The 43,489-nt window shown below is 62.8% G+C and carries 40 protein-coding genes, 1 tRNA gene and 4 pseudogenes (1 of these 45 only partly in view); 19 read left to right on the top strand and 26 right to left on the bottom strand.

Going from position 1 to position 43,489, the window contains the following annotated elements:
* The 3 genes and pseudogenes from R3X27_RS12145 to R3X27_RS12135 all read right to left on the bottom strand — a co-directional run.
* Nucleotides 1-1,035, bottom strand: a pseudogene (locus R3X27_RS12145) (IS256 family transposase); the annotation flags it as partial.
* Between the two features lie 57 nt (nt 1,036-1,092).
* A pseudogene (locus R3X27_RS12140) lies at nt 1,093-1,388 on the bottom strand (transposase); the annotation flags it as partial.
* Nucleotides 1,389-1,488: 100 nt separating this feature from the next.
* Nucleotides 1,489-2,196 (bottom strand): TetR/AcrR family transcriptional regulator, encoded by a 708-nt coding sequence (locus R3X27_RS12135; protein WP_317709125.1) that lies wholly within the window; start codon nt 2,194-2,196, stop codon nt 1,489-1,491.
* Between the two features lie 131 nt (nt 2,197-2,327).
* Here R3X27_RS12135 and R3X27_RS12130 point away from each other — a divergent pair, with 131 nt between their 5' ends.
* Together R3X27_RS12130 and R3X27_RS12125 are read left to right on the top strand one after the other, a co-directional pair.
* The gene (locus R3X27_RS12130; protein ID WP_317709124.1) at nt 2,328-3,494 is read left to right on the top strand and encodes an HlyD family secretion protein; all 1,167 of its coding nucleotides are present in this window, start codon (nt 2,328-2,330) and stop codon (nt 3,492-3,494) included.
* Nucleotides 3,495-3,504: 10 nt separating this feature from the next.
* A complete protein-coding gene (locus R3X27_RS12125) occupies nt 3,505-5,055 on the top strand; it encodes a DHA2 family efflux MFS transporter permease subunit (RefSeq protein ID WP_317709123.1) in 1,551 nt (516 codons plus the stop codon).
* Between the two features lie 471 nt (nt 5,056-5,526).
* On the opposite strand, the gene R3X27_RS12120 is transcribed toward R3X27_RS12125, so the two are convergent.
* The 3 genes from R3X27_RS12120 to R3X27_RS12110 form a co-directional block, all read right to left on the bottom strand.
* Nucleotides 5,527-6,390, bottom strand: a complete 864-nt coding sequence (locus R3X27_RS12120; RefSeq protein WP_317709122.1) for a DUF302 domain-containing protein — start codon at nt 6,388-6,390, stop codon at nt 5,527-5,529.
* A gap of 25 nt (nt 6,391-6,415) precedes the next feature.
* Nucleotides 6,416-6,790, bottom strand: coding sequence for a DUF4345 domain-containing protein (locus tag R3X27_RS12115; protein ID WP_317709121.1), 375 nt, complete (start codon nt 6,788-6,790; stop codon nt 6,416-6,418).
* 154 nt (nt 6,791-6,944) lie between these two features.
* Complete coding sequence (locus R3X27_RS12110) at nt 6,945-8,510, bottom strand: arylsulfatase (RefSeq protein ID WP_317709120.1); 1,566 nt, start codon at nt 8,508-8,510, stop codon at nt 6,945-6,947.
* Nucleotides 8,511-8,964: 454 nt separating this feature from the next.
* Between R3X27_RS12110 and R3X27_RS12105 the strand changes: the two are divergent.
* Nucleotides 8,965-9,162, top strand: a pseudogene (locus R3X27_RS12105) (integrase); the annotation flags it as partial.
* A gap of 2 nt (nt 9,163-9,164) precedes the next feature.
* Nucleotides 9,165-9,451, top strand: a pseudogene (locus tag R3X27_RS12100) (transposase); the annotation flags it as partial.
* 267 nt (nt 9,452-9,718) lie between these two features.
* Here R3X27_RS12100 and R3X27_RS12095 read toward each other — a convergent pair.
* The 4 genes from R3X27_RS12095 to R3X27_RS12080 form a co-directional block, all read right to left on the bottom strand.
* Nucleotides 9,719-10,162 (bottom strand): hypothetical protein, encoded by a 444-nt coding sequence (locus R3X27_RS12095; protein WP_317709119.1) that lies wholly within the window; start codon nt 10,160-10,162, stop codon nt 9,719-9,721.
* A 69-nt stretch (nt 10,163-10,231) separates the two neighbouring features.
* Entirely contained in the window at nt 10,232-10,687 is a 456-nt protein-coding gene (locus R3X27_RS12090) for a hypothetical protein (protein WP_317709118.1), read from the bottom strand.
* Nucleotides 10,688-10,999: 312 nt separating this feature from the next.
* A complete protein-coding gene (locus tag R3X27_RS12085) occupies nt 11,000-11,320 on the bottom strand; it encodes a helix-turn-helix domain-containing protein (protein WP_317709117.1) in 321 nt (106 codons plus the stop codon).
* A gap of 399 nt (nt 11,321-11,719) precedes the next feature.
* Nucleotides 11,720-11,796, bottom strand: a tRNA-Arg gene (locus tag R3X27_RS12080).
* A gap of 314 nt (nt 11,797-12,110) precedes the next feature.
* On the opposite strand from R3X27_RS12080, the gene R3X27_RS12075 reads away from it, so the two are divergent.
* Nucleotides 12,111-14,600: an FAD-dependent oxidoreductase gene (locus tag R3X27_RS12075; RefSeq protein WP_317709116.1), complete on the top strand. Its 2,490-nt coding sequence runs from the start codon at nt 12,111-12,113 to the stop codon at nt 14,598-14,600.
* Nucleotides 14,601-14,797: 197 nt separating this feature from the next.
* Here R3X27_RS12075 and R3X27_RS12070 read toward each other — a convergent pair whose 3' ends face one another.
* The 6 genes from R3X27_RS12070 to R3X27_RS12045 all read right to left on the bottom strand — a co-directional run bounded on the left by R3X27_RS12070 (nt 14,798) and on the right by R3X27_RS12045 (nt 21,391).
* On the bottom strand, nt 14,798-15,031 hold the full coding sequence (locus tag R3X27_RS12070) for an acyl carrier protein (protein WP_317709115.1): 234 nt from the start codon (nt 15,029-15,031) through the stop codon (nt 14,798-14,800).
* Between the two features lie 359 nt (nt 15,032-15,390).
* Nucleotides 15,391-16,539, bottom strand: a complete 1,149-nt coding sequence (locus tag R3X27_RS12065) for an MFS transporter (protein WP_317709114.1) — start codon at nt 16,537-16,539, stop codon at nt 15,391-15,393.
* Nucleotides 16,532-17,293, bottom strand: coding sequence for a DeoR/GlpR family DNA-binding transcription regulator (locus tag R3X27_RS12060; RefSeq protein WP_317709113.1), 762 nt, complete (start codon nt 17,291-17,293; stop codon nt 16,532-16,534). The genes R3X27_RS12065 and R3X27_RS12060 overlap by 8 nt, the downstream gene beginning before the upstream one ends.
* 85 nt (nt 17,294-17,378) lie before the next feature.
* Complete coding sequence (locus R3X27_RS12055) at nt 17,379-18,527, bottom strand: esterase-like activity of phytase family protein (protein ID WP_317709112.1); 1,149 nt, start codon at nt 18,525-18,527, stop codon at nt 17,379-17,381.
* 59 nt (nt 18,528-18,586) lie between these two features.
* Nucleotides 18,587-20,059 carry an ABC transporter substrate-binding protein gene (locus R3X27_RS12050; protein ID WP_317709111.1) on the bottom strand — a complete coding sequence of 491 codons (1,473 nt, stop codon included), beginning with the start codon at nt 20,057-20,059 and terminating at the stop codon, nt 18,587-18,589.
* 123 nt (nt 20,060-20,182) lie between these two features.
* Nucleotides 20,183-21,391 carry an aminopeptidase P family protein gene (locus R3X27_RS12045; protein WP_317709110.1) on the bottom strand — a complete coding sequence of 403 codons (1,209 nt, stop codon included), beginning with the start codon at nt 21,389-21,391 and terminating at the stop codon, nt 20,183-20,185.
* Between the two features lie 337 nt (nt 21,392-21,728).
* On the opposite strand from R3X27_RS12045, the gene nth reads away from it, so the two are divergent.
* Both nth and R3X27_RS12035 read left to right on the top strand, forming a co-directional pair.
* On the top strand, nt 21,729-22,370 hold the full coding sequence (gene nth, locus R3X27_RS12040) for an endonuclease III (protein ID WP_317709109.1): 642 nt from the start codon (nt 21,729-21,731) through the stop codon (nt 22,368-22,370).
* Nucleotides 22,367-23,359, top strand: coding sequence for an adenosine kinase (locus R3X27_RS12035; RefSeq protein ID WP_317709108.1), 993 nt, complete (start codon nt 22,367-22,369; stop codon nt 23,357-23,359). The genes nth and R3X27_RS12035 overlap by 4 nt, the downstream gene beginning before the upstream one ends.
* A gap of 6 nt (nt 23,360-23,365) precedes the next feature.
* Here the strand turns inward: R3X27_RS12035 and R3X27_RS12030 are convergent, their stop codons facing one another.
* Nucleotides 23,366-23,671 (bottom strand): hypothetical protein, encoded by a 306-nt coding sequence (locus R3X27_RS12030; RefSeq protein WP_317709107.1) that lies wholly within the window; start codon nt 23,669-23,671, stop codon nt 23,366-23,368.
* A 119-nt stretch (nt 23,672-23,790) separates the two neighbouring features.
* Between R3X27_RS12030 and R3X27_RS12025 the strand changes: the two genes are divergently transcribed.
* Complete coding sequence (locus tag R3X27_RS12025; protein WP_317709106.1) at nt 23,791-24,024, top strand: helix-turn-helix transcriptional regulator; 234 nt, start codon at nt 23,791-23,793, stop codon at nt 24,022-24,024.
* Nucleotides 24,025-24,306: 282 nt separating this feature from the next.
* Entirely contained in the window at nt 24,307-25,512 is a 1,206-nt protein-coding gene (gene trpB / locus R3X27_RS12020) for a tryptophan synthase subunit beta (RefSeq protein ID WP_317709105.1), read from the top strand.
* Between the two features lie 176 nt (nt 25,513-25,688).
* Here the strand turns inward: trpB and R3X27_RS12015 are convergent, their stop codons facing one another.
* Nucleotides 25,689-26,693, bottom strand: coding sequence for an ester cyclase (locus R3X27_RS12015; RefSeq protein WP_317709104.1), 1,005 nt, complete (start codon nt 26,691-26,693; stop codon nt 25,689-25,691).
* Between the two features lie 165 nt (nt 26,694-26,858).
* On the opposite strand from R3X27_RS12015, the gene R3X27_RS12010 reads away from it, so the two are divergent.
* The 9 genes from R3X27_RS12010 (at nt 26,859) to R3X27_RS11970 (ending at nt 36,617) form a co-directional block, all read left to right on the top strand.
* Nucleotides 26,859-27,914, top strand: coding sequence for an ABC transporter ATP-binding protein (locus tag R3X27_RS12010; RefSeq protein WP_317709103.1), 1,056 nt, complete (start codon nt 26,859-26,861; stop codon nt 27,912-27,914).
* A 56-nt stretch (nt 27,915-27,970) separates the two neighbouring features.
* Nucleotides 27,971-29,179, top strand: coding sequence for an ABC transporter substrate-binding protein (locus R3X27_RS12005; protein ID WP_317709102.1), 1,209 nt, complete (start codon nt 27,971-27,973; stop codon nt 29,177-29,179).
* A 73-nt stretch (nt 29,180-29,252) separates the two neighbouring features.
* The gene (locus tag R3X27_RS12000; RefSeq protein ID WP_317709101.1) at nt 29,253-30,275 is read left to right on the top strand and encodes a sugar ABC transporter permease; all 1,023 of its coding nucleotides are present in this window, start codon (nt 29,253-29,255) and stop codon (nt 30,273-30,275) included.
* A 1-nt stretch (nt 30,276) separates the two neighbouring features.
* Nucleotides 30,277-31,428, top strand: coding sequence for a carbohydrate ABC transporter permease (locus R3X27_RS11995; protein WP_317709100.1), 1,152 nt, complete (start codon nt 30,277-30,279; stop codon nt 31,426-31,428).
* A gap of 286 nt (nt 31,429-31,714) precedes the next feature.
* Nucleotides 31,715-32,242, top strand: a complete 528-nt coding sequence (locus R3X27_RS11990) for an ester cyclase (protein ID WP_317709099.1) — start codon at nt 31,715-31,717, stop codon at nt 32,240-32,242.
* Between the two features lie 20 nt (nt 32,243-32,262).
* The gene (locus R3X27_RS11985) at nt 32,263-33,315 is read left to right on the top strand and encodes an ester cyclase (RefSeq protein ID WP_317709098.1); all 1,053 of its coding nucleotides are present in this window, start codon (nt 32,263-32,265) and stop codon (nt 33,313-33,315) included.
* Nucleotides 33,316-33,374: 59 nt separating this feature from the next.
* Nucleotides 33,375-34,403 (top strand): LacI family DNA-binding transcriptional regulator, encoded by a 1,029-nt coding sequence (locus R3X27_RS11980; RefSeq protein WP_317709097.1) that lies wholly within the window; start codon nt 33,375-33,377, stop codon nt 34,401-34,403.
* Complete coding sequence (locus R3X27_RS11975; RefSeq protein ID WP_317709096.1) at nt 34,400-35,389, top strand: nuclear transport factor 2 family protein; 990 nt, start codon at nt 34,400-34,402, stop codon at nt 35,387-35,389. The genes R3X27_RS11980 and R3X27_RS11975 overlap by 4 nt, the downstream gene beginning before the upstream one ends.
* Nucleotides 35,390-35,405: 16 nt before the next feature.
* Complete coding sequence (locus tag R3X27_RS11970; protein ID WP_317709095.1) at nt 35,406-36,617, top strand: MFS transporter; 1,212 nt, start codon at nt 35,406-35,408, stop codon at nt 36,615-36,617.
* Nucleotides 36,618-36,667: 50 nt separating this feature from the next.
* Here the strand turns inward: R3X27_RS11970 and rbsK are convergent, their stop codons facing one another.
* The 7 genes from rbsK to rbsD all read right to left on the bottom strand — a co-directional run bounded on the left by rbsK (nt 36,668) and on the right by rbsD (nt 42,622).
* Nucleotides 36,668-37,588 (bottom strand): ribokinase, encoded by a 921-nt coding sequence (rbsK, locus tag R3X27_RS11965; RefSeq protein ID WP_317709094.1) that lies wholly within the window; start codon nt 37,586-37,588, stop codon nt 36,668-36,670.
* A 16-nt stretch (nt 37,589-37,604) separates the two neighbouring features.
* A complete protein-coding gene (locus tag R3X27_RS11960; protein WP_317709093.1) occupies nt 37,605-38,597 on the bottom strand; it encodes a LacI family DNA-binding transcriptional regulator in 993 nt (330 codons plus the stop codon).
* Between the two features lie 70 nt (nt 38,598-38,667).
* Nucleotides 38,668-39,549, bottom strand: coding sequence for a ribose ABC transporter substrate-binding protein RbsB (gene rbsB, locus R3X27_RS11955; RefSeq protein ID WP_317709092.1), 882 nt, complete (start codon nt 39,547-39,549; stop codon nt 38,668-38,670).
* 34 nt (nt 39,550-39,583) lie between these two features.
* On the bottom strand, nt 39,584-40,531 hold the full coding sequence (gene rbsC, locus R3X27_RS11950) for a ribose ABC transporter permease (protein ID WP_317709091.1): 948 nt from the start codon (nt 40,529-40,531) through the stop codon (nt 39,584-39,586).
* Nucleotides 40,528-40,686: a hypothetical protein gene (locus R3X27_RS11945; RefSeq protein WP_317709090.1), complete on the bottom strand. Its 159-nt coding sequence runs from the start codon at nt 40,684-40,686 to the stop codon at nt 40,528-40,530. The genes rbsC and R3X27_RS11945 overlap by 4 nt, the downstream gene beginning before the upstream one ends.
* Complete coding sequence (locus R3X27_RS11940) at nt 40,683-42,188, bottom strand: sugar ABC transporter ATP-binding protein (RefSeq protein WP_317709089.1); 1,506 nt, start codon at nt 42,186-42,188, stop codon at nt 40,683-40,685. Before R3X27_RS11940 ends, R3X27_RS11945 begins: the two co-directional genes overlap by 4 nt.
* Before the next feature lie 14 nt (nt 42,189-42,202).
* Nucleotides 42,203-42,622 carry a D-ribose pyranase gene (rbsD, locus tag R3X27_RS11935; protein WP_317709088.1) on the bottom strand — a complete coding sequence of 140 codons (420 nt, stop codon included), beginning with the start codon at nt 42,620-42,622 and terminating at the stop codon, nt 42,203-42,205.
* 332 nt (nt 42,623-42,954) lie between these two features.
* Here rbsD and R3X27_RS11930 point away from each other — a divergent pair, with 332 nt between their 5' ends.
* A complete protein-coding gene (locus tag R3X27_RS11930) occupies nt 42,955-43,335 on the top strand; it encodes a cytochrome c family protein (protein ID WP_317709087.1) in 381 nt (126 codons plus the stop codon).
* Between the two features lie 61 nt (nt 43,336-43,396).
* On the opposite strand, the gene R3X27_RS11925 is transcribed toward R3X27_RS11930, so the two are convergent.
* Nucleotides 43,397-43,489: the end of a hypothetical protein gene (locus R3X27_RS11925; protein ID WP_317709086.1), read on the bottom strand. It continues 225 nt past the right edge of the window; only the last 93 of its 318 coding nucleotides appear in the window; its start codon lies off the right edge, out of view; it ends in the stop codon at nt 43,397-43,399.

Below are 43,489 nucleotides of genomic sequence, written 5' to 3'. Positions count from 1 at the left end.
AGAGAGCTTCCTTGTCTTTCGTCAGGCATTCGACCGCCTTGGGGTATTTCGTGCCGTACTTCTCGGCGAAGGTTTCCATGGCGATTTGGGCCGCCGCGCGCGTGTCGGCCTGCCAGATTTCCCGGAGGTCGGATTTCACGCCGGGCTGCATCGACTTGGGGAACTTGTTGAGCACGTTTGCAACCTTGTGCATCCAGCATCGTTGGCGGCGTGTGGTGGGAAAGACCTCTTCGAGCGCCTTCCAGAACCCCATGGCGCCGTCACCGACAGCGATCTCAGGCGGGATCGCAAGGCCCCGTGCCTTGATGTCCACCAGCAGTTCGCGCCAGCTCTGAGCGCTCTCTCGCACGCCGACCTGAAAGCCCACCAACTCCTTCTTTCCTTCAGGCGTGGCACCGATGATGACGAGAATGCACTCGGCCTGGGGCTCCATGCGCGCCTGGAGATAGACGCCGTCGGCCTAGATGGAGACGTAGCGCCGGGCCGAAAGGTCGCGGCGCTGCCAGCGGTCATATTCGTCCTGCCATTCTCCAGTCAGCCGCGAGATCACACCCGGCGACAGGTTCGGGGCATCCGTGCCGAGCAGTGCGCCCAAAGCTTCCTGAAAGTCCCCGGTGGAGATACCGCGTGGGTAGAGGATTGGAAGCAGAGCATCGAGGCTCTTCGAACGGCGCGCCCACCGCGGAAGAATAGCCGACGTGAACCGGATCTTCTCCGTTTCGGAGACAGCGGCCCGGTCACGCACCTTCTGACGCCGCACGTCCAACGCACCGATCCCAGTCTGGATCGTTCGTTCCGGGCCTTGCCCGTGCCGGACAATGCGCTTCCGGCCATCGGGAAGCTGTTCGTCCGAGAACTGAGAAACGAACGCATCGGCCTCGGCCCGGAGCGCGGCGGCCAGCATGCGGCGCGCGCCTTCTCGGGCAATCTCGGTCAGTGGATCGTCAACCGAATCCGGCTGACGAAGGGGGACTACTGCTGTATCGGTCTTCATGGCGTATCTCTCCACCTGGAGGTTTCGGCAGGCTTCATCACCCGCCAAGATACGCCACCCTTTCAAACCCCATCACCCAGTTTCGGCCATAGCTCCCGACGGCGACGGGAAGGGCTCAGAAGTTTCCCCGTGCAGCCTCGGCCAGGACCATCTTGTCCAGCGTCAGATCTGATACCGCACGTCTAAGCCGCTGGTTCTCCGTCTCCAACTGCTTCAGGCGCTTCAACTGATCCCGGCTCATGCCGCCATACTCCTTGCGCCACCGGTAGTAGGTTTGCTGTGTCACGCCGATCTGGCGAACTGCATCGGCAACCGAGCTGCCCTGACCTTGCAGCACTTCAACCTGCCGTAGCTTCAGCACGATCTCTTCGGGTTTGTCTCGCTTTCCAGCCATCGTTTGGTCCTCCTGAAAACGGGATAAATCTATCCCAGTTGGTGGACCACTTCTTTGGGGGCACTCCACATCGACGAGCGCTCCTCGGTTTTGCACCCGATCAATCGGGTTTGGGGGGCTGGTTGTCTTCCGTCCCATAGCATTTCAGGAACATCTCCACCGCCGCGCCGACAAAGAACCGGACTTCCTCCTCGGAGGGCGGGCTGTCGTGATATGCCAGTAGCCGGGCGCGGAACGTGCCGGTCAGGCAGAGCTCGATGAATTGTCCGGCGGCAAGATGGGTGTCCCCGATCTCCAGCACCCCCTCTGCGACCCTTGCGTCCAGATATTCCTTGAGCGCCATCACCCCGCGTTCCCGCCCCCCGCGATAGATCATCCGGGCGAGCTCCGGCTTGCGGCTGATAACGCCGATGACGAGGTGATGCGCCTGGATGACGAGGTCGGAACAGAGGAGCTGCACGAGGGAGCAGCCATAGCTCATCAGCACGTCTTCCTCCGTGCCGTCCGTTGCGAGCCAGGACTGGATATCGTTGAAAATCAGATCCTGCCGGCGTGCCAACGCAGCTTCGAACAACTCCTCCTTGTCGGCGAAATAGACATAGATCGTGCTCTTGGACACGCCCGCTTCGCGGGTGATGTCATTCATCGAGGCCGTGTCGAACCCGTCGCGGGTAAATACCCTCTCGGCCCCGTCAAGGATCTGCTCGCGCTTGGCAGGGTCCTGTCCGGCGGCGCGGCGGTTGGCAGGGCTGGCGCTGGATGCCTTCGCCGCCGCATTCGCATCATCCCCGGAGTCTTTTGACGTCATCCCGCATGCTCCTCTTCGTCACTCAAGCATCGAACCCGTCGGTTCGATTTCTTCTTGATCTGCACCACGAGACGCCATATGTCAACAATCGAACTCATTGGTTCGATTTCGAGTCGCACGAGGACATGGTGATGGCATTCGACACAAAAGCGGGCAGCAAGGCCGATTTCGATTTGACGGACGAAGGCGCGACAGCCGCGCCCGAAACCGGAGCAGCACCCGCCAAACGGCCGTCGCGGGCCAAGCGTGCCATCGCCCTGCTGGCGCTGCTGGCCGGGCTCGGCTATGGCGGCAAGCTGGCCCATGAGTACTGGACCGACGGCCGCTTCTTCGAGACGACGGATGACGCCTATGTCACGGCGGATTTCGCCACGCTTTCGCCTGAGGTCAGTGGGCATATCAGCGCCGTGCCTGTCCGGGAGAACCAGTTCGTCCGCGCCGGCGATGTGCTGTTTCGCATAGAGGATGGCGACTACCAGATTGCGCTGTCGCAAGCGCAGAACCAGGTTGCCATCCACGACCAGACGCTGACACGCATTACCGCGCAGATAGATGCCGCCCGCGCCTCCGTCGCGCAGGCAGAGGCATCCTTGCATGCAGCCGAAGCCACCCTGCGCAATGCCCGGAGCAATGTGGAACGGGCGCGCAGCCTGCGATCCTCTAATGTTACCAGCCAGGCGAAACTCGACGACGCCGAGACCTCGTTGGAGGCCGCGCTGGCCGGGATCGAGCAGTCACACGCCACGATTGCCGCGGCCGAGGCCAATGTCGCCGTCCTGCAGGCGCAACATACAGAGCAGAGTATCGCGAGGGAGGGGTTGGAGCTGAGCGTCGCACAGGCGAAGCGCAACCTGAACCGGACTGTCCTGCTCGCCCCCTATGACGGCGTGGTGGCCAATGTCGCCGTGGAGACGGGCGACCTCGTCGGCTCGACCAGCACACTCGCCGCGGTTGTTCCCACTGATGCGCTCTATGTCGAGGCGAATTTCAAGGAAACCCAATTGGCCCATATGGCGCCCGGCGCGTCGGTGCATCTGAAGCTCGACATGCTGCCCGACCTTGAGTTCGAGGGCCATGTTGTCTCGCTGGCGCCGGGCACGGGGGCGGTCTTTTCCCTGCTGCCAACCGACAACGCGACGGGCAACTTCACCAAGGTCGTGCAGCGGGTGCCGGTGCGGATCTCCATTCCCGAAGAAGCCCTTGCGGATGGGCGGCTGCGGGCCGGGCTGAGCGCCGAGGTCTCCGTCGACACGCGGACTGGCACGCTTTCGGCCACGGAGCCGGAGCCCGGTGCCTGAGGATCGCTCCATGTCCGCCGAAGAAGAACCCATCCCGCTGCGCCGCATCATCGCCTTCGTGGCCATGATCATCGGCATGTTCATGGCGATCCTTGACATCCAGATCGTCGCCGCCTCGCTGGCCGACATCCAGGCAGGCCTTGGTGCCAGCGCAGGGGAAATCTCCTGGGTCCAGACCTCCTACCTGATCGCCGAAGTGATCATGATCCCGCTCTCGGGCTTCCTCGCCCGCGCGCTCTCCACCCGGATCCTGTTTTCCTGTGCCGCACTCGGCTTTGCCGGCGCCAGCCTGCTGTGTGCCACGGCGAGCAATATCGACCAGATGATCCTCTACCGCGCCCTTCAGGGCTTCATCGGCGGAGGTATGATTCCGGCGGTCTTCGCGACGGCCTACACGATCTTTCCCCGTTCGAAACGCGCCATCGTCACGCCGCTGGTCGGCCTGATCGCCACGCTCGCGCCCACGCTCGGGCCGACCATCGGCGGCTATCTCTCCGAGACCTTCTCCTGGCACTGGCTGTTCCTGATCAACATTATCCCCGGCGTCATGGTCGCGGTCACCGTCTGGCTGCTCGTTGATTTCGACAAGCCCAACATGGCGCTCTTCCGGCGTTTCGACTGGATCGGGCTGGCGGCCATGGCCGCCTTCCTCGGCTCGATGGAGTTCGCGCTCGAAGAAGGGCCGGGCAAGGACTGGTTCGAAGACGAAATCGTGCTGGGGGCTGTGATCCTGATGTGCCTCGGCGGCATCATCTTCTTCTTCCGCGCGCTGACCCGGGAAGAACCGGTGGTCGACCTTGCCGCTTTCCGCAACCGCAACTTCGCCATGGGTTCGGTGTTTTCCTTCGCGCTCGGGACCGGGCTCTATGGCATGGTCTATCTCTACCCGCTCTATCTCGGGCAGATCCGCGGCTATGATGCGCTGATGATCGGCAAGGCGGTCTTCGTTTCCGGCGCCGCCATGTTCTTGACAGCCCCGCTGGCAGGCGCGCTGTCCAGGCGGGTCGACCCCCGCCTGATACTGTGCCTCGGCTTTGCCAGTTTCGCGACGAGCTGCTGGATGCTGACCGGGCTGACCGGGGAATGGGACTATTGGGAGCTGTTCTGGCCGCAGGTTCTGCGTGGGGCTGCGCTGATGCTCTGCATGGTCCAGATCAACGACCTGGCGCTTGGCACGCTGCCGCCAGCGGAGCTCAAGAACGCTTCCGGCCTGTTCAACCTGACCCGCAATCTCGGCGGTGCGGTGGGGCTTGCGGTGATCAACACGCTGCTGACGCGGCGAAGCGATTTCCACTACGATCGGATCGGAGATCACATGACATGGTCGAACCCACAGTTTCAGGACCAGTTGCGCCTGCTGACCGCCAACGCCACCGCCCATGGGCTGGACGGCCCGAAGGTCGCGTTGTCGCAAATGGTGGCGCGGGTCACGCAGCAGGCGGCGATCTTGTCCTTCATCGACATCTTCTACCTGTTCTTCCTGCTCTTCCTGGCCGTGGCGGCCCTGACGCTGACAATGCAGAAACCCGCGGAGAACGCGGCGGCGGCACCTGCCCACTGATCGGCAGAACCCATACGCTGTTGCCGCGGCACCGAGCACGGACGGCTGCTTTTTCCGCTGATCCGTCCTCGCTACGACACGCGGCGAATGGCCGGTGTCCGCCCTCCTTGTCCATTTCTGCACTGCGGCGCCAAGGGCACCGCATTAAATCGGAGGACCGTCGAGAACGGCCCGATCCAGCCGTTCGTTCATGCCGTGTTGAACGTCCGGTTCGGCGTTCGCCTGATAGCCCGAGGCTCGGTCTGATCATTCGAAAAGTCTTGGGGTTTGATGTCGTCACGACCGTCAAATGAGCGCGGAAATCCGATTTCGGAGAGATCATGTACCTGTGCCGCCGCGATCAGTCGACCTTGGGCGGTTACGCCAGATTCTAATGCATCAAGTGACGCTGCAACGGAACCTGATGCATTGAGGATCTGATTGCATCCTCGGCCCCAGCCTGGAGCCTGTTTATACTGGAAGTGACGGACTTCAGTTCACCGCTCCGGTGAAGGTTTCCGTGAGTCGCTGGTTGAGGCCATGGTGGGGTTTGGCCGATGTGCCGTAGTGCAACTCCGCGAGGGCGGCGATGTCGTTGAAGATCACCTTCACGGATCCATCATCGGCTGTGTAGACCAGCAGCTTTTGGCAGAAGGCATCCAGCCCGATCGCCGGAAACTGCGCCATCGCGACGCCACCAGGTGCGGGCCCACCAAATAGCAGCAAGGTTGTCGGGGCGAGATCGACACCTGTGGCGGCGACCTGCGCTGTGAAATCCACCTCGCCGAACCAGATCGTGTCGCCTTGGGCCATGACGCTTTGCTTCAGCCGGTCGATGGTCGTTTCAAAGTCATGGGCTGATGTCAGTTCGATGATGCCGAAATCCTCTACAATGCCCTCGGTAGGCGCCGGTTCCGCGACGACGGACGCCGCCTCAAGGATCTCTGTCAAGGTTGTGTCGAAGGCTTCGCCAGTTGCGCCAAGATCAAGCCCGTGCCGGATGGCGAGGAAATCGGCATCCGTGTAGATGACCTTTGCTTGTCCCTGTTCGGCAAACGACAAGACCCGAAACGGCAAGTCGAGCCCGGCGCGAATATCCTGCTGCAGGATCTGTGCCTCAACCTCGGGGTTCGAGAAAAGTTGCACCCGCGACGGCGGCATTTCCTCTCCCGCCTCTGCCGCCAACCGGGCGTGGTCGATGTCGATGACCGGCTCATATCCCGCAGAGAGAACGGCGGTCTTGATGGCGTCAAAGGAGGTATCGACGGCCGCTTGAGCCGCGTCTTCCGCTTTCGCGATTGTGCTGAAGGCCAGGATTGCGGTCGCAAGCACGGAGCTCAGAGCCAGTATGCGCATGGGAGATTCTCCTTGAAGACCGAATTCAGCCTGGACGACGCAGGCAGCGCAAGGCAAGCCCTGCGAACCCCAGTTCCGCAACAAGATAGAGGATCAGGAGCGGCCCCGGAAAGCCATCGACGATCAGGCTCAGAACCCGACCGGCGGCCAGACCTCCCATGAAGATCAGCAGGCTCCAAAGCGCTGGAACCCGCAGGGATGGGGTGAAATAGCCGGCGAGCCAGAACGCGACATTCGCGAAGTAGAGGCCCATGATCGCCCGGAAGACATGCGTGTGATTGACGCCTTCGACCGGGATGCCGAGCAGGTAAGACAGGGATTGCGAGGGCACCAGCCCGTAGGACAGGGCGATGGGGACAAGGCCGATGGATGCCAGCAACAGGACAACGCGGTCAGTCATTTTCAATCCGATCGTAAGACTATGAGTGAGCGTCGAGGCGCGCCTTCGATTGGCCCCGACAGAGTGGTTTGCGGCCCGCGATTGCAACCTCGCTGCGGTCGAGCGGGCCGAGGGTGTCGAAGGCAACCGCCGATTGCCTCCTGTGTTCGTTCATCTATTGCGATATCCCGCCTTCGGTCGAGATCTGCTCTTCGACATGGGCCTGGTTAGTGATCGCGGACCCGCGGGGCGGAAACTCGTCGAAGGTCGCCAGATGCTGCTGAACCAACCGGGCGGCCGGGCCGAAGGCCCACATCTTGTTGCCCATCCAGCGGGTATACATGCCAGATTCCTCGGCCGCCTTCTCATATGGATCGCGCCGAAGGTTGAACAGGAGAGGCGCGTTCAGCTCTTCCTTGGCGCCAGCCCAGCCGTGATTTTGAATCGTGAAATGCGCCTTCCAGTCATTATATCGAACGGCTTGCAGGTCCGGGCCTTCGTAATAGATCAGCTCCTTGCGGTTGCTATCTCCGTTCTCCCCGGTCAGGTAGGGAAGCTGGTTGTAGCCATCGAGATGCACCTGGTAGCCCTCGTATCCTGCCCGCAGTTCAGCCGGCAGATCCGCAGGCCCGCCTGCCGCCGCGACCAGCGTTGGCATCCAGTCCATTCCGCTGAATATGCCGTTTAAGACCTGTCCATCAGCGATCGTGCCGGGCCAGCGAATGATCGCTGGAACCCGGAAGCCGCCTTCCCAGGTGGTGCCTTTCTCGCCGTGGAACGGCGTGGTGCCGCCATCCGGCCAGGTCATCGTCTCCGGCCCGTTGTCCGAGGTGAAAACGACGATCGTGTCGTCTGCGATGTCGAGCGTCTCCAAATGGGTCAGGACCTTGCCGATTGTGTCGTCCAACTCTCGCATTATGACATCCTGAAGCCCGCGCCCGTCGCCGAGCAGGGCCTCGTATTCCGGGCTGAGATGGGTCCAGACATGGGCTCGTGCCGGCGCCATCCAGACAAAGAACGGGGTCTCGGCCTCAACCGCGCGATCGATGAAATCGAGCGTATGGGCGGTGACCTCAACATCCAGAGTCTTCTGGCGCTCGGGCGGGGCCGGGCCGTCATCGACGATGCGCTGCTTGCCAACCGGGCCCCAGCGGGGGTCTTCGGTAGGGTCGTCTTCCTCGGTCGCAAAAGCATGGATAACGTTGCGCGGGCCGAATTGTTCAGCGAATTCCGGGTCCGTTGGCCAGTCGGGATCGCTGGTATATTCCATTGCGTTCAGGTGGTAGAGCCAGCCCCAGTATTCATCAAAGCCCTTCACCGTCGGCAGGAACCGGTTCAGGTCACCCAGATGGTTCTTTCCGAATTGGCCCGTAGCATATCCCATCGATTTCAGCATGTTGGCAAGCGTCGGATCCTCGGGGCTCAATCCTTTCGGATCGCCGGGAAGGCCCACGGTATGCATTCCCGTCCGCACGGGAAACTGGCCAGTCAGGAACGCGGAACGCCCCGCGGTGCAACTGGGCTCCGCGTAATAGTCGGTCAGGCGTGCGCCTTCAGCAGCCAGTTGATCGAGGTTCGGCGTCTGAATGCTTTTGATGCCTCCGTGATAGCTGCCAAGGCTCGCCCAACCGACGTCATCTGCCATGATGACCAGAATATTCGGCTGATCCGAAGCCGCGCTCACCGCGCCGCCGAAAAAGCCGGTGATTGCGACGATCGCAAAAAGGGGCAAGGCTTTCATCGTCATTTTTCTTCGTCACTCCCGTTTGTGCCACCGATGGCGCTTTGATGGTGAAGCTATCCCAAACGCCCGTGTAGGCAAGTGTCCGTCTTTTTTGCACTGCCAGTAATGTCAATCGACATCCAATGGGGACCGATCTGAGGGAAAGCCAACGGCATAGTCACTCGGGCGCGCATCGATGTCCCAGGTATCCATGGTGACCGGAACTTGGTACTTCTTGCGGCGAATGTCTTCTGTCCGCCCTTTTTGACTGATGCTGCTTCCGCAATGGCCGGGATCTCGCGTTTGCAGCGAAGGTCCGGTAGGTCGGCAAACTACCAGTTCGTCCGAACCGCAGCATCAGTAGGTTTGGGCTCCTTGCCGACCTCGGATGCATCGCAGCATCCCGTGATATGGTGCATTGTCAACGTCGGGTTGTCGTTGTGGGAGGGCATGGCGGATCGGAGGATCAATCATGGAAATACCAAAACTGCCCGTCATTCGCGCACTTCGTCCGGCCCGGAACAAAGGTCGTATTGTCGGCCAAAAACGTCAGTTGAAGCCGAAATATGTCTGGGCGATCAGGGTTCGACTCGAACTGGCCGAGAACCATCGCGATCTCGCATTGTTTAACATGGCAATCGACAGCAAGCTTCGTGGCTGCGATCTGGTCACTGGACACGGCTGTCATGCAAGCGGTTCCACGACAACGAAGCGCGGCTGCAACTGCACGCGCTGGCCTACAATCTGGCCACATTCCTGCGCTGCATCGAGTTGCCCGAGTCATGGCGGGCTGGTCGTTGACCAGCTTGCAACTGAAGCTGATCAAGATCGGTGCCCGCGTCGTGCGACACGCTCGCGCCATTACCTTCCAGCTGGCCGAGCTGGCCGTCACAGGGCCGATGTTCCGAGCCATCCTCGCCGCGATACGCAGACTACGAACACCCCCAACATGCTCATGACCATGATCCCGCACCAAAAAGAACGAATACGGCTCGACAGGTCCGTCAACCGCACTGGAAAAACGAAACTACCCGGTCTTCACGATCCTTGTTCGAGGCGTGATCCGCCTACCAACAGGCGTTTCGGAGGTCGCGAGCGCCAATCAGGGAGACAAAGCGCTTGATCAACGATCTGAAAGGAAGGACTCTGCCGCCAAGAGGCAGGCCACTTGGGGAATGCCGGTTCAAAGCAGCCCCCCTTGGCTCGGCCAAAGGGGACTGCGAAGATCAGTGGAGGGCGCGTTGCGCGAGAATTCTCTCTTCCTTTCGACGGATTTCCAGCTCCAACTGCACTTGCCGGAAATCCATGATGGCATCAACGAGCCCTTTGAGGCGCTTGCCCTTCAACGAAAAGCTGGGCGTTCTCGAAATCTCGTACTCGATCATACCGTAGTCTGAATAGACCTCGTGAAGCGAGGTTTCCACTCCGAGAACTTGGTGTGAGATCAGGATCGTCACCGCCGCTTGGAGCAACTCCAAGTCAGCTTCAACCGCCCGGCTGGAGAATTCGGGCGTCTCGAGCGCCCTCGAAACCTTGTCGATGAGATTGTGCTGTTGGAAATCGATCAGGGGCCGGGCGTCCCTGAGTTCTTTAACCAGTGTGTTGGCTGCGTGGATCACGAGCAAGATCATTTCGCCAACGTCCTTATCTTCATGTTGGTGCTTCTGCATTTGGAACTCCTTCCAGTTTTTGCGCGGAAATTCGCGTCAAGAGAGCTCCAAAGGAGCTCTGGAAGAGTGTCATTCGATCAAGGGGGCCGTATCCTGGGCTCGCTTCGCGACAATCGCGGCCCGAAGATTGGCCAGTCGCCCATTTAGAAAGCGAATATCGCCGGTGCGCGAATCCAGTAGGTTGATCTCATCGAAGCACACATACTCGGCCCGGCCAGAAGCGCCGACAATTTGAAACGAGAGAAGCGCCATGAACGCTGCAAGCCGGCGACGAACACCATGGGCCGCGAGTCCGTTGGTGGAAATGTCGTCGTAAAGCCCCTGAACGAGGGACACACCGTCTTTGCCGCCAACCAAATCACCTGCCGACAATAATGCTTCCCGGTATTCTTCGAGAAACTCCAGGAGAGACCATTCGGCCGAAATCATCATTCGGTCGAGGGCGTGGTGCGGATCGGAAAAAAATGTCATCTGATAGACCTTCTGTTGTTTGTTGTTGCCCGCCATCATGCGGTTCAAGTCCATCGCACCGGCTCTTCGCGCCCCTTCCTTTGCGGCCTTGTCTCGCCGAGACGACAAGAGCGCAAAGGAAGGGCTGCGAGAGCCCCCAGGGGGTTCAGGTCGTTCTGAAAAAGTGTAGTGCTGGCCGCAGGTCGGGTGCATCAACCTTCTCTTGTGCAATCATTGAGGGCGCGCTCGAATCTGCTCCAGAATGTCGCCGATGTTCGTACGAAAATATTTTGCAAAGGCCGGATCTTGGTGATTGTCGAGAACGATTGACAGCGTCAGCCCGGGTCTTGTGCCGCGAACTGCGAGCAGCGTAGAAAACCGAGCAACCTATTCGAACCTTTCAGATTCCATCCATGCCCTGATGTCCTCGAGGCGATACCGGACATTTGCGCCCTGCTTGTAATAAGCTGGGCCTTGGCGCTTAGATCGAAATGCCTCGAGAGTGGCCTGACTGAAGCCCGTCATTTTTGCGACCTGTCGTGTTGTCAGATACTCTGCGGGCTTCTCGGACTTAATCGCCTCAACTTGGCTGGCGACTTCGGCTGAGAACTCGTCAAAGAAATCAGCGAGCAGATTTCTGATCTCGTCGAGATCATTGGAACTGAGCCTGTCGGACCTGTAGTTACGAAAAGAGGATGGTGCTCCCATGGCGTGACTCCACTGCTGGCACGGAATGCGGGTTTCAGAACGCACGGAACATTCGTTCCGGCGGACTGACCAGAGTGGCCTGTCAAGGTTCCCGAGGATGCTTAGGCTGGGGCATCCTCTCGGCCAAGCAGCGATGGGAAACCCATGCGGCACGAGCAAGAACAGTTGAAGCACCCAAATGGAACGGTTGTTCTCCGTCACACTTGATCAGCACCGACACCCTTGGCGGATGTCAACAACTGCATGACTGTTTTCACATACCATTGAGGCGGCAATCCGGCCCAACCCTGGCCGCATTGTGGCATCTGCGTTGTGCCACCGAGGACGCCCCATGCAAACGCTCAGGGCGGCCCTTTGCCGAGGTTGAATGCCTGTCGCACAAGTAGAAACCTGAAAAAGTGGTGACCCCGGAAGGACTTGAACCCTCAGCCTGTCCCTTAGGAGGGGACCGCTCTATCCGGTTGAGCTACGGGGCCACTTCTTGGCGAAAACAGTTCGGAAAACGGTTCGCGCTGGTTTCTTACGTTCTGCACTCCTTAAAACAAAGGGCATTTTCACCTTGACCCACCGCTTAGGAGGGGACCGCTCTATCCTGTTGAGCTACGGGGCCGCTGGGCGCATTTGCCCGAGATTGACAGCCGATTTCAAGCCTGAACTTGTGCCGTGAGCCAGACGGATCTGTTGCATGCCGAGGTCGCTTTCCGAATACCAAGGGTCGGACCAGAATAGCCTTGCAAGGCGAGCATGGGCTTAACTTGCCTCAAGGCATCCAGCAGCAGGGAATCTGGCCATGAAAACCCATGTGAAAGCTCTCGTCGTCGGTGGTGGATGCGTCGGCACCTCGATCGCCTATCATCTCGGCAAGGCGGGTTGGGACACCATGCTGCTGGAACGCGACGAACTGACTTGCGGCTCGACCTGGCATGCCGCCGGCCTGCTGCCGCTCTTCAACATGTCTTTCGCGACGAGCCACATCCATGATTACTCGGTGAAGTGGTACAAGACGCTGGAAGAAGAGACCGGGCTGAATCCCGGCTTCTCGGTTGTCGGCAACCTGCGCATGGCACAGACACAGACGCGCATGGATGAATATATGCTCTATGCCACCAATGCCGAGACGGTCGGTATCCCTTATGAGTGGCTGAGCCCGGCCGAGATCAAGGCGCGCTGGCCGCTGGTGAGGACCGAAGACCTGGTCGGCGCGCTGTTCCACCCGACCGATGGATATATCAACCCCGCCGACGTGACGATGGCGATGGCCAAAGGCGCGCGACAGTTCGGCGTGACCATCGAGCGGAAATGGCAGGTCGATGGCTATACGTGGACCGGCTCCGAGTGGCGCGTGACTTGCACGAAAATGGCGGAGAAAGGCGGAAACCTCATTCCGACAGAGGAGCAGGTTGTCATCACCGCGGAACATGTCGTCACGGCCACGGGCAACCACGCACAGCGCACCGCGCAACAGCTGGGCATCAAGATCCCGGCTATCCCCGTCGAGCACCAGTTCATCGTTACGGAGCCGGACCCGGCGCTTTTGGCCTATCGCGATGCGGGCGGAGCCGAGCACCCGGTGCTGCGGGATGCTGACGCCAAATGGTATGTGCGTGAGGAGCGGGGCGGCTGGATCCTGGGACCCTACGAGCAGGGGGCGCCGGCGCGGTTCAAATATGCTGTGCCGGAGAGCTTCCGCGCCGATCTCTTCCAGCTCGACCTTGAGCGGATCGAAGAAGAATACATGTCGATGATCCACCGGATTCCGACCTCTGAGACGGTGGGGCTCAAGGACGACTTCAACGGTCCGATCTGCTACACGCCCGATGGCAACCCGCTGGTCGGCCCGGCACCGGGCTTGCGCAACATGTGGCTTGCGGAGGGCTTCTCCTTCGGCATCACGGCCGCTGGCGGCACCGGCTATTACCTCGCGCAGATGATGGTCGAGGGGGAGGCCGAGATCGACATGGCTTCGCTCGATCCCAAGCGCTACGGACCGTGGATGACGACCGAATACGCGGTGCAGAAGAACGAGGAATGCTATTCCCACGTCTATATCCTGCATCACCCGGACGAGGAGCGGGAAGCTGCGCGGCCCTTGCGGACTTCGCCCGCCTATGACCGGCAGAAGGTGGCCGGGGCGCAATTTGGGCAGGTCAATGGCTGGGAGCGACCGAATTACTACGCGCCGGTCGGGTTCGACGACCATGCGTCGCGCAGCTTCCGGCGCGGTGGCTGGTGGCAATATGCCGTTGAGGAAGCCAAGGCGGTGCGGGAGGGCGTGGGCCTGATCGACGCCACAGCCTTCACCAAGCATATCGTCAAGGGGTCGGGCGCGACGGCGTTTCTCGACTGGTTCACCTGCAACAAGCTGCCGAAAGTTGGCCGGATCAACCTGACCTATGCGCTGACGGCGGCCGGAACGACGCGGACGGAATATACCATCGTGCGGCTCTCCGAGGACGAGTACTACCTCGTCTCCGCGGGCGCCTGGTCCGCCTATGATCAGGACTTTCTCAAGAAGGCGATCGAGGACAAGGAAGCCGAGTTCGGCCGGATCGAGCTGCAGGATGTGACCACGCAATGGGGTGTCCTGGCCATTGCGGGGCCGAAATCACGCGATGTTCTGAACGCGTTGGTGAAGGACGCCGCGCCCGAGACGGTGCTGTCGAACAAGCGCTTCCCCTGGCTCTCGATGCGCAAGATCGAGCTGGGGATGGTGCCATGCATGGCCATTCGCGTCGCTTATACGGGCGAGCTTGGCTGGGAGTTGCACCATCCGATCGAGATGCAGAACCATCTTTGGGACCAACTCGTCTCGGCAGGCGCGGCGCATGGGCTGAAGCTGGTTGGAGCGCGCGCGCAGAACTGGCTCAGGCAGGAAAAGAGCTATCGCGCCTTCGGCACCGAGCTTGGCAGGGACGCGACGCCGCTTGAGGCGGCACTGGACCGGTTTGTCGACCTGGAGAAGGACTATCATGGCAAGCGGGAGATGCTGGATCTCGGTGCTCGCAGCAAATGTGTGACCGTGCTGATCGACGGGCCGGAGGATGCCGATCCCTGGGGACGTGAGGCGCTTTACGATGGCGATACAAAAGTCGGGCGGCTGACATCTGGCGGCTATTCGGTGGCGTTTGGCAAGAGCATCGGCATGGGCTATGTGCGCCCCGACCTAGCGGTCCCGGGACAGAAGCTGATGGTGAAGATGCTAGACAGGCTCTGGGACGCCGAGGTTGCCGAGGACAGCCCCTATGATCCGAAGAACGTCAGCATTCGCAAGGACGGCTGAGTCGGCGCTCGGGGGCTCCCGCCCGTCGTTATGCATCGAAGATGCACGCCTCCCGTTGGGGGTGGCCGCGCGCTATCGCGCGCGGTGCACAGGATCGGTGACCGTCGCTTCGCGCGAAAGCGTCGCGCCGATTGCGGACGAGCAAAGAAAAAGGCGCCCCGTGGGGCGCCATTCTCGTAGGATCCGAAAGGGTCGGATCAGGCGGCTTGGGTGATGAACTTCACCGCATCGCCGAAAGTCTGGATCGTTTCGGCGGCGTCGTCCGGGATCTCAATGCCGAACTCTTCTTCGAAGGCCATCACCAGTTCCACGGTGTCCAGGCTGTCGGCGCCCAGATCGTCAATGAAGGACGCGGCCTCGGTCACCTTGTCTTCCTCGACGCTCAGGTGCTCCACAACAATCTTCTTCACGCGATCGGCGATGTCGCTCATTTCATTTCCTCATGCCTTGGGGCGTCTTTGCCCGTTCTTGCTCCGCGCCCGGATGGGCGAATTCCTATGCCCGTTTGTGGGGCGGTTGCTTCCCCGTCTGATGCAGGGCGTTCTTCCGGGGCCCGCGCGATGGCGTCCCAAGCCGAAAACTGCGCCGCCTTTAGCACGTTCCCCTGCAAAAGCAAACGTTTTGCGGGGACATTGGATCCCCCTGCGTCACATGTTCCGGCCAGCTTCGATCCAGATGGGGCGCATGGAGCTCCGGAACAAGTGCTGGCGGCAAGAAATCGCCTTCCCCGCCAAAATGCCTGCGCGAGGCAGCCATGCCCGAGGTGGCTGCCTCGAAGAGATTCGCCGCTTCAACCGCGTCGCAGCACGCCCGCCAGGACCGTGATCAGCAGTGCCAGACCGGCCAGCATCGCGAAAGCGAGCCTCAGGGAGGTAACCTCGGCGATGAAGCCGATTGCGGGGGGGCCCATGAGCAAACCGCCATAGCCGAGCGTGGCGACGGCGGCGATGGCCTGACCGGGCGGGATACGGTCGTCAGCGGCGGCGCGGCTGAAGGCCAAAGGCATGACGGCGGCATAACCGAGCCCCATGAGCAGGAAGCCCGTCAGCGCGGCTGGCAGCGTGGCAAACCCGGTGGCGATGGCCAGTCCAGTGGCCGCCAGCAGGCCGCTGATGCGTGCCATTGTGACGGGGCCGAGCAGGGTGACCAGCCGGTCAACGACCAGCCGCATCGCGACCATGGTGACGGAGAAGACGGTGTAGCCCAGGGTTGCGCGGGATTGGTCGGTCCCGACGACCTCGGTGAGGAAAATGGCACTCCAGTCGGCAACAGCGCCTTCGCCCACGGCTGCGGCCAGCGCGATAACGCCGACGAGGACCAGCGCGCCGCGCGGAATTGCGAAGACCGGCGCGTTCGGGTCATGCGGACGGGTCACGGAGGTCCATGGCTGCGTCAGGAAGGGAAGCAGAAGGGCTGCCGCGATGAGCGAACCGGCAGTGAAATGCAGCCCCACGGACCAGCCGAGCTGAGTGGCAGCGTAGCCAGTGGCCGCGCCGGCGCCGGCGCCGAGGCTCCACATGGCATGGAAGGAAGACATCACCGCCCGGCCCATATGCTTCTCGACCTCGGTGGCCCAGGTGTTCATCACCACGTCCATCGCGCCGTGCGACATGCCAAAGATGAAGAGCGCCGCTGCAAGCCAGAGCGGCGAGGGGGCCAGCGCGGCAAGGATCAGCGTGAAGACATAGGCCCCAGCGACCCAGCGGGTCACCCGTACGGCGCCGAGGCTGTCGGCGAGGCGCCCCGCAAGCGGGAAGGAGACCAGCGCTCCCAGCCCCATGAAGAGCAGCAGCAGGCCAAGCCGGGCTTCCGTCAGGTTGTGCGTCTCGACAATGGCCGGGATGCGCGAGGCCCAGATGCCCAGCAACACGCCGTTGAAGGCAAAGGCGGCGGCGACCGCGCGCCAGGGGCTGCGCCAGCGGATGCGAGGCTCAGGCATGGACAATCTCCAGTCCGGTTTCGGCGAGCGGGGCGGTCAACGCCGCCTCGGCATCGGTGATCAGAAGGTCGAGTTCGGAGCAAGGGCGGACGCGATGCCGCGCGCGCCGGCCAAGCTTGACCGCACCAGTCAGTACGGAGACACGGGCACTGGTCTGCGCCATTGCCTGCCGGAGTGCGGCCTCGTCGGGATCATCCGCGCTCAGGCCGAACCCTGCTTCGATCCCGCAGGCTCCGAGGACGCAAAGATCGGCCGCGATATCTGCGATTGCCGTGACCGCTGCCTGCCCGACAGCAAGCCCGCCAAACCGCGAGAGGCGGCCACCGATGAGAATCGTCTCCGTCCCGCGGGCCAGTGTTTCCAGCGCGACCGCCGGGGCCGGAGTCACGACGAGCGCACGCGGCAAGGGCGGCAGGGCGCGGGCGAGTTGAAGCACGCTGGTGCCACCATCGAGCATCAGCACCATCCCATCCTCGACCAGTGGCAGGGCAGCCCGGGCCAGCCGGTCTCCCGTTGCACGTCCGCAGTCCAGCCGTTCCATCACTGGCACTGAAGGCGGCGCAACCGGAAGGGCCCCCCCGCGCACTCGCTGCACCTTGCCTTCCGCTTCGAGCGCCAGCAGATCGCGGCGAATCGTGTCAATGGACACGTCGAACTCCGCGGCAAGCTTCGTCAGGATCAGGGCTTCGCCATCTGCAACGCGCTCTCGCAAACGTTGCTGGCGGGTTTCCGGGGTGTTCAGGGAGGAGTCCATTGGGTGTCCATCGCAGCAATTGCCGATCTTATGCAGTATTTTGCTGTAAGTTGCAATATTTTGCAATATTGCGCGGCGAGTTGCGTCACTCTTGGCCTGAAAGCGATGTGACCTGGTCGATTGGCAGATCCAGGGCCAGAGCGATCAGCCGTGTCCGTTGGATGGGACGGAAATTGTCGTCGGAGACGAGCAGGAGCGTGCGCCGCCGCGCGTCGAGCCGGGGACCGAATGCCATACCTTCGAGATTGCCAAGGGCGATGCCGAGCCGGGAAAGATCCGCGACAAGCTCCTTGCGGACAGGAGAATACTGTTTCGGCAGCAGACCAAAATCGCTCACATCGGTCGCACCGGTGGTATCGATCCGAAAGAGCTTGGCGTCGAAGCCGGCGATATAGGAATAAGAGCGCTCAAGAGCGAGGAACTGTCCGTTATTGTCCAGGGCGAGCAGTTCGACCAGGCCGGACCTGACTGGCGAATGCCGATGGGCGAAGAGGTCCAGCACCGGCACCATCTCGGTCTCGTAGATATATTCGGGGCCTGGCCGGCCGGTCTTGAAATCATAGACGACGATGCGCGCCGGAGATCCCTCCCCTCCGAGGTGCCAAGGGCCGTCCTGGATCAGGGACTGTTCGGTGGCTGTGACCAGTCGCTGGCCATCCGGTGTGATCGCGACGCTTTCGAACCCGGCATTGGGCCGGACACCGCGCCGGTTGAAGGGGCGTCGCCACGGGGTGTTGATGCGATAGGAGAAGGTCGTCTTGACGATCGGGGCGAAGGAGCCGGTCTCGACCAGTTCCGGGGAGAAGGTGCGCAGGCGTGGATTGACCTCGCTCCAGGGTTGACCCTCGTCGGCGACGACGATCTCGCCATCCGGCGCGATGCGGATGCCTTCGAAATCCGCCGGCGTGGCAATCCGGGTCCCATCCGGAGCGCGGAAATGGGTGGCGCCGGTCACGCGCACATCGCCCCGGGACAATCGTCCATCAGAGAGGTCGATCTCGAGGCTGTAGAGGCGCGGGGCTTCCTGGTCGTCCGACACGGCGAGGAAACGACCATCTCCAACCATGGCGAGCCCGGAGAGGCCGCCAACCCGCGTGCCATCGACAACCATCCCCTTGGGAAACACGACCTGTCCGAGAAAGGCCGCACGATCGTAGCGCCATTCGAAGATGGCGGCGACCCCGGCCAGAAAGCACAGGGGCGCCAGGAGGCGAATGAGCCAGCTTGACCGCACGGGGCCTCCATGGGTGAGAACGGAACGCGCCGGGCTTGCCCCGCCGCGTTCCGAGGGGCTTAATCCGTCCAGCGGACCCCTGTCAAATCATTGGCCTGGGTCGGTGCATTGACCCAGAGCCCTTCGATCTTGCTGTTGGCAACGCCGGTCTTGGCCAGCTGGAAGAGGTAGCCGTTGACATAGTCGTCGGAGATTGTCTGCTGCGCCTTGTGCAGCAATTCGGTGCGCGCTGCCGGGTCGGCGGTCACGTCAAGCTCCGCGATCAGGGCCTGGAAGCCCGGGTTGTCATACTGGAAGTAATAGTCCGGGCGGGCATAGATGTTGATGTCGGCGGGCTCGGTATGGCTGACGATGGTCAGATCGAAATCTTTGCCCTTGAAGACCTGTTCCAGCCATTGCGCCCATTCCAGGTTGGAGATCTCTGTCTCGATCCCGACCGCGCGCAGCTGTGCGGCCACGATCTCTCCGCCGCGGCGGGCGTAAGGCGGGGGCGGCAGGGCGAGGCGCAGTTTCAGGCCGGTCTGGCCAGCCTCTTCCAGCAGTGCCTTGGCCATTTCGGGATCGTAGGCGGATTGCTCCGTCAGATCGAGATAATCCGGGTTATGCGGCGCGAAATGGGTGCCGATGGGGGTGCCATAGCCATGCATCGCGCCATCGATGATCTCCTGACGGTTGATCGCATGGGCGATGGCCTTGCGCACCTTGAGATCGGCCAGCGGTCCGGACTTGTTGTTGGTCGACAGGATGGTCTCGCCCTCGGTCGAGCCGACGATGACGGTGAACATCGGATTGGCGTCGAACTGCATCAACGTCTCGGGTGCCGGGAAGTTCGGGAAGGCGTCGACATCGCCGGCCATCATCGCCGCGAAGGCGGCGTTGGGGTCGGAGATGAACTTGAAGGTTGCCGAGGCCAGTGCCGGGGCCTCGCCCCAATAGCTGTCAAAGCGGGCGATCTCGACAGAATCGCCATGGGTCCATTTGGCGAAGGCGAAGGGGCCAGTGCCGACCGGGTTGGTCGCGGCCGTCTCGGCGGTTTCGGGTGCGAGGATCACGGCGTCGCCCCAGGCCATCTTGAAGGGGAAAGCGCCGTCCGGGGCAGAGAGCGCAACCTTGACGGTGAGCGGATCGACGACCTCGACCGCCTCGATGCCGGCAAAGAGCGCCTTCTGGGCGTTGGTGCTGTCCTCGGCGCGGGCGCGGTCGAGGGAGAATTTCACATCCTCGCCGTCGAACGTGGTGCCGTCATGGAAAGTGACGCCGTCGCGAAGGTTGAACGTGTAGGTCTTGCCGTCCTCGGAGACCTCGAAGCTGCTGGCCAGCCCGGGGATGACCGAGCCATCCGGGGCGAAGCGGGTCAGGCCCTCGAAGACATTGGCATAGACCACCTCGTCGATCGCGGCGGCGGCACCGCCGGTCGGGTCGAGATTGGGCGGCTCGAGCGTCATCGCGAGGGTGATGTCGTCCTGCGCGGCGAGCGCGCCGGTTGCGGCCAGCGCCAGAGCGGCGGTGCCGAGGGTAAGGCGGGTGAACATTGTCGGCTCCCTGTGGTTGTTGCTTCGGAGGCTAGCCGCAACAGGGGGCGGAAAAGAAGGGAAAATCCGCCCCGGCGGAGATTTCTGCGCGAAGGCACGCCTTGTTGCCCAGACAGGGGGCACTCAGCCGACGATGTTGAAACCGGGGCCGTACGGATATTTGGTGATATTTTCCGCGCCGTCCTCGGTGATCACGAGGATGTCGTGTTCGCGATAGCCGCCCGCGCCTGATGCTCCCTGCGGCAGGGTCAGCATCGGCTCCATGGAGATGACCATGCCGGGCTCCAGCACCGTGTCGATATCCTCACGCAGCTCCAACCCCGCCTCGCGCCCATAGTAATGCGACAGAACGCCGAATGAGTGGCCATAGCCGAAGGTTCGATATTGCAGCAGGTCCCGCTCTTCGAAGAAGGCGTTCACCCCCTCCGTGACCTCGGCGCAGGAGGCGCCGGGCTTAAGCAGCGACATGCCCAGCTCATGGGCGCCGATATTCGCTTCCCAGATCGCGCGGGAAGCGTCATCCACCTCGCCAGCAAACAACGTCCGCTCCAGCGCTGTGTAATAGCCTGAGATCATCGGGAAGGTGTTGAGAGAGAGGATATCGCCGCGCTGGAGCGTGCGGCCGGTGACCGGGTTATGCGCGCCGTCGGTGTTGAGGCCAGACTGGAACCAGACCCATGTGTCGCGATATTCGGCCTCCGGGAAGCGTTTGGCGATCTCCAACTCCATCGCGTCACGCCCGGCCATGGCAACATCGATTTCCCGAGTGCCCTCGCGGATAGCATCGCGGATGGCGTAGCCGCCGACATCCGCCACCGCCGCCCCGGCGCGGATCAGCGCGATCTCGGCCGGGCTCTTGCGCATCCGTTGCTGCATGCAGGCCGGGGCGATATCGATCCGGGCGGCGGGTGACAGGAAGGCGTCGAGCTTGGCCGCGCTGTCCAGCGTCAGGTGATCTGCCTCGATGCCGATGCGCTTTCCGCTGCCAGCGACTTGCGCCGCACCCCGCCAGAAATTGTCCCGGGTCCAGTCGGTATAAGTGATGTTGTCGCCCACCGAACGCCGCCAGGGCTGGCCGGCGTCGATGCCGGCGGAGAGCGTGACACAGTCTTGCGCAGTCACGACAAGGCCGTAGGGGCGGCCGAAGGCGCAATAGAGAAAGCCGGAGTAGTAGGCGATGGAATGCATCGAGGTGAAGAGCGCGGCATCGATTCGGTCCGCTTCCATAATCGCCCGGAGCCCGGCAAGCCGGGCCTCGTATTCGGCTGTTGCGAAGGGCAGGGGAGCTTTTTCCCCATTGTGGAAACGATAGGATTGCGGGCGTGTCGTCATGTCGACCTCCGGATCGGGGGCCAGCTTTATCGGACCCCTCGCGAGAAAGGTCCCGGCGTACAGGACGGGTGACGCCTTTGACGGGGCGACGCCATCGCCCCCGGCCCGAGCAATCTGGCAGGGAGGCAGGGAGTTGGCCAGTGGTTTGGCCCTGGCAGGACAGGGGGGACGACGAAGCCCCGCGATGTCGTCCAGTCGCTGGGCGTTTCGGTCAATAGAGAGGCGTTTGGTCAGGGCCTGATCTGCCGGCAACCCGGATGCCGGGAACCGTGGCGCGCCCCGCTTTCCGTCCGAACCGCCTCTTGCCAGTCGCGACATCCCGAGGCAAACCCGCTTTATGAGCAAGCAACTTCCCTACGCGACCCTTCGCAAGATCTTTGAGCGCTTCCAGGAAAGCGAGCCGGAGCCGAAAGGCGAGCTGGACCATACCAATGCCTACACCCTCGTCGTTGCCGTCGCGCTCTCTGCGCAGGCAACGGACAAGGGCGTGAACCGCGCCACGCGGGATCTCTTCGCCAAGGTCGCCACGCCGCAGGACATGATCGATCTCGGTGAGGAGGCCCTGATCGAGCATATCAAGACCATCGGGCTCTATCGCAACAAGGCGAAGAACGTGATGAAACTCTCCCGTATCCTTGTCGAGGACTATGGTGGTGAAGTGCCCAATTCCCGCGCAGCTCTTGAGAGCCTGCCCGGAGTGGGTCGCAAGACGGCCAATGTCGTGCTCAACATGTGGTGGGGCATGCCGACACAGGCGGTAGACACCCATATCTTCCGCGTCGGCAACCGCTCCGGCATCGCGCCCGGAAAGGATGTGGTCGCGGTCGAGCGCGCCATCGAGGACAACATCCCGGCCGATTTCGCGCAGCACGCGCATCACTGGTTGATCCTGCACGGCCGCTATGTTTGCAAGGCGCGCAAACCCAATTGCGGGGTCTGCGTGATCGAGGAATTCTGCCAGAAGGACGGCGTCGAATGAGTGCGAAATACCAGGTTGTCGGCATCGGCAATGCCATCGTGGACGTGTTGTCCCATTCCGACGACAGCTTTCTCGACATCATGGGGATCGAGAAGGGCATCATGCAGCTCATCGAGAAGGAGCGGGCCGAGATCCTCTTCGCGGCGATGGATGACCGCCAGCAGGCGCCCGGCGGCTCGGTTGCCAATACGCTGGCGGGGATCGGCGTGCTCGGGTTGAAGACCGCCTTTATCGGCCGCGTCCATGACGACCATCTGGGCCAGTATTACGCCAAGACCCTGGCCGAAGAAGGCACCGATTTCGTCAATCCGCCGGTGCCCAATGGCGAGCTGCCGACCTCGCGCTCGATGATCTTTGTCTCGCCCGATGGCGAGCGGTCGATGAACACTTATCTTGGCATCTCCGCCGAGCTGGGGCCGGAAGATGTCTCCGACGACGTCGCGGGCCGCGCCGAGCTTCTGTTCCTGGAGGGCTATCTCTTCGACAAGGACAAGGGAAAGGAAGCCTTTCTCAAGGCGACGCGGCTCTGCAAGGCAGCGGGCGGCAAGGCGGGCATCGCGCTCTCCGACCCGTTCTGCGTCGACCGGCATCGCGACGATTTCCGCAGGCTGGTCTCCGGCGAAATGGACTACGTCATGGGCAACAGCCATGAATGGTGCTCGCTCTACGAAACCGAGGATCTCGAAACGGCGCTTGGCCATGCACGGCTCGATTGCGGGCTCGTGATCTGCACCCGTTCCGGCGAGGATGTTGTCCTGATCCGGGGCAATGAGCGGATCGAAGTGCCGGTGCACGAGGTCACGCCGGTCGATGCAACCGGCGCCGGCGACCAGTTCGCGGCCGGCTTCCTCTACGGGCTCAGCACCGGTCGGGATCTCGCGACCTGTGGCCGGATGGGCGTGATCTGTGCCACCGAGGTGATCAGCCATCTTGGTCCGCGCCCGGATACCGACATGCAGGATCTGTTCCGGGCCGAGGGTGTGCTCTAGCGGTCGCTACTTGACCGAAGACACGTGGGCGTCGAGCGCGGCGGCAATGTCTTCTCCGTCGGCCGTGCAACGTCCGAGCCGCCGGTTTGACTGCATTTCTCCGGTCAGGCGACAGGTGACAAACCTGTCCTGAACGATTGCCTGCAACTGTTGGCGAGCGGTTTCCGCTTGCTGGCGGGACCCTGTGTCAAGCTCGACCCCGTGCAACTGGATCGCTGTTCCCGAGATCACCAGAGTGTCGCCGCGAGCGACGTAGACCTCTCCCTGACCGCCAGCCAGCAGCAGGGCAAAACCGGTGGCCAATATCATCATTCCGCCGCTCTCCTGATTTAGTCTAAGAAAACATAACATGAGGATATCTTATTGTACCTTGAGTAGCAAATGTTACTGACGGGGTTGATTTTTTCATTCTCGGATGCGATGCGGCTCGCATGAAGATCGGTGAAGTTATATCCCGCGCGCGGCGCGCCGCCGGGTTGAAGCAGAAGGAGCTGGCCGCAGCGGCCGGTGTCCATGTTCAGACGCTCAAACGGTTGGAAGGGGGCTCCGGTGCGGGCTACTCGACAGTCCGGGCTCTGGAGAAGGCGCTGGGCAAGGCCGGAGCCAGCTGGACCGAGACCGAAGACGGCTACGATCTGCATGTTGTTCTGAAATCGAAAAAATGACGGCGCGGACCGTTCGGCTGGTTTTCCAGTTCAGCGAAACGGCAGCCCGGTCCCCGTGGTGGTGTGGCTGGTACCGGTCTTCCTGACGTCACCTGGAGCCGGACCGTGAGGCGATCCATCGGATCGCACGGCTCGTGTCGCCCGTCCCTGCAATCGTGGCAAGGAACTGTTTCGTCCGCCAACCCGCGCCTTGCCTGCGACAACTGGCCAGCACGCCGCAGCTTGTCCTCCTCGCCCGCCCCGCCGATTGTCGTACCCGACATTGAACGAGGGAGAGGAACAATGGGATATCTGACATCCACCCCGACACGGGACGGTTGGTTTGGCGACTATGGCGGCGCGATGCTGCCGCCACCGTTGGAGCCGCATTTCAAGGAAATCCGGGAGGCCTACGATCATTTGTCGAAGTCCAGCGAGTTCCTCAGCGAGTTGCGCCTGATCCGCAAGCATTTCCAGGGCCGCCCGACGCCGATCTCCTATCTCCGGAACCTGTCCGAGCTCTGTGGCGGAGCGCAGATCTATGCCAAGCGCGAAGATCTCAACCATACCGGCGCGCATAAGCTGAACCACTGCATGGCGGAGGCGCTGCTGGCCAAGCATATGGGCAAGACCAAGATCATGGCCGAGACGGGCGCGGGACAACATGGTGTCGCGTTGGCCACGGCGGCGGCCTATTTCGGGCTCGAATGCGAAATCCACATGGGGGAGATCGACATCGAGAAGGAAGCGCCGAATGTCACCCGGATGAAGCTGCTGGGAGCGCAGGTCGTGCCGGTCGGCTTTGGCGGGCGCTCGCTCAAGGAAGCCGTTGACAGCGCGTTCCAATCCTACGTGGCGCAGGCGGAGACGGCGCTCTTCTGCATCGGCTCCGTGGTCGGCCCGCATCCGTTCCCAAAAATGGTACGGGATTTCCAGTCCATCGTCGGGATCGAGTCTCGCGAGCAATTCGCCGAAATGACGGATGGGCAGGTGCCGGACATGGTTGCGGCCTGTGTCGGCGGGGGGTCGAACGCGATGGGGCTCTTCGCAGGGTTCATCGACGATGACGGGGTCGCGCTCTACGGCGTCGAGCCGCACGGGACGTCCTCCAACCTTGGCGATCACGCGGCGACCATCACCTATGGCGCGGATGGCGATATTCACGGGTTCCGGACTCTTGTCCTGACCGACGAAGCGGGTGAGCCGGCGCCGGTGCATACGGTGGCTTCGGGGCTCGACTACCCGGGCGTTGGGCCGGAGCATGCGCATCTGCACAAGATCGGGAAGGTCAACTACGTGGCTGCCGACGACACGGAGGCGCTTGACGCCTTCTACAAGCTCTCGCGCCACGAAGGCATCATCCCGGCCCTGGAGAGCGCGCATGCGGTGGCTTTCGCCCTGCGCGAGGCGCCGAAAAACCCGGGCAAGTCGATCCTGCTGAACCTCTCGGGGCGCGGCGACAAGGATCTCGACTATGTCACCGAGACTTTCGGGTTCGGGGACGCGTAGGGCGCACAGCTCTCCGAAGCAACGAAACCAAAGCTGGAATCCTCTTGGAGAGGGTTCCGGCATGGGGTTCTGGCGAGATGCACCGAACCATGACGGGACGTTGTCAGGGTGCTGCGTCGATCTTGACCCGACGCCGCCGAGCCCGGCTGATCAACCGGGATTTCATCGGGAAACGGTCATGTTCTCGGCACGTGCTCCGACCTTGCAAGAATGTCCACGCCCTGCTGTTTCCAGAAATGCAGAAGGTCGATGAAGATCCAGTTCTCGGCCAGCTTGTCGCCAGCGCGTCGATAGATGTCGATCACGCGAAACTCGCCGGGTTTTCCGGTTCCCGGCAGTCCCATAAAACCGCCTGTTGGCGTCGCGGTGAAGTTGGGCCAGCCAAAGAAGCCGCCATACTGCCCCTCTGCCATGCGGCAGATATGGCCGGTCCCGGAGCGATCGGCGAATCCGGCTCGGAAGGGGGCGGAATGCTGTTCGGCATAGCGGTTGATCGTGTAGGTCGCGCCGATCCCGGCCGGTCCCCACCAGATCATGTCATCTGCCCAGGTCCGGGCCAGTTCGTCCTCAAGTGACAGGCCGGATTTCCACTGGCCGAGATCGGAGATCATTGCGTTGATGAGGGCCAGCGTGTCCTCGCCCGTTGCCGGGTCCTGCTGTGCGAACAGCAGGCCGTCATGGGTCATGGGACCCGGCTGGACGAGATGGGCCGCGGTCTGCGGCGGGAAGGGCTGTAGCCCGGCCTGCATCATCAAGTGGGGAATGTCGAAATACATCGCCGTTTCGACGATCCTGTCGCCTTCGACGCGGCAAAACTCGCAGTAGCGCAGGAAGCCCATCTTGCCCGTTGGGGCGATCCCCAGCCAGGCGCTGTCGAACAGCCCCATCAGGTGCCCCATCGAGGCCACCCAGACCGAGGAAAAGCCGTCGATCTCGTTGCGACCGGCGAAAAAGATGTCTTCGCGACGTTGCAGATGCCTGAGCGAGGCGCGCAGCGGTTCCCAGAATTGGCCGGCCACGGCGTCGGCGCCTTCAATCAGGTTGAAGGGATGAAAACCGCGCCAGAGATACTCGCGCCCGACATACTGACCCAGGGTTTCGGCGATTGTGCCGGGCGAAGCTGCGTCAAGCTTGTCGTGATAGTCCCGAACCAGTTGCTTGGCGTTCTGAAGTTCACTCATTTCCCAGCAGTCCCGATTGAAATTCGCACATTTTCGCGACGGCTCAAGAACTCGGCAAACCTCACTTTGCATACGTTTGCAAAACTGCTTGCCTTGAGCGCGACTCGCTGTAAACCCTTCGTGCAAACGTATGCAAATGGCAAGACGTGACCGCAGGAACAGCCCATGGCCGAAATACAGCTTCGCAATGTCCATAAGCGCTGGGGCAGTTTTGTCGGCGTCGAAGATTTCAACCTGACCATCGCCGACCGCGAATTCCTTGTGCTGTTGGGCCCCTCGGGCTGCGGCAAGACGACGACGATGCGCATGATCGCGGGGCTTGAGGACGTGACCGAGGGCGAGATCTCCATCGGCGGAAAGGTTGTGAACGACCTGGAGCCGAAGGACCGTGACGTGTCGATGGTGTTCCAGAGCTATGCGCTCTACCCGAACATGAATGTCTACGAGAATATCCGCTTCCCGTTGAAGGTGCGCGGCGTCGATCCGAAGGTGCATGACGAGAAGGTCATGCGCGCGGCCGACATGGTAGAGCTGCGCGACTTCCTGCATCGCAAACCGGCGGAGCTCTCGGGCGGACAGCGGCAACGCGTGGCGCTGGCCCGCGCCATCGTGCGCGAGCCCAATGTCTTCCTGATGGACGAGCCGCTTTCCAATCTCGACGCCAAGCTGCGCGTCTCCACCCGCGCCCAGATCAAGAATCTCTCCCACGAACTGGCCGTGACCACGATCTACGTCACCCATGACCAGATAGAGGCGATGACCCTGGCGGACCGCGTGGTCGTGATGAAGGCCGGTATTGTCCAGCAGGTGGGCTCCCCGACCGATATCTATGACCGCCCCGCCAACACTTTCGTGGCCGGGTTCATCGGCTCACCGGCGATGAACCTCATTGAGGGTGAGGTGACCGGCGGCACCTTCCGTTCCGAACACACGATCATCCCCGGCGTGCTGCTGCCGGACGGCAAGATCGTTCTTGGTTTCCGCGCCGAGGATGCCTGGATCGCCCGGGAGGGTGAGGCAGGCCAGATCACCGCGCCGATCTACACGCAGGAGCTGTTGGGCGATGCGGTGATGATCTCGGTGCGCATCCATGGAGCGCTGGTCTCGGTCAAGGCCGACAAGACCTTCCGCGCAGAGATCGGCGACCCGGTCGCGATCTGTGTGCCCGACAGTATCTGCCACCATTTCGAAGCCCGGACGGGCGAACGCATCGGAGCGTGAGCTCCAAACCACCCGGCCCGCCTGCCGACAGGGCCACATCACAGGGAGACGTGGAAATGAAACTCAAGACGATTGCCCTTGCGGGCGCGATGTCGCTGCTGTCCTCGGTCGCTTTCGCCGAATGTGCTTTCGAGAACACCGTGCCGCTGAAATCGCTCTCTGCCGGATTCGAAGCCTGGAAGGTCGTGACCGATGCCATGGCCGAATGCGGCAATTTCGAAGCCTCTCTGGATCAGGAATTCCGCGAGAAGCAGCCTGAGGCCTTCGCGGCCGATCCGGCGCTTTACAATATCGGCGGCGTGGCCAACGGAACAATGGTGCCGCTCCTGAATGCCGGCACGATCCGGCCGCTGGACGACCTGGTCGAGAAATACGGCGCGGCCCTGACGCCGAACCAGCTCATCAAGATCGATGGCAAGGTCATGGCGGTCGCCATGCAGGTCAACGCCCAGCACCTGATGTATCGCGCCGACATCCTCGCCGATCTCGGCATCGAGGCGCCCACGAGCTGGGCCGAAGTCCTCGACGCGGCAGCGAAGATCAAGGAATCCGGCGTGGTCGAATACCCGCTGGGCGGCACCTTCAAGACCGGCTGGAACCTCGGCCAGGAATTCATCAACCTCTTCCTCGGCGAGGGCGGCGAATTCTTCGGCGACGGCAACATGCCGAGCATCAACAACGAGAAGGGCCTTGCCGCGCTCGAGGTCATGATGGCCATGACCGAGTATATGGACCCGGAATATCTCGTCTCCGACAGCACTTACGTCCAACAGCAGTTCCAGCAAGGCAAGATCGCCATGGCCAATCTCTGGGCCTCCCGCGCGGCTGCGATGAATGACGAGGCCGAGAGCCAGGTCGTCGGCAAGGTCGCCATGGCCGGCGCGCCGATGGGCAGCGAGTTCCCCGCAACCACGATCTGGTGGGACGGCATCGTGCTCGCCGCCAACCAGACAGACGCCGAGGCCGAAGCCGCCTTCCAGGTCGCACTCGAAGGCATGGATGCGGAGATGGTCAAGGCCAACAATGACACCGGCATCTGGCTGATCCCCGGCTACGTTCCGGGCGAACTGGCCGCTGGCGCCGCTGCCTCCGCCGGCGCGGGTGCCAAGCCTTACCCGTCCTCGGTGCCCTTCGGCATCCTGCATACGGAGCTTGGAAACGGGCTGTCCGACTACCTGACCGGCGCCAAGGATGCCGCGACCACGTTGGCGGATATCGAAGCCGCCTATGTGACCGCCGCCAAGGAAGCCGGCGTCGTCGAGTAACGAAAATCGCGGGGAGGGCGGCGCTCTCCCCGTCATCCCCCCCGCGAGCCTCGGAAACGCGAAGGAAAGCCCCATGAAGTTCAAGACCTTTGCCGTCTTCGTCGGCCCCTCGGTCCTGATGATGCTGCTCTTCATCGCGTTTCCGCTGGTTTCGGTGTTCCTCCAATCCTTCCAGATCACACAACCGGTCTACGAGACCGTGGAGGTCGAGACCTGCACCCCCGGTTTCCTCGTCCAGACCTGCGTGACCGAGGAGAAGTCCCAGCCGGTGCTCGACGCGGCGGGCGAGATCGTCACCACCACCGAATGGGTCGGGTTGCAGAGCTATCGCAACGTGCTGGAGCCGGAAAAGGCCTGGGCGGCGCTCAAGGCGTTCGATTTAACCGGGCTTCAGACCATCGATTTCTGGAAGGCGCTGCGCTTCACGCTGAGTTTCACCTTCATCACCCTGCCGCTCGTCATCGGCATGGGGCTGGCCATCGCCATTGTCATCAACAACGCGACCAAGAAGATCCGCGGCCCGGTGATCTTCATCTCGCTCCTGCCCTTCATCATCACGCCCGTGATCGGCGCTCTCTCGATCAACTGGCTCTTTCGCGGCGACGGCATCCTCACGGCCACGCTGGAGCGGCTGCTCGACCGCGACATCGCCCTTTTCGCGCAGGCCTGGACCATCGAGATCCTGATGATGTTCTACCGCATCTGGCATGTCGCCCCCTTCGCGGCGATCGTCTTCTATGCCGGCCTGCAGACGGTGAATTCCGACAGCCTGGAATCAGCGCTGATCGACGGCGCCTCACGCTGGCAGCGGCTGAAATACATCGTCATCCCGCATCTCATGCCGCTCATCGTCTTCGTCTCGATGATCCACCTGATGGACACTTATCGCGTCTTCGAGGAGATCGTGGGCTTCTCGTCGCAGGGCCATGTGATCTCGCTGCAATGGCTGACCTATGACTTCCTGCAGCCCGACCAGTCCGGCAACCGCTCGATCAGCCGCGCCTCGGCCTCGGCCATGCTGACCATGATCGGGATCGCCATCATCCTCGTCCCCTTGCTCAAGCGCACCTGGCGCGACCATCGCGGGAGCCACTGACATGCAAGCCGTCCACCGCCAGCCGCTGAGCCTCAAGCTGCTCTCCTCCGGCTTCCTGATCTTCTGGTGCGCCATCGCCGCTTTCCCGATCCTCTGGATCACGGTGATGAGCGTCAAATCCCCTGTCGACGCCTTCGACGCCTCGGCCTGGAATGTCATCTTCGGTCCTGAGACGCTGGCCACCGGCAAGGGCATCTCGATCCTCGACATTCTGACCTATCTCGGCTGCGCGCTCTGGATGGGCCGGAGCATTGCAAAGCTCCTGCCGGACATGGTTCGCTCCTATGCGCCGCAGGGCCGCCAGTGGCTCGGCTGGCTGATCGGCGTCTCCGTGACCGGGCTCGTCCTCTTCGTCACCTTCTTCGCCCTCCTGCCGGCGCTGCTGAACACGCTCAACCCGCTGGTGGGCCCACTGGGCAAGGATGTCTGGGGCTTCACCACGGAGCATTACTACACCGTCTGGGTCGAGCGCGGCTTCTTCCAGAATTTCCAGAATTCCCTGATCGTCACCGCCGGAGTCGTCACCATCTCACTCACAGTAGGCACGCTGGCGGGCTACGGCCTCGCGCGCTCAGGCTCGGTGCTGGCCTTCTGGATCCTGATCATCGCGCTGGTCTTCCGGGCACTGCCGCATTCGGTGCTGGTGGCGGGCTACCTGCCGGTCTTCATCAACTCCGCCGAGATCCTGAAGCCGATCCTGGGCGACGCCGCGCCGACGCTTTACGGCAAGCCCTGGGCCGTGATCGCCGTACTCGTCGCCATCAACCAGCCCTTCACGATCTGGATGCTCAGGAGCTTCTTCCAGAACATCCCCGCCGAGCTGGACGAGGCCGCCCGCGTCGATGGTTGCAGCCATTTCCAGGCCTTCCGGCGGGTGATCATGCCGGTCATGTGGCCGGGTGTCATCACAACAGGGCTGTTTTCGTTCCTGCTGGCCTATAACGATTTTCTTGTGACGTCGCTGCTGCTAGACGCGCAAAACCAGACCATGGTTCCGGCCATTGCCGGCATGTTCAACCGAGAGACCACCACGACCGATCAGGTCGTCGCTGTGGCCGCTGCTGTCTCGATCACCGCACCGCTCTTCATCCTGGTCATGGTGTTCCAACGACAGATCGTCAGCGGCCTGACAGCTGGTGCTGTGAAGGGTTGAAAGAAGGAACTCCGATGGGCTGGGATATCGCTGCTGCACACAAGCATTCTTTCAGAAACCGTGCTGAAATCGAAGCAAGCGAAACATGTGCGTGTTTTTACTGTCGGGGGGTGTTTTCGCCGTCCGAAATCTCGGAATGGACCGACACCCGTTCAGTCCCCGCAAGCGGTGACGATGACACGGCGCTCTGTCCGCAGTGTCAGGTCGATTCCGTCTTGGGATCAGCCAGCGGTTACCCCGTGACCGATCCTCTGTTCCTGACATCCATGCATGAAAGGTGGTTCGAATGAAGGGTTCCCGCCCTGAACAGGCTGTGCTCAGCCGCGACACGGACATGAACAAGACCGAAGAGACCCGCGCCGTGATCGAAGGCATGGTGGACGGTCTCAACGATCACCGCATCGCCGATATCGGCGAGTTCTTCTCCAGCGGTTTCCGCTGGATGGGCAATACCGGCTGCGGCACCAAGACCGGCCTCAAGGAATTTCAGGACAACTGGCAACGCCCCTTCCAGGCGGCGTTTTCGGACAAGACCTGCATCGACGAGGCGCGGCTCTACATGGGCGAGTGGGCGGCGGCCTTCGGACGCCAGGAAGCGACGCATACGGGACGTTTCATGGGCGTGGAGCCGACCGGCAAGCGCATCGAGATCCGCTACATGGATTTCTGGAAGGTCGAGGACGGCAAGATCACCGACAACTGGGTGATGGTGGATTTCCCGCATGTGCTGGCGCAGCTCGGCGTTGATGTCTTCAACGGCGAGGGCTGGGAAGCCTTCGACCGCGGCGAGCGCGACGCGCCGCGTCCAGCGTGACACGGTGAGGAGCAAGCCAGATGCGTGATGTTCACACAGCCAACAAGGCCGTCATCGCCCCGCTGCGGGCCGCGATGTATGATTTCGATGAAAGCGATGTTCGCGCGGCGCTGGACGTGCTGGTCACGCCTGACGCGGTGGTCCATATGTGCCATCCCTTTGGCGACCTGACGGGCCCGGCGGAGCTGTATGACGCATGCTACGCGCCGCTTCTGTCCTCCATCCCGGATCTGGAGCGCCGCGACTGGATTGTCATGGCGGGGCCGGACGAGCAGGGCGCTGACTGGGTCGGTGCGGGCGGCTTCTATACAGGCACCTTCGTCGCCCCATGGCTCGACATTCCGCCGACGGGGCATCAGGTCCACATGCGGTTCCACGAGTTCTATCGGTTCGGGGATGGCAAGGTCACGGAGATCCAGACGCTCTGGGACATCCCGGAAGTGATGATGCAGGCCAATGCCTGGCCCATGGCGCCAAGCCTCGGGCGCGAGTGGAACGTGCCCGGCCCGGCGACCCTGGACGGGATCGTGCCCGGGCCGTGGGACCCGGAAAGGGCGAAGGCCAGTCAACAGCACATCATCGACATGCTGGAGCATATGAAGAAACACCCCTCCCAGGGCGGGCCGGAGGTGATGGAAATAGAGCGATTCTGGCATCCGAGAATGAACTGGTACGGACCGGCAGGCATCGGAACGGGGCGCGGGATCGCAGGGTTTCGGAACTGGCACCAGATCCCCTTTCTGGCTGGCATGCCGGATCGTGGCCAGTATCTGGACGAGATCACCTATCACTTCTTCGGCGATGGCGACTACGCCGCCGTGACCGGCTGGCCCGACATGATCCAGACGGTCACCGATGATGGCTGGCTGGGGATCGCCCCGTCCGGCAAGAGGATCACCATGCGCAGCCTCGATTTCTGGCGGATCGAGAATGGCAGGATCCGGGAAAACTGGGTGATGGTGGACATTCTCGATGCCTACCGACAACTGGGGGTGGACGTGTTCCGCCGTCTGCGGGAATTCAACAAGGCTCGGGTGCCGGGCGTGGTCCCGTTCCCGGTCGGAGAGCGTTAAGGGTTTGATACGCCCCGGTCCAACCGGGGCAGAGCAGGCGGAGGAGTGGCTTCAGGATCATGGCAACACGGGTAACAGCACAGATGGTTGCGGAACGTGCCGGCGTCAGCCAGTCCGCCGTCAGCCGTGTCTTCACGAGCGGCGCCTCCGCTTCGCCAAAGACGGCGGATAAGGTGCGCAAGGCGGCCGCCGAGCTTGGCTATCGACCCAATGTGCTGGCGCGCGCCATGGTCTCCGGGCGCAGCCGCATCATCGGGCTGGTGGTCGCCTACCTGGAGAACCTCTTCTACCCGGAAGTTCTGGAGAAACTGTCCGGTGCGCTGCAGGCCAGAGGCTACCATATCCTTGTCTTCCTGACCTCCCAGACCGAGCGCGAGGCGGACGAGATCGTCGAAGAAGTCCTCTCCTACCAAGTCGACGGGATCATCCTCGCCTCTGCCGCGCTCTCATCCGACCTCGCGTCGCGGTGCGAGGCGGCCGGCGTTCCGGTCCTGCTCTTCAACCGCTCGCAGGATGTGTCCGGGCTGAACGCGGTGACCACGGACAATTTTGCCGGCGGGCGCAAGGTTGGCGCATTCCTGCTGGCCGGGGGGCATGAGCGGATTGGCTATATCGCCGGCTCCGAAGCGGCCTCGACCCAGCGGGACCGGGAGGCCGGCTTCCGCGCGGCGCTCGCCGAGGCGGGGCGCGACCTCGCCAGCCGGGAGATCGGGGATTTCGACAGCGACCGCAGCGCCGAGGCCGCGCGCCGGATGTTCTCGGGGCCGGAGCGCACGCGCCCCGATGCGGTTTTCGTCGCCGGCGACCACATGGCGCTCATCGTCATGGATGTCCTGCGCTACGAACTCGACCTGTCAGTGCCCGGCGATGTCTCGGTCGTCGGCTATGACGATGTGCCAAGCGCAAGCTGGCACGCCTACAACCTGACGACAGTGCGTCAGCCCGCCGGCCTCATGGTCGAGAAAGCCGTCAACGCGCTCCTGGAGGCGATCGAAGCCCCCGAGAGTGCCGAACCCAAACACGAGGTCGTCGATGCGGAGCTGATCCTGCGCGGCTCGGCCCGTCTGCCTGAAGGATTGACGAAATGAACGGTTTCGACCCGAAATTCCGCGACTTTCCTGACTATATCATCGGCATTACGAAGGAGATCTGGGAAGATCGCGGCATCGCCACGCTGCATGACTACTACGCGCCGGATATCGTCGTGCGCTCGCCGTCTTCGGTGGTGACGGGGAATGAAAATGTCATTGGCGCGACGATGGCGACGCTGGCGGAGTTTCCGGACCGCACCCTGCTTGGCGAAGACGTGATCTGGTCCGGTACACCCGAAGACGGGATGTTGAGTTCGCACCGGATCCTGTCGACTGCGACCCATCTGGGGGACGGCGCCTATGGAAGGGCGACGGGGCAGAGGCTCAGCTATCGGATCATCGCCGATTGCCACGCGATTGCGAACAGTATCAACGACGAATGGCTGATCCGAGATCAGGGCGCGATCGTGCGGCAGATGGGATGGGAGCCGAAGGCCTATGCCGCCGATCTGATCGCGCGGGAGGGCGGGCCGAAGGCCTGCGCGCAGCCGCTGACCCCCGAGACCGATCTTGCCGGCCCCTACCAAGGCCACGGCAATGACAATGAATGGGGCGCCCGCTATGCCGAAAGCCTGACCCGGATCATGGGCGCGGACATGGCGGTGATCGAGCAGGCGTATGACCGGGCCGTGCAGTCGGAATATCCAGGCGGGGTCACCGGCCATTCCTTTGGCGCGGTTGACCGTTTCTGGATGGGGCTGCGCGCCTCCTTCCCGAATGCCCGGTTCGAGATTCACCACCAGATCGGTCGCGACGATCCGATGATGCCGCCTCGCGCCGCGATCCGCTGGAGCCTGCATGGGCGGCATGATGGATGGGGCACTTTCGGAGCTCCAACTGGCGCCGAGGTCTACGTGCTGGGCATCAGCCACGCTGAATTCGGCCAGTTGGGCACGCCCGGGCCTGTGGTTCGACGCGAATGGACCCTCTTTGACGAGACCGCGATATGGAAGCAGATCCTGATGCAGAGCGAATTGGCCTGAGCGTGTGGCGACAGGCATGAGCGTCGATGCGATAACTGCGCGGTCCCGTGGACAGCCCGAGCGACAGCTGATCTGGCTGTTGTCGCTTGCATGTGGCGTGTTGGCCTCGAATGTCTATATCGCGCAGCCGCTGGCCGGGCCGATCTCCGAGAGCCTTGGCCTGAACGCGGAGGTGGCCGGGCTGGTCGTGACGCTGACCCAGATCGGTTATGGCGCCGGGCTTTTGCTCGTTGTACCCCTCGCCGACCGCGTGGAGAACAGGCGCCTGATCCTCGGGCTCGTCGCCCTGGCGGGGCTGGGGCTGTTTGTGGCCGGTGGCACTGCTGCGGCGACGCTCTTCCTGACAGCCAGTCTTGCGATCGGGCTCGGGTCGGTCTGCGTGCAGGTCCTCGTGCCCTATGCCGCGCATCTGGTCTGCGAGAGCCGCCGCGGGCAGACCATCGGCATCGTTACGGCGGGCCTCATGCTCGGGATCATGCTCGCGCGTCCGGCCGCAAGTGTCATCGCCGAGTTTCTGGAGTGGCACTGGGTGTTCCGGATCAACAGCTTTCTCATGCTGGGACTGCTGCTCACGTTGGCCGCGCGCCTGCCCAGACGCCAGCCGCGAACTCGCGAGAGCTACCTTGCGGTGATTGCCTCCATGCTCGCGGCGCTCGGCCGATATCGCCTGCTCCGGGAACGAATTCTCTACCAGGCCGCGCTGTTTGGTGGCTTTTCGCTGTTCTGGACGGCGGCGCCGATCTGGTTGATGCAGCCACAGTGGGGATGGAGCCAGGGCGAGATCGGACTTTTTGCCATGACGGCCGCGACGGGCGCGCTGGCCGCGCCTCCGGCGGGGGCACTCGCCGATCGGGGACGGAGCCGCTTGGGCACGGCGATGGGGCTGGCCATGGCTGCGGGCGGCTTCTTGCTGACCCTTTGGGCCGTGCCTGGCCATGCCGGCGGCGCGCTTGCCATGAGTGTCGCCGCAGCCCTGATCAATGCCGCTGTGACCTTCAGCTTCGTGATCGGCCAACGCGAGATATTTGGTCTCGATGAGAGCGCCCGTGCGCGACTCAACGGCGTGTTCATGGCCTCCTTCACGCTCGTTGGCGCGGCATTCTCAGCCCTTGGGGGCTGGTGCCTTGCGCGTTTCGGATGGGAGGCGGTGACCTGCGTCGGCCTGGCTGCGCTGACACCCGCCGTGCTGGTTTTTCTGCGACGCCATCTCGGCGCGGCGGACATGTAGGCTGCTCCTCTTCAAGGCCCGTTTCGCGGGCAAGCTCGCTCGAAGCCTGCTCAGCCGCGCGCGAGAAGCCTGTCCACCTCTTCGCGGGTCGGCGCCGAGGCGGAGGCACCGCGCTTGGTCGTGGACAGCGCGCCGCAAGCTGCCGCGAAGCGCACGGCGTCTCCCAGGGGCTTGCCTTCTGCGAGTGCTGTGGCGAGCCCGCCGTTGAAACAGTCCCCGGCGGCGACAGAATCGATGCTGTCGACCTTGAAGGGGGCGATGAAGCCACCGCTTTCTGCGTCCTGGAAATAAACCCCGGCCGCGCCAAGCTTGACCACGGCTGCGGCAACGCCCTGGGCGCGCAGCTTGCAAGCCGCTTCGGCGGCTTCCTCCGGATTGGTCGGCTTGAGGCCGGTCAGCAGCTCGGTTTCGGTCTCGTTGGGCGTGATCACATCGATCCGCGCCAGCACGCCGGGCGCGTAGCCTTCGCTCGGGGCGGGAGCGGGGTCGAGGATGACGCGGCCTCCGGTCTGGCGGGTGTGGTCGGCGGCCATGAGCGCTGCTTGCAACGGGATCTCCATTTGCAACAACAGGATATCGGCGACGGCGAAGGTCGCGGCGGCGCGATGGACGTCGCTGCCGTCAATGGCCATGTTGGCCCCGCCGATCACGGTGATGCAGTTCTGCGCCTCGGCATCGACCCCGATCACGGCTATGCCGGTATCGCTTTCCGGGTCTTCGTAGATGCCGGAAGTCGGGACGCCAAGTGTCCGCAGTTCCCCAAGTGCCTTGGCCCCGAACTCGTCGCGCCCGATGCGGCCGACGAGTGTCGTTTCAATGCCAAGCCGCGCAGCGGCGACGGCCTGGTTGCAGCCCTTGCCGCCGAGCCCGAGCGCGTAGCGGCTCCCATGCAAAGTTTCGCCGGGGCGGGGCAGGCGGGTGCCATAGGCTGTCAGGTCGATATTGATGCTTCCGAAGACGGCAATGGGCATGGGGCGTGTCTTTCTTCTAGCGCAGGGAATCGCGGGCCACGAGTTCTGGCAGCTTGCGGATCAGCGCGGGCAGTTCCTCGCCGCGTTCGAGATGTCCGATCAGGATCTCGGCGGCTTCGAGGCCAAGGCCGAAACCGGGCTGCCGGATCGTCGTGAGCGCCGGGTAGAGATAGGAGGCGATCTCGAGGTCGTCATAGCCGATGACCGAGATGTCTTCAGGGATGCGCAGGCCCCGCTCGGTGATGGCGCGATAAGCGCCCATCGCCATCAGGTCGTTGAAGGCGAAGACCGCCGAAGGGGGTGCGGCGCGGTCCAGCAGTTCGACCATTGCCTCGTAGCCGCCATGGGCGGAGAGGTCGCCGGTGACGATCAGGTCGGGGTCAAGCTCGAGACCGGCCTCTGACATGGCCTGTTCGAAGCCTTCGAGACGGTCATGCGAGCGAGGGTGGTTGACGGGGCCGGTGAGGCAGCCGATCCGGTCATGGCCGCGCTGGATCAGCGCTTCCCCGGCGAGCCGGCCGCCGAGCAGGGAATCGTCGCCTATGGCACAGGCATTGGGCATCGGCTCGGAATCGAGCACGGCGCGCGGCAGCGTGTTGAGCCGCGCCAGATCTTCCTGGAATTCGGGATCGCGATTGGTGGTCATGACGACGAGAGCGTCGATGCGCTTCTGCATCAGCGTCTGGAGATAGGCGCGCTGGCGGCCGGGCTGGTCGCCGGCATTGCACAGGATCAGGCTGTAGCCGGCCCGATAGCAGCCTTCTTCGACGCCGGAGACGATCTCGGCGAAGAATGGGTTGGTCGAGGAGGTGACGAGCATGCCGAGCGTGTGGGTGCGCTTGGATTTGAGCGCGCGGGCGAGATAGCTTGGCTGGTAGTCCAGGTCTTTCACCGCCTTCTCGACGGCGGCGCGGGTGTCCGGGGCGACGAAGCGGGTCTTGTTGATCACATGCGAAACGGTCGAAACCGATACGCCGGCGGCTTGCGCCACGTGTTTGATACTGACCATTTCTGCCTCGCTTTCCGGGGGTGCTCCGGGGCAGGTGCACTGCCCCGGAGCCTGTTGCTGTGTGGAAAGCCTACTTCTGGATCAGCTGGAGCGGAACCGGGGTGTAGTCGGCCACGTCCTCGCCCTTCAGGATCTTGTCGGCGGTCTCGACGCCGAGCGAACCGATCATCGCGGCTTGCTGGGCGACGGTGGCGAGCATGGAGCCGTCGTTCACGGCGGCCACGGCATCGTCGGTGCCATCGAAGCCGATCACGAGGATGTCGCGCTTGGCAGCCTCGATGGCCTTGATCGCGCCGAGCGCCATCTCGTCGTTATGGGCGAAGACAACATTCACTTCGGGCTGCGCCTGGAGGATGTTCTCCATCACGTTGAGACCCTTGGTGCGGTCGAAATCGGCGGCCTGGGAGGCGACGATCATCAGGCCGTCGACAGCATCGATGCCCTTGTTGAAGCCTTCGCCGCGGTCACGGGCGGCAGAGGTGCCGGGCACGCCCTGAAGCTCGACGACCTTGGCCGCGCCTTCAAAGGTGGCGTTGACCAGTTCAGCGGCCATCTCGCCACCCTGGATGTTGTCGGAGGCCACGTGGGAGACCACATCACCGCCCGAGGCGCCACGGTCCAGCGTCACGACCGGCACGTCCTTGCGGTTGGCGGCGCGGATGGCGGAGCGGACAGCGTCCGAATCCGTCGGGTTGATCATCAGCAGTTTCACGTCCTTGTTGAGGACGTCCTCGACGGCGGCCAGTTCCTTGGCCGGGTCGTTCTGGCTGTCGAGCACGAGCAGTTCATAGCCAAGCTCGCCGGCCTTCTCCTCGGCGCCCTCCTTGAGGGTGACGAAGAAGGGGTTGTTCAGCGTCGAGACGACGAGGGCCAGCGTGTCTGCGGCAAAGCTGGGTGCGGTGGTGCCAAGCAGCATTGCGGTGGCGGTGGCCAGTCCAAGAAGCTTTTTCATGACGGTTCTCCTCCAGGTTGGGTCATGTAGGGTCTTAGCGGGAAGATGCCTTGCTGCGGCCATCAGCGACCACGGCAAGCAGGATGACAGCGCCCTTGGCGATCTGCTGATAGTAGGACGAGACATCCATGATGTTCAGCGCGTTGTTGAGCACGCCGATGATGAGGGCACCGATAAGGGTGCCGGTGATACGGCCGCGCCCGCCGGCGAGCGAGGTGCCGCCAAGCACGACAGCGGCGATGGCGTCCAGCTCATAGGCCATTCCGGCGGTGGGCTGGGCGGATTCGAGCCGCGCGGTCAGGATGATACCGGCCAGCGCGGAGAGCGCGCCGGAGGTGGCGTAGACGATGAGCTTGACGCGGGCGACGTTGACGCCGGCCAGCCGCGCCACCTGTTCGTTGCCGCCAATGGCATAGACATAGCGGCCGAACTGGGTGTGGTTGAGCACGTACCAGCAGATCAGGAAGGCAACAGCGGCGATGATGACGGGGATGGGGATCTCGGCCACGTAGCCGCCGCCGATCTCGTAGAAGCTGTTGGCGACGTCGAAATCGCCGGTCGAGATGGGGCGGCCATCGGTATAGACGAGCACGAGGCCGCGTATCATGGTCATGCCCACGAGCGTCGCGATGAAGGCCTGAACGCCGAAATAGGCGACAATAGTGCCGGAGGCTGCCCCAAGTGCTGCGCCGATGACCAGCGTGGTCAGGAGCGCCACGATCAACGGCGTGTCGGCGGCGATCATCGAGGCGCAGACCGCGCCCGCGAAGGCCAGGATGGAGCCAACCGAGAGGTCGATCCCGGCCGTCAGGATGACGAAGGTCATGCCCATGGCGATGATGGCGTTGATCGAGGTCTGCCGCAGGATGTTGAGCAGGTTGTCGACGGTCAGGAAGTTCGGCGAATAGAGCGAGACCGCGGTCATCAAGAGGATGAGGCCGAAGAGCGGGATGTTCTCGCGGATGAAATCCTTGGCGTTCATTTTGTGCCTTCCTCCAGGAGTTCGACCGGGGTGCATTGGGTGGAAGCCAGGCCGCTCGGCTCTTCGGAGCCGGTCGCGCGCAGGGCAATGGCCGAGATGAGGCCCAGAAGGGCCAGCACAGGCAGGGTTTGGGGGGCGAGAAGCTGTGCCATCATCCGACCCGGGCCTCCTCGAGACCGGCGACGGTGCAACGCATGATCGCTTCCTGATCGGCTTCCTCGCGGGTGAAATCGCCGGTCATCAACCCGTTCGACATCACCAGGATGCGGTCGGAAATACCCATCAGTTCCGGCATGTCCGAGGACATCAACAGGATGCAAAGCCCCTCGGCCTTCAGCTCGTTGATGAGCTGGTAGATCTCGCGCTTGGCGCCGACATCGACGCCCCGGGTCGGCTCGTCGAGGATCAGGATGCGCGGTTGGGCGACCAGAGACTTGGCGATCGAGACCTTCTGCTGGTTGCCGCCCGAGAGCTGCGAGATCACCGCGTCGATCCCGTGGGTCTTGACCGAAAAGGCGTTGATATAGCGGGTCGCTTCGGCCCGTTCGGCGCGTTTGTCGATATGGCCGGTAGGGCTTGTGAAGCGGAACAGGCCGGTGAGCGAAAGGTTCTGGCGCAGCCCATGCGCCTGGATCAGCCCTTCGAGCTTGCGGTCCTCTGTGACATACCCGATCCCGGCGGCGACACCGTCGCGCGGGCTGCGCAGGCGGGTCGGCTGGCCGTCGATCTCGATGGTTCCAGACTGCGCCGGGTTGGCGCCGTAGATTGCCTTGCCAAGCTCGGTGCGGCCCGCGCCGACCAGCCCGGCAAAGCCCACAACCTCGCCCGCCCGCGCCTCGAAGGAGACATTGCGCACGCCCGGGGCGCTGAGCGCGACCACCTTGAGGCGGATATCGGCCGGCTCGGCGGGGATATAGGGGTATTGGTCGGAGAGCTCGCGTCCGACCATGTGCCGGATGAGCCCGTCTTCGTCGATCTCCGAGACAGGGCCCTGATGGATCATGTTGCCATCCCGCAGCACGGCGACGTCGTCGCACATGCGGAAGATCTCGCCCAGGCGATGTGAGATAAAGACCAGCCCCTTGCCTTCGCCGCGCAGTTTCTCGACCACGCCGAAGAGGATCTGGGTCTCGACATCGGTCAGTGCGTCGGTCGGCTCGTCCATGATGATGATCTCGGCCTGCATCGACAGCGCGCGGGCGATCTCGACCATCTGCTGTTGGGCGATGGAGAGCTTGCCGGTCTCTGTCCAGGGATCGATGTCCTGCTGAAGCGCGCCCAGCCAGTGACGCGTCTCGCGCTCGATCTCGGACCAGCGGATACGGCCCATCCGGTCTGTCGGCTCGCGGCCGAGGAAGATGTTCTCGCCGACAGAAAGGGCGGGGAGCAGGTTCAGTTCCTGATGGATCATCGCGATCCCGGCATCCATGGACTGGCGCGCGGTGGTGAACTGCACCTCCTCGCCGCGCAAGCGCATCACGCCCGCGTCGCGGTGGTAGATGCCGGTTATGATCTTCATCAGGGTCGATTTGCCGGCCCCGTTCTCGCCCGCCAGTGCGACGACACGGCCGGCTTTGACAGTGAAATCGACGCCGCGCAGCACGCGTACCGCGCCGAATGCCTTGTCCACATCTTCAAGTTGCAGAAGCGCTGTCATGGATGTCTCCCGCCTCAGAAGGGCACGCCGGAATAGAGGATTACATTGGCATAGGGCGTGAACTCACCCGTCCGCACGATGGCCTTGCAGTCCCCGGTGAGGCGTTTGAATGCCTCATGCGAAACGTAGTCGATCTGGATCGGCTTGTTCTGCGCCGTCACCAGAGCGCCGATCTGGTCGAGAACCGCCCCGTGATAGTCCGGCTGCTGGTCCCTCAGCTCTTCGGCCAGAACGGCACGTTCGAGCACAAGCTCGGAGCCGATGGCCGGCAGCACGTCCAGGAAGGCGGGCAAACCAGCGCGGATGGCAAGGTCGATGCGCTCGACCGTCGGGGGAATCGGAAGCCCGGCATCACCGAGGCAGAGCGAGTCGGTATGACCCATCTGTGCGGCAACGCGGGCAATCGGGGCGTTCAGCAGGGAAGCCTTGCGCATGATCTCCTCCATCATGGCGTGCGAGTCGGGCTCGACGATACGTCAGGAAAACGTTTGCGCAAAGGTTTTCTTATGGGGTTGTTGCTCAACTTTCCTGAAAATGGCCGGCTGGTGAGGGGCAGGCGGCTGCAAATGAAGGCTTTTTTTTGGGACATGCCAATACGTCGCAGATCGCAACTGTGATGGACGCTCGTCTTCGGATTGGGCATATCTTGGGGCGTGAGTTGGGTTCCACGAGGGCTGCCAGGCGGAAATTCTGTCTCCGCGCGGCCGCGGGCCCGCCCCGATGCGACACAGGCGTATCGGAGAAACAGGAATGGAAAGGGAATGACATGAACAAGGCTCTTACCTATCTGGCTGTCGCGCTGAGCGTTGCCGCCATGCCGGCCTTTGCCGAGGGCGATGCTGCTGCCGGCGAAAAGGTGTTCAAGAAATGCAAGGCATGCCACGCGGTGGGCGAAGGCGCCAAGAAGAAGGTCGGTCCGCCGCTCAATGGAATCATTGATGCCCCTGCCGGTCAGTTCGAGGGGTTCAAGTATTCGAAGAACCTGATGGAACTGGCTGAAGGTGGCCTGACCTGGGACAACGCCACCATGGCCGCTTACCTGACCAAGCCGAAAGACGTGATCCCGAAAGGCAAGATGGCCTTTGCCGGGCTCAAGAAGGAAGAGGACATTGCCAATGTCATCGCCTACCTGGCGACCTTCCAGTAAATCTGCCTGACGGCAGACCGCAGGGCCGCCCAGACATGGGCGGCCCTTTTCCGTTCCCGCGTCAGGAGGGCTCGCCCTTCTCGGCGAACAGTTCAACGGCGGATTTGGCGTGCCAGTTGTGGCCCGTGGCCAGCACGCAGGTGGTGCCGTCGGC

The organism is Tropicimonas sp. TH_r6, from assembly GCF_033101155.1.
Taxonomy (GTDB): domain Bacteria; phylum Pseudomonadota; class Alphaproteobacteria; order Rhodobacterales; family Rhodobacteraceae; genus Tropicimonas.
This window is presented reverse-complemented; position numbering and strand designations above follow the sequence as displayed.

Bases quoted from the DNA above. Each gene is read 5' to 3' on its own strand.
- R3X27_RS12135 (WP_317709125.1), bottom strand. From the start codon at position 2,196: ATGACGTCAAAAGACTCCGGGGATGATGCGAATGCGGCGGCGAAGGCA.
- R3X27_RS12130 (WP_317709124.1), top strand. From the start codon at position 2,328: ATGGCATTCGACACAAAAGCGGGCAGCAAGGCCGATTTCGATTTGACG.
- R3X27_RS12125 (WP_317709123.1), top strand. From the start codon at position 3,505: ATGTCCGCCGAAGAAGAACCCATCCCGCTGCGCCGCATCATCGCCTTC.
- R3X27_RS12120 (WP_317709122.1), bottom strand. From the start codon at position 6,390: ATGCGCATACTGGCTCTGAGCTCCGTGCTTGCGACCGCAATCCTGGCC.
- R3X27_RS12115 (WP_317709121.1), bottom strand. From the start codon at position 6,790: ATGACTGACCGCGTTGTCCTGTTGCTGGCATCCATCGGCCTTGTCCCC.
- R3X27_RS12110 (WP_317709120.1), bottom strand. From the start codon at position 8,510: ATGAAAGCCTTGCCCCTTTTTGCGATCGTCGCAATCACCGGCTTTTTC.
- R3X27_RS12095 (WP_317709119.1), bottom strand. From the start codon at position 10,162: ATGCAGAAGCACCAACATGAAGATAAGGACGTTGGCGAAATGATCTTG.
- R3X27_RS12090 (WP_317709118.1), bottom strand. From the start codon at position 10,687: ATGGACTTGAACCGCATGATGGCGGGCAACAACAAACAACAGAAGGTC.
- R3X27_RS12085 (WP_317709117.1), bottom strand. From the start codon at position 11,320: ATGGGAGCACCATCCTCTTTTCGTAACTACAGGTCCGACAGGCTCAGT.
- R3X27_RS12075 (WP_317709116.1), top strand. From the start codon at position 12,111: ATGAAAACCCATGTGAAAGCTCTCGTCGTCGGTGGTGGATGCGTCGGC.
- R3X27_RS12070 (WP_317709115.1), bottom strand. From the start codon at position 15,031: ATGAGCGACATCGCCGATCGCGTGAAGAAGATTGTTGTGGAGCACCTG.
- R3X27_RS12065 (WP_317709114.1), bottom strand. From the start codon at position 16,539: ATGCCTGAGCCTCGCATCCGCTGGCGCAGCCCCTGGCGCGCGGTCGCC.
- R3X27_RS12060 (WP_317709113.1), bottom strand. From the start codon at position 17,293: ATGGACTCCTCCCTGAACACCCCGGAAACCCGCCAGCAACGTTTGCGA.
- R3X27_RS12050 (WP_317709111.1), bottom strand. From the start codon at position 20,059: ATGTTCACCCGCCTTACCCTCGGCACCGCCGCTCTGGCGCTGGCCGCA.
- R3X27_RS12045 (WP_317709110.1), bottom strand. From the start codon at position 21,391: ATGACGACACGCCCGCAATCCTATCGTTTCCACAATGGGGAAAAAGCT.
- nth (WP_317709109.1), top strand. From the start codon at position 21,729: ATGAGCAAGCAACTTCCCTACGCGACCCTTCGCAAGATCTTTGAGCGC.
- R3X27_RS12035 (WP_317709108.1), top strand. From the start codon at position 22,367: ATGAGTGCGAAATACCAGGTTGTCGGCATCGGCAATGCCATCGTGGAC.
- R3X27_RS12030 (WP_317709107.1), bottom strand. From the start codon at position 23,671: ATGATGATATTGGCCACCGGTTTTGCCCTGCTGCTGGCTGGCGGTCAG.
- R3X27_RS12025 (WP_317709106.1), top strand. From the start codon at position 23,791: ATGAAGATCGGTGAAGTTATATCCCGCGCGCGGCGCGCCGCCGGGTTG.
- trpB (WP_317709105.1), top strand. From the start codon at position 24,307: ATGGGATATCTGACATCCACCCCGACACGGGACGGTTGGTTTGGCGAC.
- R3X27_RS12015 (WP_317709104.1), bottom strand. From the start codon at position 26,693: ATGAGTGAACTTCAGAACGCCAAGCAACTGGTTCGGGACTATCACGAC.
- R3X27_RS12010 (WP_317709103.1), top strand. From the start codon at position 26,859: ATGGCCGAAATACAGCTTCGCAATGTCCATAAGCGCTGGGGCAGTTTT.
- R3X27_RS12005 (WP_317709102.1), top strand. From the start codon at position 27,971: ATGAAACTCAAGACGATTGCCCTTGCGGGCGCGATGTCGCTGCTGTCC.
- R3X27_RS12000 (WP_317709101.1), top strand. From the start codon at position 29,253: ATGAAGTTCAAGACCTTTGCCGTCTTCGTCGGCCCCTCGGTCCTGATG.
- R3X27_RS11995 (WP_317709100.1), top strand. From the start codon at position 30,277: ATGCAAGCCGTCCACCGCCAGCCGCTGAGCCTCAAGCTGCTCTCCTCC.
- R3X27_RS11990 (WP_317709099.1), top strand. From the start codon at position 31,715: ATGAAGGGTTCCCGCCCTGAACAGGCTGTGCTCAGCCGCGACACGGAC.
- R3X27_RS11985 (WP_317709098.1), top strand. From the start codon at position 32,263: ATGCGTGATGTTCACACAGCCAACAAGGCCGTCATCGCCCCGCTGCGG.
- R3X27_RS11980 (WP_317709097.1), top strand. From the start codon at position 33,375: ATGGCAACACGGGTAACAGCACAGATGGTTGCGGAACGTGCCGGCGTC.
- R3X27_RS11975 (WP_317709096.1), top strand. From the start codon at position 34,400: ATGAACGGTTTCGACCCGAAATTCCGCGACTTTCCTGACTATATCATC.
- R3X27_RS11970 (WP_317709095.1), top strand. From the start codon at position 35,406: ATGAGCGTCGATGCGATAACTGCGCGGTCCCGTGGACAGCCCGAGCGA.
- rbsK (WP_317709094.1), bottom strand. From the start codon at position 37,588: ATGCCCATTGCCGTCTTCGGAAGCATCAATATCGACCTGACAGCCTAT.
- R3X27_RS11960 (WP_317709093.1), bottom strand. From the start codon at position 38,597: ATGGTCAGTATCAAACACGTGGCGCAAGCCGCCGGCGTATCGGTTTCG.
- rbsB (WP_317709092.1), bottom strand. From the start codon at position 39,549: ATGAAAAAGCTTCTTGGACTGGCCACCGCCACCGCAATGCTGCTTGGC.
- rbsC (WP_317709091.1), bottom strand. From the start codon at position 40,531: ATGAACGCCAAGGATTTCATCCGCGAGAACATCCCGCTCTTCGGCCTC.
- R3X27_RS11945 (WP_317709090.1), bottom strand. From the start codon at position 40,686: ATGATGGCACAGCTTCTCGCCCCCCAAACCCTGCCTGTGCTGGCCCTT.
- R3X27_RS11940 (WP_317709089.1), bottom strand. From the start codon at position 42,188: ATGACAGCGCTTCTGCAACTTGAAGATGTGGACAAGGCATTCGGCGCG.
- rbsD (WP_317709088.1), bottom strand. From the start codon at position 42,622: ATGCGCAAGGCTTCCCTGCTGAACGCCCCGATTGCCCGCGTTGCCGCA.
- R3X27_RS11930 (WP_317709087.1), top strand. From the start codon at position 42,955: ATGAACAAGGCTCTTACCTATCTGGCTGTCGCGCTGAGCGTTGCCGCC.